Consider the following 56,111-nt stretch of genomic DNA (forward strand, 5'->3'; position numbering starts at 1 on the left):
GAGAAGCTGCCGAAGCCTTTCTTCAGCGCCAGGGCGCGGACCGCGGCGTACGACCCCGCGAAACCGATACCCGCGATGACGACGGCTCCGGCGACTACGACGCCGATGAGTATCCGATGCGTGCGAGTCAGCTGCATGACAGTTGGCACCTCCTTCGCGTGCTGATCATGAGGTCTTGAACCTGTCCCATGGCTGCGATCTTTGAGCGATCGCATGGCTTTACGGGGGGTGCCCCGGCGCGGTGGCCCGGGGCACCAGAGGATGAGGTGTACTCCACAGCTAGCCGACGATGCGGGCAGCTAGGTCGAGGCGCTGATCCTCGTCCAGCTGGTTGCGGAGCAGCTCAGCAAGCTGGGCCAAGTCAGGCAGGGGAGTCCACAGGTTCCTGGCGAGAACGGGGTGCACAGGGAAGTCGCCACTCTCTCCCGGCGCGTTGATAACTGAGTTATCGGTCTCCGTGCGGGGTGTGTCGGCTTCGGTAGCCGGTGCCTGACGCTCCTCGGTGATAACTGAGTTATCACCCGCCGAGGCTTGGCGGGCCTCGGCGTTTCGCGGCTCTGGCACCGCAGAGGTGATAACTGAGTTATCACTCGGCTCTCGGGGCTCTCGTTTCTCAGCCTTCTTGCGAGCCGTTTCCTGGGCGCGCTGGTCGGCGACGGCCTTCTGCTCGGCAGCAGGAAGATCGGCCAGCCCGCGGACGTGGTTCACCTGTCGACGCCCTGATGCAAGGTCGGCCTGCAGCTCAGGCGCGAGACCCAGCAGCGACAGCTTCTGCGAGACGTAGGCCTGCGACTTACCGACCCGCCGGGCTGCCTCCCTTTGGGAGCCATGGAGGTCCACGAGTAGTTTCAGCGCTTGTGCCGCCTCCAGGTCGGTGAAGTCCTTGCGCTGGGCGTTGGCGACGAAGGCTGCTTCAAGCAGGTTGCGGTCGGTCGTGGCGAGCGAGTCGTCCACGAAGACCTTCATCGTCTTGAGCCCGGCCCTCCCCGCAGCCAGCAGGCGGCGGTGCCCGTCGACAACAACGTACGTGGCGTCGGGGTCGAGCTTGCCCTCCATCTGTGGCCGGTCCCGGAGGTAGGCGTCGAGGCTGGCGACGGTGATGGCCTGTACCTGGCCTACCGTCTTCAGGCTCTCTGCGAGTTCGTCCACGTCACCGAGTTCTTCGCGTGGATTCTCAGGATTGGCGCTGATCTCCTGCAGCGGCAGCCGAGTCGGAACTCCGTCGCTCCCGGTCACCCGGTCGATCATGCCGCGGCGGGCACTCCTGCCCCCTGCAACCCGTTCGAAGGTACCGGCCTGACCCAGCAGGTCGCTCTTGCTGCTCATGAAAGCCTCCGCGCGATCGTGCGCATCATCTCGGACTGCTCGCAGTCCTCTGCGTAGACGAGGAGAGGCTGTTGGAGCCGGACGGCTTCGCGCTGCTCCTTCAGATCACCCACGACCGCGAGGAGTCTGGGGCTCTCCATCTTCTCCCAACGTTCCAGCGACGAAGTCGCCACGAATCCGCGCCGACTCTCGTAGAGGTTGACTACGAAGCCCAGAAGGTCGACCTCCAGGGCGAAGTCCTCCTCCAAGGCCGAGATCTGCTCCTCCAGCATGCGGAATGCCTTCGCCGAGCTGTCCTCCGCTTGAACGGGGATGACCACGCCCGACACGTCCGCTGCCTCACCATCACGACGGCGTGCGTAATACAGAGCGGTGTCCATGGTCGTTCCCAAGCTCGGAGGACAGTCGATGATCACGACATCGAACTGATCCTCCACGGAACGGAGCGCCTTCTCCAGGGCGGTTTCCTTCGTACGCAGCTTGGAGAGAGCCAGCATTGTGTCGAGCAGGAAGCCATCCATACAGGTGGGCAGAACGGAGAGTCGGCCGCCGAACTTCGCGTGGTCCAGGGACACCAAGAGGTTGTGCAGTGGGCGGTCGTTCTCCCCCACCATGTGCTTCGCCAGGCTGTCGTGGTCCTTGTCGTTCGGGATCTCTTCCAGTCCGAGTTGCTCGGTGAGGTGTCCTTGCGGGTCGAAGTCGACTAGCAGCACGCGATCGCCTGCCTCGGCCTTTGCCTGGGCGAGGCCGGCAGCGATGGCTGTCTTGCCGACTCCCCCCTTCTGGTTGCAGACCACCAAGCGCTGAGGAATGCCAGTGACTGGTCTGACCTTGGGCGAGGGGTTGTCGGCGAGCCAGAGCTGAACGGCCTGAGACAGCCCCTGCACCAGCGGAATGCCGCGCTGCCCGCAGACGTCGCGTACAGCCGCCCAGGAGCCGACCGGCAGGTGAGTGGCAAACGGGATGGCTCCCGTCGTGGACACCAGAGGCAGCACTGACTCCGTGGCCATCCACGACTGGAGCCCTTGAAGTACCGCGTCCTGGATGTCACAGCCCCGCTCTGCGGCCCGGACCTTCAGGTCCTGGCGCATCAGGGCCGGCAGCTTGGAGACAATCTTCTCTCTGTCTCCCGCAGGGTTCTGAGTGCTCATGAGGCAACCTTACTAACTTGCCCTACCTGAAGTCACCTACACCCCACGTCCCGGCGTGTCGAAGGTTCTTAACGTGCGAGACCGGGCGGCCCCCAACGGCCGAAGCAAGAGTGGCAGGGGAGCGGTCAAGACGAGCCGTCGTTGAGGCTCTGGAGGGGCGCGCGTAATGCTGCTGAGCCAGAAGGCCGGACTCCCTCCAATGGTCCGGCTCTCTGGAAGTCACTGGAGGCGATGAGGACGGGCGCCAGAGTCCGCGCGATCAAGGGCAGCGCCGCGGAGCGGGCAGGTGCGGGAGGAGATCCCACAGAGGAGCTGAACCGGCAGCCCACTCGTTCAGGAGGCCGCGGTCCACCAGGTGTAGGCGCTGGCTCTGGGCGAACTTGACCGCAGGCGCGGTGATCCGGCCGTTGGTGACGAGGACGACGACATCACCCCCGTGGACAGGACGGCCGGTCCCGTTGAGGACATGGAGGTCCGGCGTGCCAACTGCGGACCCTGCCGCTCCGTCGCGGCGGTGCTTGCACTGAATGACCCAGCGCCGACCCGCCGGGTCGGTGCCCTTGACGTCGGCCCCGTTGTCGCCGGAGCCACCTACGCGGACGGCATCGCGGGCCCCATCGCGGCGCATCAATTCCCCCACTGCTTCCTCGAACTCGGTGTGATGGAGGCCGTCCAGGAATCGGATGTCCCAGCCTTCCGGCCGACGGCGCCGTCCGGCCCAGGCCGAGAAGCCGCGCCGTACGGCCTTGACGAGGAACAGGATGAGCACCCCGGCAACGAGGGCCGAGGCGGCGACCACGGCAATACCGGAGCCGTGGAGCTCCAGCCACTGTCGAGCCTGCGGAACGAAGAGGGACACGAGCGCGGCCGCCGCCAGAAGGCCGGGCAGCGTCCTTGCCCTGGCCTCCCTTCCTTCGGCGCACGGTTCGGCGCCCTCGTCCTGGTCGTGGAGCAGCGGTGCGCGTCGGGTACCGACGTCCGGTCATGGCCGGCCTTCCTGGATCGGGGCACGGCGCCCGGCCCCCGGGAGCGCCGGGGGGCGAGCGGCCGCCTCCCACCGGCGGTGGGAGTCTCTGCGACTAGCCTCCTCAGAGCGGCTTGCCCAAAGGCTTGCCCGCTTCCCGAAGCGATGCAGGGGAAGGCTTGCCCAACGAGGAGCGCTGCGAGGGCCAGAGCCGCGCGCAGGTGTCCCTGCGGCGCCAGGACACTCATTTGCCGTAATCGGCGGCCCGTCCACGGGCCGGAAACGCCACGAGGGGCCGTCTACGGGCCTCCCGGGTGGTCCAAGGTCGATCCATACCGGGCATGCCGAGTTCGTCGATCGTAGGGCCCATTCTGGGCGTCGCTTTTCGGTGTTGATTGACTGGTTTGCCAAATTAGATCCCCGGGCTGGGGCATCTTGCCTGTGGGCTCTCCAATTGGGGAGCTGTCGACGCTGTCGGCGCGGCCCCCTACGACCAGCGCGTGTCGACCGACAGTTCCTCGACCCGCTGGATTGACAGCGTGCCTGCCTCGGCGCGCTGCTGGCTGATCCACGCTCCGAGACGCACGGCTTCGCTGTCGGCCTCTTCGAGGGTTGTGCGGCCACATCTCTTCCTGGCCCGCTTGGCGGGTGTGGAGGTGGTTGGGATCAGAGGTCTTTCATACCGCCGTTGGTGTACCAGGAGCTGCTGGCCAAGCCGTGAAGCAGGGCAGTCTTCCAGCTGTTGGGGTCGTTCTCGCCATGACTGGCAGCGTCGATCAGCAGGTCGTCCCGTAGTCCTTCAGGGCCCACGAGGTCGTAGGTACGAAGGTCACTCCGGCGCCGGTCGAACAGCAGACTGACGGCGCGCTCTCGGTAGCGCTTGTCCAATGAGTACCGGTTGAAGTGGTGGATGAGACGGGCCTGCGTGACAGGTAGCCAGGGAGTGGGCGGCCGGACAGTGAATTCCGCGATGCCGCTACCGTCCGCAACTTCGGCGAAGAGCCAGCGGTCTTTCCCTAGGTCGTCGAAGTAGGGGTGCAAGTCCTCTGGGCCTGATGGCGGGGGCAGGGTACTGCTCTTGCATTTGTTGCAGATGTCGCAGGCCGGCACGAGATTCAGGGGAGTGATGGCCAGCAACGGGAAGCGTGACTTCGGCGCGTGATGGTCGAGGGTGGCAACCTCGCCTATGCCGCACAGCGGACACGTTCCGTGGACCGCCGACGCCTTCAGCGCATCGTAGAGGGCGCGGCCGTCGACCCGGTCGACCAAGCCCTCATAGGCGGCGAGGAGGTGGTGGGCGTCGGCGTCCTTATGCTGTTTCTGGAATTCCTGTGTGTGTAGCAGTGCCAGCAGAGTGCGGGTCTGACCTGCATGCTCGTAGGCTTCTTCGACCTGACGAAGATGGTCAAGTCGGGCTTCGAGTGTCTTCCTGGCCATCGGGTCGCGCCAGCCGGCGTTGCAGGCCTTGACCGCATCGCTCACGCGGACGGCGGGTCGGGGCGGCCACAGCATCAGTTTTGCCCCTGTCTGGTGTGCACCAAAGCGCGCAGCAGGCTCCGCGCTTCGGCCCCCATTCCGGAGAACCTTCCGATGATCTCCTGGTAGGGCAGCCCTTCGTCGACCAGTCTCGCGATGGTGGCGTAGTAGCCGGCGGAGGTGGCTTCGAGGCCGAACGCCTCGTGCGTCAGCTCACCGACGTTCTCCCCGTAAGTCTCCAGCGTCGGGCGATGCGCGGTGACCGTGTCTCCGTTCCGCTGCATCTTCCACACACATGTGGACGGTACTTCCTGCAGGACCACGGGGGAGTGGGTGGCGAGGATCGCCATGCCGTTCTGATGGGTGAGCAGGTCGGAGATGGAGCGCATGAGCGCGGCGAGTAGCGGCGGGTGAAGGTGGGTCTCCGGTTCGTCGACCAGTACCAGGGTACGTTCGGTGACCACTTCGACGAGCCGTGTCAGGGTCAGCAGCACGACCCGGTGCCCGGAGCTGAGGTTCACGAAGACCTGCCTCAACTGATCCCTCAGAATCTGCGGACTCTCCTCCCGTATGCATTCGGTAAGCACATCCTGGTGACCATCAAGGAATCCGCTGGCTGTGTAGTTGAGAGTGTTGATCGCCTTTTGCCAACGGAGGCCCCGAGCTCCGACACGAACCCTGCGGAAGCTGTCCACGAACTCGGCGAGCAGCTCCTCATCCAATTTCAAGCGATTCTCGCGGTCGTGGCGGAGACCGATGTAGACGAGATCAAGCACAGGCTCCGGGCCGGACTGGTACCGCTTGTCGAAGGGGCTGAACGACACTACGACGCAGCCGTTCAAGCCGACTTGCTCCTCGTCCTCGGTACCGCTCTGGACGTGGAGCATGCCTGCTGTTGCATCCTCGGCGATCGAGTGCAGGAGGTGAGACTTGCCGACCCCGTTGCGGCCAATGAGCGCATGCATGTTCGTCGGGGGGAGACTTCCGGGCTCCGCCCGGAAATCAAACCGGTGTGGCGGCAGTAGGCCCTGGGGGAAGGGCGTGTAGGTCCATCGGAAAGGCAGGGACCTGGCTCCACCACGTGCAGTTCGGGCCATGCGCATGTATTCGGCAGTAGTCGTGCCCCGCATCAGGGACCGGTTGAAGGCTGCCTCAATGAACAGCGAGTCAGGCACCTCCCTGCCGTATGTGTACGCGACATCCTGAAGTGACTTCAGGATCATGACTGCTGTGCCCTCTGGCAGCATGTAGAGGGCCTCGTAGTAGTCGGCTTCGTGGGCCAGACTGAAGAAGCCGTCCGGAAGCGCGGTGAAGGTCCTGGCCATCCGGTCGGCGGTTATGGAGAAGGTCTCATCCAACTCCATGTCCACATGGGCAATCCGTACGGGTCCTACGTGAAACAGTCGCCCGTCGTCCTGCCGGACTTCCAGGAAGAAGTTGGTCCTGAACCCGAAGTCGTCCCAGATGTCCTGGATCAGGAAGGCGCCCTGGACGTCAGGCGGCGGCGTCTCACCGGCCTCAAGCACCGTGAACTGCACTGCCCATCCCCGTGATCGCTAGCGAGCTCGTTGTCCGTCTCATAGTCTCTCAGCAGGACGCCCTCCCGACAGCCTCAGAAGCTGGAGTTGCGGCAGGCTGGTGGTTCGCATGGAGCAGCCGAAGCTCCGCTGCCTGGATCACGGCGCCGTTGACCGGCGGCCCAGGGCCTGCCCACCCGCCCCCTGGTGTGCTGGCCTGGGTTACCACGATCAGGTCTCAGGTGGACAGGCCGACTTCGTGGGTGGTCCCGGGATGCCGTTGCCGGCAGAGGCGATCGTCGCGAAGACGGTGGCGCGGTCGTGTGTGGTGAGCCGCATCAGGGTGTGCGGGTCGGAGGTGTGTGGGAAGCCGGTCTCGCTGTCGAGGGAGGACATCCTGGCCAAAGTGCCGGTGGCCCCCCGGTGTAGGCGAGCCCAGACCTGCTCTTCGCTCCAGCGGGCGAAAAGCCCGGCGGCAGCCGATCCGTGACCGGCTCTGCGGGCTTCTGAGCGGCCAGCTGATCGACTTATGGCTCCGAGGGCTGCCGTTGGCTCCTCGGGCGCCTCAGGGATGTCCTGAGGGCCCGGAAGGGGCATTAGGGGCCACCCAACTGCTCACGCCGAGGCCAGCGGCGGGCGTGATCCAGTCCAGGGTGGCCTTCGTGTACCTGCCGCAATCTTCTTCGCGTCCCGGCGTTCTCGCAGTTTGGCGACCTGGCCTGGAGCTGTGTCAGCTCGCGCTCTAGGAGGTTGAGTTCGGTCCCGGACGGCCCAGCTCGTGCAGGCCGCCTCGAGTACCTCTTGTTGTCCACCTGGGCTGTAGGGTCTCGCGGCCGGTGTCGGACGCCAGTCCCGTGGCCTGCGGGTTCCCCCCGCTGTCTCACGCGGTGCCGGACGCACGGCGTCTCAGCTCCATGTTGGAACTCGTCGGCGCCGCCCTTCAAGAAGCGACGACGCAGCCCGCTGACATGCGGCGTCTCGCGGTGGATGTCGGATCCGACATCCATCCGACATCCACCGTGAGATTCCGACACGGGATTTGAGACCCCACAGTGGTTGTAGGGTCTTGCCGCTCGTGGCCAATACTGAAGCTGCGACCTGCGGCTGCTCGCGGAGTCTCACGCTGTGGCCAACCACTCAGTCTCACGTTCGTGGCCAATTCCTCGGGGCTGTCGCCGGGGTCAGGTCGCTGACCTGCGCCGTCTCAGGAGCGGCCATCGGTTGGCCACCGTTCGTGAGATTCGGCCACGAAATCTGAGACCCTACAGTGGTCCCCCTCAGGTGTTGGCCATGTCGACGAAGCGCGAGTAGTGGCCCTGGAACGCGGTTGTGATCGTGGCGGTCGGGCCGTTGCGGTGCTTGGCCACGATGAGGTCGGCTTCGCCCGCGCGTGGCGATTCCTTCTCGTAGGCGTCTTCGCGGTGCAGGAGGATCACCATGTCGGCGTCCTGCTCGATCGCGCCGGACTCCCGCAGGTCGGAGATGACCGGCTTCTTGTCTGTCCGCTGGTCGGGTCCGCGGTTGAGCTGTGACAGGGCTACCACGGGGATCTGCAGCTCCTTGGCGAGCATCTTCAGGGCCCTGGAGATGTCGGAAACCTCCTGCTGCCGGCTCTCCGGACGTCGCCCGGCGCCGGACTGCATCAACTGCAGGTAGTCGATCACCATCAGTTTGAGTCCCTGGCGCTCGCGCAGCTTTCGGGCCTTGGCCGTGATGGTGACCAGGTTCAAGTTGGCGGAGTCGTCGATCCACAACGGCGCATCCATCAGCTCTGCGGTCGTTCGGTCGACCTTGGCACGCAGCTCGTCCGGCAGGATCGCCTGGTTGATGTGCTGGAGCGGGACGCGGGCCTGGGCCGAGATCACGCGCCGGGTGATCTCGCGTCGGCCCATCTCCAGTGAGAAGAACACGGAGGGCTGCCTGTCCCTCAAGGAGCAGGCCCGCACGAAGTCCTGGGCGAGGGTCGACTTGCCCATGGCGGGGCGGCCGGCAATGACGACCAGCTGGCTGGGCTGAAGACCGTTGGTGAGTGCGTCGAGGTCGGTGAAGCCGGTGCTGATCCCGCTGAGCTTGCCCGAGTTGGCGGCCCGCTCTTCGTAGTCGTCGTGGAAGTCCTCCAGCGCCGGCCCGAGCAGGCCCAGGCCGTCTTCCTCGTCTTCGTCGACGGCGGCGAGCAAGGCCTGCTGCTGCGCGGCGATCAGCTCGCTGGCGGTGCCTTCGCCGCGAAGAGCGGTGTTGAGGGTGGTGCGGGTGGCGATGATGACCTGCCGGACCGACCACGTCTCGCGGATGATCTCCGCGTAGAACCGGACGGAGCCGACCCCGAACATGAAGCCGGTCAAGGTGAAGAGGTAGTCGCTGCCCCCGACCCGGGTGCTCATGCCCTGCTGCGTGAGCAGGGCGGAGAGCGTGATCGGGTCGGCGGCCTCGCCGCGCAGGTACATGCCGACCGTGGCTTCGAAGATCGTCGCGTGAGCGGGCTTGTAGAAGTGCTCCGGCTTCAGGATCTCGATGGCCTCGGCGATGGCCTCCTTGGACATCAGCATCGCACCGAGGACCGCCATCTCGGCGTTGGTGTCGTGCGGCGGGGCGGCACCTTCAAGGCCGCCCCGCTGCTCGGGGAGTTCGAGTTCCTTCACCGGGCCACTCCGGCAAGGGCGATCGGGCTGCAGGTCCAGCAGTCCACGTACTCGTACACGTCGTCGTAGCGCTTTCGGTCGTGCTGGCCGCACTCACCGCACCACTCGACAGCGGCACTGCGCTCGGTGGGCGCGGTGGCACGATCGGCGTGCTTGTGCAGGTCGGTCCATCCGCGCGGGGCCATCTCGCGGACCCGGTCGCACAGCCACCAGACGGGGAAGCCGTCGGCCAGCAGCTCAATGGCCGCGGAGCGGATCGTACCGAGGGCCTTGCTGGTGATCGGCCTGCGGAGCGCCGCCCGGTAGGCGGCGACCACCTGGTCCGCATCCTCGTCTGCCGTCCGCTGGGCGGGAACCACCGCAGAGGTTTCCGGCGCAGCCGAGGTCTCTCTCTCCGTCACGACAGCACCACCCTCACCGGGTACCGCATCGAGCGCACCCCCCTCTTGAGAGAGAGATTCTTTAAGAGAAGAAGGAACCGCCGCACTGGTGCGGCCACCCTGGCCGCATCCATGCGGCCCCCCTGGCCGCACCGGTGCGGCCACCCCCTCGTCAGGGGTAGCCGCATCCATGCGGCCACCCCCCTGAGGGCTGCTGGCCTGCTGCTTCGCCTTCCGGGCAGCCCTCGCCTCCCGCTCGGCCTGCCGCTTCTGAGCCCGGGCGGCGGCGCGCTCGTCCCACCGCTCGTGGTCGAGCAGCCGGTACAGGCTGGGGATGTTCACGCGAGGGTTGCTGGGGTCCGGGCGGCGCTCGACCTCAAGCAGCCCCGTGTCCTCCAGCCGCTTCGTCGACCGGTCCACGGTGTCGACCGACCGCCCGATGCAGCGGGCGAGCACCTTGCGGGTCGGGATGTCGTCGGCGTCCGGAGCGTCGTCGGTCTCACGGGTGCCCTGGTCGGCGAAGGAGGCGATGGCCGCGTAGAGCGCCTTGTCGACCGGTTCGACACTGCCATCGCGGGCGAGCAGGGCGTCGAACTTGATCCAGTCGATGGCGGCCGCGCTGACGACCCGGGGGATCAGATCGTGGCGCATACCGCTCCTCCCGGGATGAGGGCGGTGGGACGGATCGCTTCGGACCCGGGGTGCACAGGTACGTGCACGGCACACCTCCTAGTGGATGTTGTGCCGTGAACTCTCCACATGGCGGCTTGCCCGAAGGCTTGCCCGCAGCTCAGAAGGCCCAGGTGACAGGCTTGCCCGCTCTCCCGTCGTGCGGGCAGGCCCGAGCCGGGCAAGCCGATGCGTGTGGGCGTGGACGGGCTGGGGGGCTGGACGGGCAACGAGCGGAGTACAGCCGCAGTTGCGGCCTCTTTCAGATGTGACACATCGGTCCCTTGTTCAGGGAAGCCGTGGATCAGCTGATCAACTGTGTGACTCGGGCCACTGGGCAAGCCTTCTGCTGGGCTTGCCCGGGAGTCGTTGTCTATGCTGACGGGTAGGTGACCGATGGGCCCTGGCGGTCCAGGCACCCAGCGCGGTCACCGCGCTGACCACGACTCCGCGAGCTTGCCGGCTGGGAGTCGCTTCGACGGCCGTCCTGTCCTACCAGGGCGGCCGTCCTCGTTTTCGTGGTTCTGCGATTGCGGCGCGCACCCTCCTCACGATTCCGTTGTGGCAGTGAGGTGAGGCGCGCGTTCTTCCGCCTCCGTTTCGTCTGGTCGCCGGCTCGGCGAGCAGACGATTCAGGAGTCGTCTTCCCCAAGGGGTAGATCGTCGTAGATCAGCTCCAAGCGGTCGGCGGCGCCGACGACCTGGAGTACTTCGACCGGTCGGCGGGTTGCGTCCCGGGTTACGCGCTGGACGAGAAGTAGGGGTACGGCTGATCCGACAGCCAAGACGGAGGACTCGTCCCGTGTCGGCATACGGGCCGTGACGTGCTCGTCAGCCCAACGGGGGGTCAAGCCACCGCGCTTCATGGCGCCGTATATCCCACCCGCGATGGTCTGTGGGCCGTCCAGCCCGAGTTCAACGGCGAGCTCTGCCTCGTACCAAGCAGTCTGAACCTGGACGACATCGTCTCCGATGGAAGCGTGCCGGGTACGCCGAACAACGGGAGCGTCCTGTGCGATGCCGAGGGCCACCGCCACGTCCTTCGGAGCGGTGGTCCGCTCGACGCTGATCGCCTCCATCCGCCCGTCGAGGCCTTGCCCGGCGGTCGCGGCCTGCCAGGGCCCCTGCGGACTGTCCGGCCGGATCACACCGCGATACCGCGATAGCTGCACGCGAATGGGCGTGCGATCCCGGACCACCGTTCCGTGTCGGGGCCGGCGAACCACGTAGCCGCGCTCCACGAGATCCCGGTATGCCCGATCGACGGTGGTCTTCTGCTCCCCCTCGTCGATCAGCTCTCGGTTGGTCGGCATTTTCGCGCCGGGCGGGAATTCGCCAGCGTCAATGCGAGCCGCAAGCCGGTCGGCCAGATCTTTCCACTGCTGGTGAGCGGGCATCGCGATCCCTCCTCCCTGAGGTCGATGACATCAGAGTACTCCATTAAGTCGGGTTGTTGACAGACCCCCACGCTGAGTGTCATGGTCGTTACGTCGCCAGCCGAACCGGGGTCGCATCCCGACAAGGCGCAGGCTGACTCGTACTACCGCCGTGTCCGGACCGGGGGTCGCATCCCTGGAAACGACGCTGCGGGCTCGGGGGTCGCATCCCCGGCCCGCAGCTGGGCGGGTCCATCTCGACCAAACCGAGAGGAACACCACCGTGCGCAACATCATGCCGGTTCCCGTTCCGTGGAATAGCATCGCCCCCCTGGACGTCGTCAGGTTGAGCGCCACGCCCCACGCCTGTGGTGCCTGGCTGGCTCCCTACACGTCCCACACGCCTCCGACCGCGAGCACCGGTCGCGTCTCCGGCGTGCCCTCCAAGTCGCCCGCCGACCGCAATATGGCCCCGGCCCAGCGGATCGCGGTCAGCAGCCTCCGGCCGTTCGGCGCATGCGCGACGGGCCGGGGCAAGACCAGCTACGCCGCGGTGCTTCAGCAGGCCAAGCACCCCGCCAGCTGACTCCTGTTTCCCTCGTCAGGACCGCGTCCACACGCGGTCCTGACGAGGGAATCCGGCAATGGCCCCGAAGCACCGCCCACAAACGCATAGCGCAGCACCGCATCGAGTTGTGTGACCGCTCACCTGATGGTGGGTGCCGGGAGACGAACCACGAGGTCCCCGGCCGGCTCAATGCGGGCGCAGCCCGACAGCAGTTGCGCTGCCTGTCCGCCACGGCCCCCTTCGCGAGGCCCTGGCGGGCAGAGAACGCAACCACCTGTGGAGGAACCCCATGCGACACAACGGCCGGGCCCCGCTCCAGGCGAGCACCGTTCGCCCCGACCTCATGAACCTGCGCGACGGCGAGACGCGCACCATCGTCTGCCCCGACTGCTCGACCTGGCGGCCCATCCAGGACCGTATGGTCATCGCCCACCGGGCCGAGCCGCACAGCGGCCAGAGCCAGCACCGCCGCTCCGAGCCGGACCGCAGGCCGCGGTGCGCCGGGAGCGGGCAGCGCATCTGGTTCGACATCACCCCGGACCAGTGGCTCGCCCGCTACGAGAAGTTGACCAACCGCCGCCAGAACGAGGCCATGAACCCCGGCTCGCGGCACACCACCCGCGTCAAGCGTCTCGGGAGCTCCCCGGCCCCCATCGTGGTGCCGCGCAGGCGGAAGGCCGAATGGGCCGCCGTCAGCGAGGCGGTCAGCGTCACGGACGCCGCGCGCAAGAACGTCCCGGGCGGGGACCGTCCGAGGGACGGCTCCGGCCTTCCGCTGGCCCCGCAGGACGTGACCGCGCACGACCGGCGGCAGGCCGAGCTGGGCAGGCATGCACGTAACGGCCGTCTGGCGAAGGGGGATCCTGTGCAGCCCGAGTGTGCGAACTGCGGGACCACCGAGCTGAACTTCGTCCGCGCAGCCGCTGCCGGATGGCGCCAGGTCCTCCGCCGGACCCACTGCGGTCGGTGCGCCGGCCGTTTCCCGGCCTGGATGCGCACCCAGTTCTGACTCGCGCACCGAGACGAACGACCACGGCCCCGGCCGCCCGCATCCACCGGGGGCGGCCGGGGCCGTGGGCTGCTCGTACGAACAGCCCGAATCGATCAAGGAGTCGAAATGAACGCGTGGGACAAGCAGGTCGACAACGTCTTCAACGGTCTGGTCCGCCAAGCGGCTGCGCACATCAGCAAGCAGATCGGCGGGTCGCTCGTGCAGCAGCGAGCGGATCAGATCATGGCCCTGGCCGCCCGTGGTGACAGGGCCAGGCTGGAGCAGCTGATCCGGTCGTGGCCGGCTGCGGAGGCCCCGCAGGTGCAGGCAGAGATCGAGCGGCGCTGAGCCACACGGCTGGCCATGGTCGTCGTCACCCGGCAGTCGGGGTGACGACGGCCATGGCTGCTCGTACGGGCAGCCGAAATGACGACAGCCCCGGGGATTGCGCCCCCGGGGCTGTCCAGGACCTGAATGGGAGGACCTGATGCAGCTCAGCATGACACGTGCGGTGCCCCGGCCGGACGCCGGGATCATCGACGACATCGAGCGCGAGGACAACAAGAGGGGCTTCGAGCCCGAGGACCTCACCGCGTTCCACCAGCTCGTCCGCCACCTCACCGCCGACGGCGACCGTCGCGCGGCCCGCGCCGGCCGCACGGCCCGCCGCAAGCTCGCCGAGATGACCTTCGTCGGACAGGGGCGGTGACCGGCATGGACTGGCGTCACTACGCGGTCTGCCGCGACGAGGAGCCCGAGTTGTTCTTCCCCCTCGGCAACACCGGCCCGGCGCTCCTGCAGATCGAGGAGGCCAAGGCCATCTGCCGCCGCTGCCCGGTCATGGAGCAGTGCCTGCAGTGGTCGCTGGAGTCCGGTCAGGACCACGGCGTGTGGGGTGGGCTGTCCGAGGACGAGCGGCGGGCGATGAAGCGCCGCGCCACCCGCAACCGAGCCCGGGCCGCGAAGAACCGGGCAAGGGCGGTGGCATGAGCGAAGAGGAGAGGCAGCGCCTGGAGGAATGGCGCCGCCGCACCGAGGAGCAGCACGACTTTGGTCGCCGGGCCCATGGCTGACGGGCTGTACCAGCGGTACATGAAGGCGGCTGCCGAGTACCGGACACATGCCGCGCAGTGCCGGACCTGTACGCAGGCCCGTCGCTGCACGGACGGCCAGCGGCTGTTCGAGTCGTTCGCCCGGCTCCAGGACGCCTACCTCGCCCAGCAGCGCCGGCCGCGAGGCTGACCCGCCCGGCGGGAGGGAAACGCAGTTTCCCTCCCGCACCCAGCGATTCGACCAGGCCGGTCGCCCGCCAGACGGGCGGCCAGCCTTCCGCACGCCTCCAGCCCGGGAGAGTCTCGGGCCCCGTCCCCGCAGGAGAGCCCATGCGTACCACCACCCCGCCCGACACCGCGACGGCCACCGGCACCAGCCGGCTGCCGGACTCGCTCTGCACGCACACCCCGGCCTGCCCGACGGCCGACAGCACGGACCGGGAGGCCGCGCGGGTCGTGGCCGCCCATCCGGAACAGGGCTGGTCTGTTAACTGCACCTTCTTGAGGTCGTCTCGACTCTGACCTTCCTCCGCGCCAAACAGGCCGAGGCAGCCCGCCTCACCAAGAGACCCACCACCGATCTCGGCATCTCACGCCCCAGCCCCGAAGGGACCCAGTGACTTACAACGAACCTCGATCAAGTGAGTGCAGACAAGGAAAGGGCAGGTCAGGTGCGCCAGCGATGCGCATAGCCTTCTCTCAGCGGTCCGCCGATCAGATTGAGTACCCCCTCAACCGCAGTCGCCAGCGGAGCGGGATCGGCTTGTTCCGCCAAGGCTTGATGGCCGTCGAGCAGCGCCTTTCCCCGTACCGGGTCCGCGCTCAGCAGCCTGCGAGGCAACCACTTGCCGATGCCCGTCCAGGCGCCGTGGTGGGCAGTGAGCAGATGTGCCGCCTCGCGCAGGGTGAAGTCGGCGAGGGAAAGCTGTTCGTACCGGTTGGCGGGCGGAGTGTCGACCAGGTCGTCCATGAAGCAGGTCAGGCCGTAGCGGCCTCGTTCCCACTCCGCCGACGTGAGCGGCGGCGGACCAGCCGCGAGGACCGCCCGGGCCTGTTCACGCACACGGGAGAGATCGCCGCGCGGGTCCAACAACGGCAGGCCCTGGTCATAGATGAACAGGACCGTGCCGCGGCGGCGAGCTCTGTCCCACTCGAAGAATTCCGGTATGTCCGCAACGGTGTTCAGGAACAGCTCGGCCAGTCGGCCCTCATGGCGGACTACCTCGCGGCGGCTGATATCCGAGTCCGGCAGGAGGACTGCAACGTCCAAGTCGCTGGTCTCAGTGGCGCGCCCCTGGGCAGCCGATCCCCCCAGCACGGCCCCCAGGGCATCTGGGAAACGGGTCGTCACCAACCGCAGAGCCTGAGCAGTCAGAGTTCCTTGATCATCCATGGGCGTTCATCGTGCCATCTGCGAGAAACGCATGCCAGGGGCCGAGCCGAACGCTCCCCTGTCGTTCAGATCCCCAGCGAACCTCGATCGAGTGAAGTGCAGAGAAGGAGCCTGCTCTGCAACGCCTTGGTGATCTTCGAGGACACCGGGGAGCTGCTGCCCGACGGCCAGATCATCGCCCCGCACCGGCCCCTCGCCACGGTCTGACGGCTGCCTGATCCGCCCGACCCGGCGCCGAACTCCGGCGGCCGGGTCGGGCGGTGACTGAGAGCCGGACAGCCCGGACGCCCGGCCCCACGCCGGTGCACGCGATACGAGGAGAGCCCATGGCACAGCAGCCGCAGACGCAGCCCGTCGTACGACCGAAGACCCGCTACATCAAGGGGGACCTGGTCCTCTTCCGAGACGTCGAACGGTTCTGGCTCGGTCTGCCCGGCCACACGTTGGTCGGCCAGGTGGAGCGGTCCTGGACCCACGCCGACACCCACAAGGTCTTCTACGACCTGACGGAGCTGAGCGGCGACCGGGCCCGCGCCGGGATCGACCCCGACTACATGCGGCCGCTTCCGCCGGCCGACGCGATGCACGACATCGACACCGCGCCGCTGAGCGAGCCGGACACCGGGGCGATGACCCCGGCCGCCGTCGCCTGGCTGCGCCAGCACCTCGGGAAGGACAGCAGCGCGCTGCCCGCCCGCCCCTGACCACCTGCCCCATGCAGACGGCCCTCCGAGTCCCCGGCATTGAAGCTGCCGGGGCCCCGGAGGGCCTGGTCACGACCCTACCGACCGACGCCGATCCGCGGTGCCCTCTTGCACGAGGCGCCGGTACGTAAGAGAGGACATTCCCCCGTGGCCAACACCACCGCACGGCGCAGGCGGAAGCCCGCCCCGGCCGCCAAGCCCCGCAGCGGCGGCCGCGCCAAGGCGCCCGCCGCGACGGCCTCGATCCCCGCCCAGGCCGACGCCCCCCAGGAGACGGTGCCGCTGGTCTTCCCGGAGGCCGACCCGGTACTGGCCGACGCCGCCGACCGTGCCGCCGACCTCCGGGACCAGGCCGCTGCCGATGTCGTCCGCATCCTCACCGACGGCGAGGCCCGCGCCGCCGAGCTGCTGGACGGCGCCCGCTCGGAGGCGGCCTCGATCACCGAGACCGCCGCGAGCGAGCAGTCCCGCCTCCTGGCCGCCGCCCAGGCCGACGCCGACCGGGTCCGCACGGAGGCCGCGAGCACCGCGGCCGCCGACGCCGACCAGGTCCGTACCGACGCCGAAGCGACGGCCGAGCAGCTGCTTGCCGACGCCCGCGCGGAGGCCGACACCGTCGTGGTGAAGGCGACCGGCGAGGCCGACCAGGTCCTCGCCGACGCCCGCGTGGCTGTCGAGCAGCTGCTCGTCGACGCGCGCCGCCAGGCCGAAGAGGTCGCGGTCACGGCGGCCGCGCAGGCGCAGCAGCTGCGGACCGAGGCCGCGCAGGCCGCGGCGAAGGCCCTCGCCGACGCGGAGACCGCGCGGGCCGAGCTGCTCGCGGCGGCGGAGCGCACCGCGTCGGAGACCCGCACCCGTGCCGTCACCGACGCCGAGCAGCTCCTTCAGCGGGCGCGGGGCGAGGCCGACCTGCTGCGCGAGAGCGCGGGCGTCCAGGCCGCGCAGGTGAAGGCCGGGGCGGAGAAGGCGGCTGCCGAGCTGCGTGAGGACGCGACCCGTGAGCGGGAGGCGTCCCGTGCGGATGCGGCGCGTACGCGGACGCTGGCCAAGGAGGACATCGGCCGGCTGCGGGCGACGGCGGCCGAGGACGCCGAGCGTCTGACCCGTACCGCCCGCGAGGAGGCCGACCGCATCCTGGCCGCCGCCCGCACCAAGCGGGACGCGCAGCTCGAGGAAGCTGAGCAGGCGCTGGCGCAGGCCCGGCTGCGGGAAGCGGACGCGGAGGTCACGCTGAAGGCCGCCGACGACTTGGTCGCGGAGGCCGGGGCGCGGATGGCGCGTGCCATGGACCGTACCGAGCGGGCGCTGGAGCGTAAGCGCCTCAAGCTCCAGGCGAAAGGGGAGCGGCGGGACGCGAAGGATGCCCGGAGGGCCAAGTCCCGGGAGCTGCGGGCCGCGGCCCGCAGTGGGAAGCCGGCGGTGGCCGACCGAGTGAAGGAGTTCGTGAAGGTCAACGCGGAGCGGCTGATGGTGGTCGGTCCGATCACCGCGCCGATGGCCGTGGCGTGGACGGGCCAGGCCGGCTTTGCCGAGGACATCCTCGGCTGGGTCGTCCCCTTCACGGTCCTGTTCGCGGCCGCCTGGGAACTCAGCACTGCGTTTGTGGGCTGGATGTACCACCAGGCCCGCCAGGGCGGCGACGCTGGAACCCTCTACCGCGTCAGCACATGGATCTTCGCCCTCGGGGCGGCGGCCATGAACTTCTGGCACGCCTCCGGGCAGCCGGTGCCCGGCAGCCGGGTCTGGGACGCGAAGAAGGAGATCTGGACGGAGCAGATCACCTACTGGCACTTCACCCCGAAGGCGGTGGCGTTCGCCGCCATGAGCATCGTGGGGATGGTGCTGTGGGAGTTGTACGCCTCGCTGATCCACCGCCGCAAGCTCCGTGAGGACGGCAAGGTCGCCAAGGCTCGCCCCTCCATCGGGGCGGTCCGCTGGATGCGCTACCCGGTCCATTCCTTCACCGCCTGGTCGCTGGCGATCACCGACCCGCGCCTGACCACGCTGGACCGGGCCTGGACCGCAGCGGGCGCGGAGCTTGCGGACCGCAAGGCGGTCCGGACCGGTCTGGCCCTGCACCGGGTCGTCGTCCCCCGCCTCGCGGCCGACGACCACGGACCGGCAGCCATCCCGACCGTGCTCACCCTGACCCGCGCGGACCGGTCCGGACCGCTGGACAGCCTGGTTCCGGTCCGCCCGGTCCAGCACGGCGGGTATCCGGTCCGGTCCGGTCCGGGCGACCGGAACGCGGCCCACGGTCCGGTCCGGACCGCCGGGGCCACGGACCGGACCGGCGGACCGGCGCTGGCCCTGGAGGCCGGTCCGGCCGGACCGCAGAGTGCTGACCTGCGGACCGGGCCCGGTCCGGACCGTGGGTCCCGGATCGTGCCCGCCGCCCAGGGCCCGGCGGCCAGTAGGGGGGTGACGGTCCGGACCGACGACGTCGCCCCTGGACCGCAGGAGCCGGACCGCACCGGACCGGCCGACCGGGAAGCCCCGGAAGGCGCCTGCGGTCTGGACCGTGACGGGGATGGCGGTCCGGACCTCACGGTCATCAGGCTCACGGACCTGGAGCGGACCGCGCTGGACCGGCTCCGGACCGCGAAGGAGCCGCTGAACCGGGCCAACATCGCCAAGGCGGTCCGGACCGAGGGCGGCTCCATCGCCACGGACCGCGCCGGGCAGATCGCCGTCGCCCTCAAGCAGCACACGGTCCGCTGACCGGACCGCCCGCACAACGCCCTGCCGCTCATAGTCGTCCCCGGTCCGCGCTCGCCCACCGAGCGCGGACCGGGGCCGGCAGGCCGCTCGCCCGCACCGCGCCCCGAGCGCGGACACAGCGGGCCAGGCACAACCGAGCACCACCCACCCCCCGCGCCAGACCGCATCCGTTTCCCTGCACCGAGCTCGGGCCGCCCCGAGCAGTTGGAGATCCGCGACGCGGTTCCGGCGCACGAAGGCCCCCTGCTGGAGCGTGATCAGCGGGGGGCCTCGCCTTGTCTGCTCACGCAAGGAAGGAGTACAGCATGGCACCCACGACGACCGGGCCCGACCCGAAGTCCGGGCGCTTCCCCCGTACGACGACCCCGCTGGCGCCCGCGCTGGCACCCCCCGCGGTGATCCCGCCGGCCCTGGAGACCTGGGCGCCCGACCCCCCGACCTGGGGCCAGCGACTGATCCCCAAGGGAGTCCGGTCCGCGATGGCTGACCTGGGGCTCTGGCAGGAGCCGCGCCCCTTGAAGCCCTCGTTCCACCTGGTCCAGGTGATCGAAGTCCTCACCCGCTACGGATGGTGCCAGTCCTTCGATTTCTCCCCCACCGGACGTATGTGCATCAGGGGTGCCCAGACCTTTCTGGAATCCACCGGGCACGTCACCACGATCGACCGGGGAAAGGCCGTGAATTACCTCCAGGCCCAGTTGGCCCGCCAGGGCGTGAACATGCGCTTCTGGGAATGGAACGACCTTTCCCACAACACCTTCCGGGGTGTGGAGGCCACCATCTCGGCGGCCTCTGACATGGCGCGTAAGAACGGAGATTGAAATGACACCGGACGAAGAGAGGGCATTCGAAGGAATTCAAGCCGGAATGGAGGCCGGAATGACCTTTGGAAACGGCACTCCGGACGCTTCCCCGTACGCCGATGAAGGGCCGTACGGTGCCCTGGTTGTGCACAAGAAGGCCGGTCTGACCCGCCGGGGAAAGGTCGCCATCGCGGTGGCCGGAGTGGCGGTCATCGGCGGCGGAACCATCTGATTCCAGGTCCATTCGGCGGCCGTCGCGAAGGACGAGAAGGAGGCCGCCGCCCTCCAGATCCAGATGAAGAAGCTGGAGCTGGAGGAAATGAAGATCCGGAACGAACAGGCGAGCAGCGACAAGAAGGCCGCGACCGCCTCCGCCGAGAAGATCCAGGCGGCCGTCGACAAGTGCGTGAAGGACTCCCTCGGCCAGATCGACAAGGGGTACGGATCGCCCCCCAGGAGCGCCGTCGTGGCGGACTGCAAGCAGCAGTACGAGACGACCGACACGTCCGGCATGCAGGCCGCGGGCAGCGCCCAGGCCGCCGGTAACACGGGGGACGGAGGGATCAACTCCCCCGCCCTGCTGGGTCTCGTCGCTGGCGGCGCCCTGGCCATCGCGGTGTTCGCGCGCAAGGGCAAGAAGGCCGACGCATAGTCACGCAAAGTAGTCGAAGTGGTTACTCCTTACCTACTCCCGATCGCCTGAACAGCGAAAAGACGCCCCTGGGGTCGCCCTGGGCGCCTTTCGGTTCGGGAAGCAAGTAAGGAGTAACCACTCTAAGTAATGATTGAGGGAGCGCATGAGGCATGACAGGACCGGCCGGAGCAACGCGCACGGCGTGGTCTACGTGGTCGGATCTGCGGCCGACCGACGGGTAAAGATCGGCTCTGCGGGCAACGCGCGCCACCGCCTGGTGGAGCTGCAGACGGGCAACCCGAACCCCCTCCAGATCCTGGCGACCATCGAGGGCGGGCGCCTCCTGGAGGGACTGATCCACGAGCACCTGAAGCGATTTCGAGGGATCGGGGAGTGGTTCGACTTCGGGGAGGCGAACCCCATCCATATGGTCACCGACGCGGTTAAGGCCCTCCGGGACGGCGGGCTATTCCCTTCCCCGGAAGGGCTGGAAGAACTTCGGGAAAGTCAGAAGCGATCCCCGTCAAAACCCACGGTTAAGGAGAAGATCCTGGCCGCTCTGGAGGCCAGCGACGCCCCGATGACGGTGAATGAGGTGGCCACGGAAACAGGCGTTTCCGCGCCCCATCTGGCCGTGAAGCTGTCCGAGCTCAAGAGCGCAGGGTTAGTCAGCAATTCGAAGCGGCAGTGGTCGCTGGTGGTACACGACAAGGGGGAGTAAGAGATGTCGACCGATACGGCGCCCCCGGTCCCCGCGGGCCCTCCCGAGCCGCCCACTGCGCCAGCCGCCAGCACCGCGCTGGCACCCGCAGCAGGCACCGGCATCATGGCCGCTCTGATGGCTGCGGTGGAGCCCGCCCGACCGGTCACCGCGACCGGCGCCGGGGCCAGGCCGGACGGTGACGACCCGGCCGCGAAGGCGCACTCCGACGGAGTGGTGGACCGCTCCTCCCCTGGCGTCACCAGCGAGTCGTTCAAGGCCCCCGAGGACCTGACCGGGGCCGGATCCGACGCCGCCGGTGCCCGGCACAAGGAAGGTGTGTTCAAAACGCTGATCCGGGCGGGCGCGACCCGCTGGGCGAAGGGCGGCGGGACAGCGAACAAGCGGCTGGATCTGGAGAAAGCCAGGGCCAGCGCGCACCAGGTGAAAGAGACCCGGACCACCACGGTCATGAAGTCGCCTGGACTTCCCACCCGAAACAGCTCCGGAGGGGCCGGTGGAGGGGGCCGCAATTCCACCGGGAGCGGCTCCACAGGTACCGGACGTGGCGGAAGCGGCGGCGCCACCGGAGGCGGCGGGAGCGGTGCTAGCGGAAACGGTGGCAGCGGTTCGCCTAAGGACACCAGCCCCAAGGGTGCGAAGGATTCAGGGGGTAAGGGGAAGGACGGCTCCTCTGGAAACGCGGGAGCTGACGGAAAAGCTGGCAAGGACGGAAAGGCCGGAGCCTCCGGAAGTGGCGGCGGATCGACGTCGGGCGGCTCGTCCGGTGGCTCGTCCGGCGGTAATTCCGGCAGCTCGAAGGACACGGCCGACAAGGGCAAGGGCGCGAAGGTCGATCTGAAGAAGGGCGGCGGCAGCGGCCAGGGCTCGGGCGGCTCCTCCGGGAGCAGCGGCGGCTCCGGCAAGAACGGCGGCTCCGGGAGCAGCGGCGGATCTGGCGCGCGTGGTTCCTCCGGGAGCGGCGGCGGCTCCGGTTCGAGCGGCGGCTCCGGCAAGAACGGCGCTGCCGGCCACAGCCCGAAGGGGACCGACAACCGGAACCCGCTCCAGCGTTCGCGGGAGGTCGGTCACGGCGACGGCTCCGCGGTCCGCAACGCGGTCGACCACGTGAAGGCGTACGCGAAGGGCGCGAAGGACGGCTACCAGGACAAGAAGGAGGAGAACGGCAAGGAGCACGCCCGGCTGGACAAGGCACACGCTGACCACAAGGCGCAGCGGCAGGACCCGAAGAAGGACGACCCGAAGCAGGGCAACCCGAAGGGGACGACGGTCACCGGGCCCAGCGGCCAGACGCTCGTCATCGCCCCGCCGGATGAAGGAGACGACGGAGTGAGCACGGACGTGAAGCCCCTCCTGGTCAAGGAGATCGACGCGAACACGCTGACCCTGGGCACGGACGGTGCCCGTGGGTCGATCAGCCGCAAGGAGCTGCGGAACTTCAAGCAGTACGAGAGGAAGTTGGAGGCCAAGGAGGACCACCTGATCAAGGTGGCCGATGCCTGCAAGGCTCTCCAGGCTGCCGCGGAGGACGAGGCGAAGGACTGCCAGGACCTGGCCGAGCAGGCGAAGGCCGTCGCGGGCGGGGAGAAGCTGGCCGCGAAGCTGACGAAGCTGGCCGACGCGGCGAAGGCCCAGGCGGCGGAGGCCGCCGAACTCCACAAGCGCGCGAAGCGGGCGGCGGAGATGTGCAAGGTCGTCCTGACCAACATCGGGACCCGCTACGCGCCGCTGTACAAGGCCGTGGTGGACAGCGACGAGACGAAACCGGCCGAGCTCCGGTTCTACAGCGACAAGGGCTCCTACGCGCCCGCCGCGTAGACCCGGACGGGAGATCCGATCATGGCGGAGCTGACGTACAAGGCCCTCCTGCGAAAGACCGAGGCGAAGGAGAAGTCCCTGGCCCGCAACGCGGAGGGCGTGAAGAAGGCCGCGGCCACCATCCAGCACCTGGCCCAGGACACGGCCTCCGACGCGGACGCGCTGGGGGCCAAGAGCGTGGACCGCGACTCGCTGGCGGAGTGCCAGGACCTGGTGAACGCCATCCGCGGAGTGTCGGAGGGCGCGATGGCCTACGCGGCGAAGACGGCCGACACCGCGAAGGCCGCGAAGGCGGCCGCCGACCAGGCCCGCACCACCCACGCGGGATTCCAAGAACATTTCGACCGCTCCGACGTGACGGACCTGGACAAGGTGTCGCGCGACTGGTTCGAGCAGGAGTAACAGCACCCAGCATCATCCGGCACCACCCACCACCGGCGCGGCCGGCCCCGGGGATTGCACCCCGCGGGCCGGCCGCGCCTGTTGCTGACCGATCCAGGATCCAGACAGGAGTCGTCCCCGATGTCCACCATCACCAAGACCGTGCCGAAGGCGGAGCCGGCCGAGCGGGCCGCCGCCGCGCTCCAGATCGCCCTCCCCGTCGGGGTGGGCATCCTGGCCCCCTACCTGGATGCGAACGCGGCGGCCTACGTGGGGGCCGGCTTCCTGGCCGGGGCGACGTTCGCCGGCGCCAATTACATGAACCGGCTGGGCCGCTGGGCCGACCACCTGCCCGGCATCGACATCGCGCGGGCGCACCGCGACACCATGGGGATCTCCGCGATCACCACCGGTATGGGTCTGGCTGTGGGCCAGCTGGGCGGAGTCGCGACGTCGGATGCGCTGATGGCGGGCTTCTTGGAGCCGACCACGCTGCCCGGGATCCTGTCGCTGGGCTGGTGGGCGGCGGTCGGCTTCACCGGCTGGCGCCTGCGCAGGATCTTCGGACGGCAGAGGATCACGGTCGAGCAGACCCCGGCGCAGGCCGGCCCGGGCAACGCGGGCGACCCTGCGCCGGTGTCCCTGGCGGACAAGATGATTGCGGCGTGGGGCCGGGTGATCAGCGACCCGAAGGCGGGACGCCACCGCAACCAGGTCCTCTCCGACGTCACGATCTACGCGGACCGCTGGCAGGGACGGATCACCGCCGCCCTGGGCGACTCCGTGAACGTCTCCAAGGAGTCCGTGAGCAGCCTCTTCGGCCGCTCTGTAGATCACATCGACCTCAAGTACGGCGCCCACTCCGGGGAAGCGTTCATCACCGTCTGGTACACCCAGCGGCCGGAGCTGGATCCCTCCACGCTCCAGGGCGCGTGGAAGCGGGTGCGGGCGCGGGTGCTGCCGAAGACCCACCTGGAGGAGGTCGGCATGGACGAGAACACCGGCGGCCAGGTGGCGCGGGTCGTGGCCGACGACGACCTGGACGCGCTCCCCCGTGTCGTCAACGTCGCGGAGCTGGCTGGGGCGCTGCGCCGTTCCATCGATCTGGTCTCCTACGAGCCGGGACGGCGTGACCCCAGGCGCGCGATCATCCGCGTGATGGACCACAACCCGCTGGAGGCCGGCCACGCATTCCAGGGCCTGAACTCCCTGAAGGCGACACCGGGCGGCTGGGTCAACATGGGGAAGATCGTCTCCGGCTTCCCCGCGAGGATCCAGGTCTTCGACCCGAAGCTGGGCGCGCTCCACATCGTCGTCGCAGGGACCACCGGCTCGGGCAAGGGTGGCGGCCTCCAGCTCATCGGCCTGGCCTACCACGCCAACGGCATGGCCCAGCTGTACGCCGACCCGAAGGGCGCGTCCAACCCCGCGATCCCGAAGATGGCCGCCTACTCCGGCCTGACCCGGTACGGCGCACTGGGAGCCATGCGCCTGTCCTGGTGGGTCATGCAACACCGGATCGAGGAGTCCGCGCGGCTTGAGCTGAAGAACTTCGAGCCCTCCACGCTCCGGCCGTACTGCGCCACCATCCTGGACGAGGCCGCGCAGATGCTGGGACCGGGAGTGCAGAACCGCAAGGAGTGCGTGAAGATCGTCAAGGACGGCGCCTCCCTGGGCCGCAACCTGGGGATGCCCTGGGTCTTGGCGAACCAGACCGTGAACCTGGACCAGATCGGCGGGGAACAGGCCATCCGCGCCAACCTCCTGGCCGGCGGGACGTGGGTGATCCTGCGCACCGACTCCGACCAGGTCAACCTGGGCGACCTCCCCGACGGCTTTCAGGGCCTGGACCCCTCCCTGATCCCCGCCGTGTGGGTGGAAGACGACGACGCGCTGGTGTACGACCCCACGGTCGAGGACAACGACCCTCGCCGCACCTTCGGCCTGGGCTACATCGCGGCTCCGGGCGGGCGTGCCGGCATGATGCGCTTCGACACCCTCGAAGACGCCACCCCGCACATCCGGCCCGACGAGATCGCGGCGCCCCTTGACGTTCCGTGGTGGGGCGACGAGGCCGAGATGGAGGAGCGCGCCAGGACCCCCATCCCCGGCTTCGAGGAGAAGGGCGAAGGCGACGAGGAAGGCGTGGAAACCGGGGAGGCGGGCACCAGCTTCCCCGGCGTCGACCTCCCCAAGACTCGGGAGCTCACGTCCGAGGAGAAGGTCCTGGCCGCCCTCCGCGACGAGTCCGACCCCATGTACGTCGACATGCTCGACGAGGGCGACGACATCGACCCCGACGACATCGACTACGTGGAGCGGGGCCAGCTCCAGGCCGCCTGCGGGGTCGTGGAGTCGACCTTCGCGAACGTCCTGAACAAACTGGAGAAGAAAGGCGAGATCCACCGGATCAAGGAAGGCAAGGCATCCAAGGTGGCCCTGGGCCCTCGGCCGGAGAGCACTGGCGGCCAGACCGCCTGACCGAACGGCGCGCTCCCCACCATGGGCCACTACTTGGTGGGTCACCGTCAGAGCCACCCTCTCCTCGGTGGCGCGGCCGCCCGCCTGCTCACTGTCGCCTCCGCCGGGCTCGCCAGGGCGGGGCCGCCGGCTTGGCCGCGCACCGCCGCACCGTCCACGACCTCCACACCAAGGCGTCCGCGCTCCTGACCGTCCTCAGCCTCCCCCTCGCCGTCCTGATCGCCCTCGTCCCCGGCCACGACCTCCCGGGTGCCGCCACCGTCGCCGCCGGCATCGGCGCGGCCGCCTTGGCCGCCGCGATGCTCCTGGTCCTGCTGATCGTCCGCCCCCGCCTCGGCGGCGACGTCAGCGGCTCCTACCTCCACTGGGCGACCTGCACGCCCGAGCAGGCCGCCGCCGACATCGCGTCCGACCGCAGTGCCGAGCGGATCGTGATCCTCTCCCGCATCGCCGCCCGCAAGTTCCGCGCGCTCCGGCTCGCCATCGACATCACCGCCGGTGCCGTCGCCCTGCTGGTCCTCGCCGGGATCATCACCCTCGCTGTCTGACCGACCGAAGGAGAACCGCATGCTCGCCGAAATGATCCGCCAGGCGCTCTCCCGCCTGACCACCCCGATGAAGACCGCGACGTTCAAGTGCCGCAAGTGCGGGCTCTCGATGAAGATCACCGACTACCCCGACCGTATCGGACCCATCCTCGACGTCGCCCTCGCGCACGCCTGCAAGCCCAAGCCCAAGACGCTCTGACTCCCGGGGCGGGCGGCACCACCGGCTACCAACCAAGCGCCGCCCGCCCCGGGCCAGCCCAACCCGCTCTCAACCGGAGCAGGGGGCAGTTACATCGTCCCTCAACCGTCACGGAGCTGATCACCATGACCCCCACCAGACCCGACACCCCCGAGGCCACTGCCGCCAAGGCCCGCCTCGACAAGGCCGCCGAGGCCCGGGACCAGGCCATCGAGACCGCCCGGCGCGCCTACTGGGCCGCGGTCAAGGCCGAGATCGAGGCGAAGAACCTCACCCAGGGCGCGACCGCGGAGCACCTCGACTTCTCCCGCGAGCACGTCCGCCAGCAGCTCAAGCGCTACACCGACACCGCCGGCCAGTAGGCCGGCGCCATAGGTCCCAGGGGCGGCCGCAGCATCGGCCAAGAGGTACGGCCGCCCCCGGGGCTCCCCGTCCAGAGCAGAACCGAGGAGAACACTCATGATGAACCACCGCGCCGCCACCTTCGCCGCCGCCTACGCGTTACTGCGCGCCGCCGCGGATCACGCGGACCACTGGGGCCAGTCCGATTTCGACTCCCAGGCCAAGGGCGCCACCGACGCCGACCCGGTGACGTACAGGCACGAGGACGGCACGGTCACCACCGTCGGAACCGACGACGGCCGCCGCGCCTGCCTCCACCACGTCATCCAGTACACCGCCACCCAGGGCCTGGTCCTCGTCGCCGGCACCCGCGTCCTCGGCATCCGCCTGCACCCGGCCGCCCTGGCCGCCGCCCTCGCGGTCTCGGGAGCAACCCACTTCGCCGCCGACCGCAGGGTGCCCCAGGGCCTCCTCCAGCGGCTCGCCGAGGCCACCGGCAAGAAGAACTTCTTCAACCTCGCCGACTTCGGCATGAACGGCCGGTACTGCCTCGACCAGAGCTGGCACCACTCCTGGGAGACGCTGGCCGCGCTGCTCGCCACCGTGAAGGCGTCCCACCGGTGAGCGCCGACATCGTGACGGCCGTCGCCGCCATCCGTCTCGGCCTGCACGCGCTGCGCGAGAACGCGCTCGGCGACACCGCCGACCACGAGGACCAGGCCGCCGTCCTCCAGGCCCTGTATGACGACCTCGACCGCGAGGGCAGCGTCCTCGGCATGGTCGCCGAGTTGCTCACCGACATCGGTACCAGGCTCGGCGACCAGGACGCCGAGGACGCCGCGGACAACGTCGAGACGGCCGCCGGGTACATCCAGGACTCCGCCGGCCTGCGCCTGGAGCGGGCCCGCACGGCCCTCACCGCACTGGAGGCGCCGTGAGCGTCGCCGGACACGAGGGCGGGCTGCCCGCCGCACGCGACGACTGGGTGGGTGGCCGGCGGCCACAGGGCCCGCCGGAGCCGGACGGCGGGCCCTGGCCCGGGGAGGGAAACACGATGGAGAAGCCGCGCATGACGGAGGCGGAGCGCCGGGCGATATGCCAGGAGATCACGGCGACGGTCGGGCTGGAGCCGAGGCTGAACCGGCTGCTGACGGCCGTGCATGAGGCCGGGCACGCGATCGTCGGGCACACCGTCGGCTTCAAGGTCGCGGGGGCTTCCGTCGTCAACACCGCGGTTCTCGGCCTGGAGGACGGGGACCGGGTCGACTTCGACTTCTCACCGTTCGGCGACGGCGAGATCCCCCTGTCGGACCTGCTGGCGATGCGCATGGCCGGGTTCCAGGCCACTCACATGTGGCTGCGGGGCCGTGGCGCCGCGGCAGGGGCTCCGGAGTTCCAGACCGCGTTGAACATGATGTCGAGCTCGGACATCGTCAAGTGCTACGAGCACTGCGCGCAGGTGGGCATGCCCGCGGTGAGTACGACGCGCGAGGGCCTGTACGGCGGCGCGCTGATCCTGAAGTGGCGGTGGCGGGCGGTCCTGCGCCTGGCCTACGTCCTGGCCCGTGTCGGAACCCTGGACGCGGACCAGCTGCGGCCGCACCTGGACGCCGACCTGCGAACCCACCAGGGGGCCGTCGACGCCTACCGGGCGTGGCAGAAGCGGACCTCCTCCGTGTGGATGGTCCAGGAGACCGCCGGCCATCTGGGGAAGAGGTGATCGCCGTGGCCGGAGATTCACAGTGGGGCGCCCCAGAGGCGTGGGTGCCGCGGACCTGGCGCACCTTGCTGCGCCGATTCCTGGCCGGCCTCGGCCGTACCCGGTAGTTCCTGTACCCCGAGCGCCCGACCTCGCGCGGACGGCCGCCCGGCCCGGAGGCAAGCAGGTCTCCCGTCCGGGCGTTGCCGCCTGCCTGGTCCGGCTGGCGCGCGCTCACTTCAACCGAAAGGCGAACATGTCCGAGACCGAGAACGAGCCCGTCTACACCGCCGACGTCGTCGCCCTGACTCTCAGCGGCGAGGTTCTGCTGATCGAGCGCGACCGGCCGCCCTTCGAAGCCGCCTGGGCGCTCCCGGGAGGTCGTGTGGGCGCCGGAGAAGCGCCGTTCGTGGCCGCCGCCCGCGAGCTCGCCGAGGAGACCGGTGTCCACGTGGCCGTCGGCAACCTCCACCAGATCGGCGTCTGGGACCAGGTCGGCCGCGACCCGCGCGGCACCTACGTCACCTTCGCGTACATGGTCATCGTCCCCGACGGCACGCCGGCCGCCGCCGGGGACGACGCCCGCACTGCTCGCTGGTGGCCCGCGAAGGATCTGCCGGACCTGGCGTTCGACCACGCCGACATCATTAGCGCGGCCCTGACGCCCAACTCCTGAGGCACCACCAGATGGTCGAGTTGGAGGCCGCCAGCATGGCTTCCAGCTCGTCGTACCGCAACGGACTGTTCTCCGCTTCCTGCTCTCGCACTGAGCCCAGAAATGTCTGCCAGGTGTGTCCATACGGAGGGGCAGGGAGGGCGCGCCCGGCGGGCTGGTTCAGGCGAGGAGGGTGGCGAGGGCGCCGGCCACCGCGGCGGCGAGGGTGATGACCGCGGCGAAGGCGGTGGCAGCTCGGGTGAGGGCGGTTGGGTAGGTGGCGCCGTCCATGCGCGCGAGTTTGCCTGCGCCGGTGGCGGCCAGCAGCGCGATGACGATCACGAGTGCGATGGTGAGGAGGGCGACGGCGACGGTCACGGCAGGCTCCCGGTAGATGAGATGGGGTGTCGTGGTCGAAGGTCGCGGAATCCCTGTTCGCCGGGGTTCGCCGGAGGAAGATGAACACCGGCGAACACGGCGTTGCGGGGGCGAGCAGGTGCAGTACGGACGGAACGGCAGCGGCGACAATCCGGCACTCGTCGAGCTGCGCGCGAGGCTGAGTGACGCGCTGGCGCGCAGCCGGATGGACAAGAAGGATCTTTGTGCACGGTCGGGGCTGGGTCGCACGACCGTGTGGGAGGCGTTGCAGGCGGGCGAGCCGGTGCCCTCGGCGAAGACGGTGGCGGCGCTGGCCCGCGCATTGAAGCTGCCTGTCGGGGAGTTACTGGCTTTGCTGCGTGACGCGGCCGAAGACGGGGGCGGGAAGCGGCCGACACCGGGACGACCCATCGCAGAATGCGAGCCGCACGCGCTGGAAGTCCATCCGGCCGGGCCCAGCACCCTTGTCTACGGCAACGAGGTGCGCGTGCTGCCGGGGTACGTGAAGCGCGCACACGACCTGGTACTGGCTGAAGCGGTCCAGGGCGCTGCAGCCGGCCACAGCCGCATGGTGGTTTTGGTAGGCGGTTCATCGACGGGGAAGACCCGGGCGTGCTGGGAGGCTGTGCAGCCGCTCGCGGACATGGGGTGGAGGCTGTGGCATCCCTTCGCCCCGACCCGCGCCGAGGCCGCCCTCGACGATCTACACCGCGTCGCTCCTCAGACAGTGGTGTGGCTGAACGAAGCCCAGGACTACCTCGGCGATCGAGAGGCCGGCGAACGCATTGCCGCCGCGCTCCACGACCTGCTCACCTCAGACGAGCGTGGTCCGGTGCTGGTGCTGGGCACCCTCTGGCCCGAGTACGCCGCCCAGTACGCTGCCATGCCCTCCCCAGACAGGCAGGACCCGCACAGCCGGGCGCGGGAACTCCTGTCCGGTCGCACGCTGACCGTCCCGGATGCGTTCGATGCCCAGGCTCTGACCACTGCGGCAGCCCTCGCCCGGGACGGCGATCAGCTGCTGACCGACGCCCTCACCCGCGCCGGCGCCAGCGGGCGGGTGGCCCAGGACCTGGCCGGCGCTCCCGAACTGCTCCACCGCTACGAACGGGCGACGCCCGCGGCCAGAGCCCTGCTGGAGGCGGCTATGGACGCGCGCCGCCTCGGGGTCGGCCTCCACCTGGCGCAGGCATTCCTCACCGACGCAGCCGCCGACTATCTCACCGACACCGACTACGACCAGCTCACCGAGGACTGGTCCCAACGGGCCTTCGCCGAACTTGCCGAACCGGTCCACGGCAAACAAGCCCCCCTGCGCAGCACCACCACCCGTCCCCAGCAGCGACCGCCCACACCTTCCCCACCTGCCCACACCACGCACCCGGCAACTGCGGGGCCGATGCTCCGGCTCGCCGACTACCTTGAACAACACGGCCGCACCACCCGCAGACCACTGTGTCCGCCCGATTCCTTCTGGCACGCCGCCCTCACCCGCCTCACCCGCCCCGACGACCTGAGCAACCTCACCGAGGCAGCCCACACCCGGCACCGCCTGCAGTGGGCCCACCACCTCCGACACCGCGCTGCCAACTGCGGCGACCCCGGCGCTCTGGCCCGCCTGGCCGAGATGCGGGAGGAGACTGGGGACCGGGAGGGCGCCGAGAGTTTCGCCCGGCAGGCCGCCGACCACGGCGACCCCGGTGCCCTGGCCCGCCTGGCCATGTTGCGGGAACGGGCTGGGGACGGAGAGGGCGCCCAGAGGCTCTACCGGCAGGCCGCCGATCGCGGCGACTCCTACGCTCCGGCCCAACTAGCCATGTTGCGGGAACGGGCTGGGGATGGGGAGGGCGCCGAGAGTCTCTACCGGCAGGACGCCAGCCGCGGCAGTGCCTACGCCCAGGACCGCTTGGCCGAGTTGCGGGAAAGGGCCGGGGACCGGGAGGGCGCCGAGAGTCTCTACCGGCAGGCCGCCGATCGCGGCAACCCCTACGCCCTGGCCCGCTTGGCCGAGTTGCGGCAGAGGGCCGGGGACCGGGAGGGCGCCGAGAGCTTCGCCCGGCAGGCCGCCGATCGCGGCGACTCCTACCCCTTGGTCTGCCTGGCCGAGTTGCGGCAGAGGGCCGGGGACCGGGAAGGCGCCGAGAGCCTCTACCGGCACGCCGCCGATCGCGGCGACCCCCTTGCCCTGGTCTGCCTGGCCGAGTTGCGGGAAAGGGCCGGGGACCGGGAGGGCGCCGAGAGTCTCTACCGGCAGGCCGCCGATCGCGGCGACTCCTACCCCCTGCTCTGCCTGGCCGAGATGCGGGAGGAGGTTGGGGATGGGGAGGGCGCCGAGAGTTTCGCCCGGCAGGCGTCCGACCGCGGCGACCCCGGCGCCCTGGCCCGCCTGGCCGAGATGCGGGAGGAAGCAGGTGACCACGAGGGCGCCGAGAGTCTCTACCGGCAGGCCGCCGACCGAGGCAACCCCGGCGCCCTGGCCCGCCTGGCTGAGATACAAGAAGAAGCAGGTGACCACGAGGGCGCCGAGGGCTTCGCCCTGCAAGCCTCCGACCACGGTGAATTCCGCGCCCTGGCCCGCCTGGCTTTGCGACGGGAGGTGGCTGGGGGCCGGGAGGGCGCTGAGAGCTTCTACCGGCAGGTTGCCGACCGCGGTACGAAGTACTACAACGTGCTGGGGCGGTTTCTCGCAGAGTGGTGGCCCAACGGCCTCGACCCAGACGGCACTCCCACGCCGCCATGGCAATAGCGGCGGTGCGTGGCGGGCGGTGTGCGGTTAGTCCGCCTCGACGTATGCGACCAGGATCAAGGTGCCCAAGGCGGTCGGCACGTACACGATGCGAACCCCGTCCTCGCGGTGCTCACGGATCGAGCCGTGCTTCGACGGGACGCCGATCTCGGGATTCCTGGAGATGGTCACCAGAGCGGGGTCCAGCCGGAGTCGCTCGGCCTCCGTCATCCGCTCGATCTGCTCCTGCGCCACGTCGTAGAAGACGATGCAGGCGCGCCTCGGGCCGCCGTGCCGCCCCATCAGGCGACGTGGGAGGTCGGGGCCGAGTCGTCGAGCGGGGGCTGCCCGAGGTTCTCGCGCAGGTCCTCCCACGAGATGATGCCGTCCAGGTTGACTCCCTCGCCGGCCAGGCGCTCCAGGACGTAGGCGATCCGCGGGTCGCTGTCAGCCATCTCCCGCGCGTCGGCCCGCAGGGCCTCCTGCTCGGCCGGGTCGAAGACGAGGTGCATCGCGGCCTCCAAGTCGTAGATGCTGCAACGAGGCTAGCGCAGGAGCGGTTCACCGGAACCCGGAAGGCGAAGAGGTACCCCAGCACCTGGTGCGCAGGCTCGCCCTGTGGCGCGGCGGAGACGAAAGCGGCCGGCGCCCACTTCCGCCGAGGCGGGTGGCAAGGGCGCCGGCCAACCGAAAACACACACTCCGGGAAACCCGAGAGGCGTATCTCACCTCCGAGTGTATCCGTACGCCGCGGCGTTGCGGACGCACTCCACTTGCCAACGGTGATGTAAACTAGGTAATGTTGTCTTGTTTGCGGGTGGTGGCAGCCCGCGCTCCCGAACACACCGACACCCTGGAGGCCCCGTGTCCTTCTCCCTCACCCACCCCGCCAACACCGTGACCCAGGCCGAGGACGCCGCATCAGCCTGGCCGGCCACCGCCGCGGCCGCCGATGCCGAACTCGCCCGCCTCGCCGAGCTCCTGGCCGAGGCCAGCATCACCGTCCTCCCCGCCGCGGGCGTCCTGACCGTCCCCGGCCTCGCAGCCGGCCCGGGCGACACCGTCGGCATCCGGGTGCGCACCACCAGCAACCCGCCGCACGCCCTGTACGTCATCGCCGCCGGCCACCTCACCCCGCACGCCGGCGCCGACAGCGCCTTCGCCCACCTCCACCCGCTCATCGAGGCGGCCGCCCGCCCCTGCGACGGATGCGGTGCCAAGGCCTTCAAGCCGTGCAACCCGAACTGCCTGCCCGACCCCTCGACCGACTGACACCACACCGGCGGGGCGCCTCGCGCGCCCCGCACCGTGACGAAGGAGAAGCACGTGATCCGCGCCGGACGCCTGCAGCACGTCCAGACCATGTCCGACCTGGCCGACGCCCTCGGCAAGAAGCTCACCACGATCCGCAACCAGAAGCCCTACGCCGCAGAAGGCCACCCGGCACCGATCAGCTCGCCCGACGCCCGCAACCAGCTCTGGGACGCGGAGCAGACCGCGGCCTACTACGCCGGCGAGCCAATCCCCGAGCTGCCCCAGGTCGACGACGACGAGGACCTCCTGGACCGCCACGAGGCCGCCGAACTGCTCGGCATCGCCCCCGTGACCTGGAACACCTACAAGAAGGACCCGGACCTGGCCGCCGCAGTCGTCCTCGTGCCCGCCGGCCCCAAGGGCACCGAACACTGGCCCCGCCGGGTGATCAGGGCCTACAAGGACAGCCGGCCGGGCCGCGGCGCCGGCGGCGGCCGACGCGAGGGCAGCGGCGACATGATCCCCCGCGACGAGATCCTGCCGCGGATCGCCGAGCTTCTGGACGCCGACCCCGCCGTCACCGTCGAGACCGTCTCCGACACCCTCGGCATCACCAAGTTCCCCACCGCGCAGTCCGGCCTGGCCACCTTGCGCGGCCGGCGCATCGCCGACCTCGTCCGGGAGCAGCCCGGCCTCGACCTGAAGGACGCCGCTCTCCAGCTCGGCTACCCCGCCATCACCCACCGCGCCGCCGTCGCTTTCGCCGAGCGGGAGCTCCGCGCCCGCGATGATCAGCCCTACCTGCAGCACACCGCCGACGTCCTGGCCGCGGCCGGCATCGCCCAGCAGGCCCAGGTGGAGATGCGGCAGCTCGACGGAGGCGCCGTGGCCGCCGCCGTGCTGCTCGACACCGACCAGCCGGCCGCCGCGGTGTGGGACTCCCGCTACGGATGGCGGACCTCGACCAGCCGTCGGCACCCCATCGGCAAGGACACCGGTACCCCGCCCGAGGGCGAGGGGATCCGCTACCTGGGCAGCGGGCTGCGGCCCGATCCCGAAGAGCTCCTCGCCGCCCTGCGCGACGCACGCAAGGGCACCAAGCGTCCCCACGCCGGGCACTGAACCGAGCCCCGGCCATCGAGACGGAGGCGCCGGCGCCCGTCAACCTCACCCACGAGGACAGGGCGAGGTACACCGTGAACAGCCGAGGTGACCGTCGAGTCGACAAACGCCGAGGTCGCGGCCCCTGTGCGGACCGCGGCCTCGGCGAAAGAGACGTCCCTACGGCTACCCCCAGTCGCGCAGCTCCCGCTCCAGCTCCCTGAACCGGGCGGTCCGGCGCGGAGCGTTGCTCCCATCAGGAGTGCTGCCGAGCGCGAGCACGGCATCGGTGACTTGGTAGGTCACCCGATAGGCCAGCACATCCAGAGCGGTCTCCAGCCACTCCTCCGCCCTGCGGGAGGGTGCCATCGGCCCAAGCGCCGTGGCGAACCACACCGGCAGCAGCTCGCTCCCGCTCAGAGCGTCAGACAATCGGCTGCGCAGCCGGACCCGCAGCTGGGTGTGCGCTCTCTGTCCCGCCTCGATGACTCCTGCCGCCCTCGCGCGCAGAGCGTCGTCCGCCGCCAGCTGCGCCCGGGCGCCCTGCGCAGCCCGGACGAGGTGGGCGACCCGTTGCTGGGTCTCGTGTGCCGCCGTGGCCGCTGAAGTGAACTCCTTCTCGGCCTGAGCGCGGCGCGGGTCGCCGGCCGCAGTGGAGGCCAGCACCTCAGCGGCCTGCCGAACCGTGGCCCGATGCCCGGCCAGGGCCTCACGGGCCTGCTCAAGGTGAGAGATCCTGGACTGAACGCCGGCGCGCTTATGCGGGGAGAGCAGTTCCTCCTCCGCGGCCAGGCCCTCCTCGACGGCGAGACCGAGGCCGCGGAGCTTGCCGCCGCGATCGGAGTCCAGGTCGGCGACGACAGCGCCCTCGGCCTGCCGCAGCTGCCGCTCCAGAGCAGCCACCCGCCTGGCGACCCGCTCCGTGCCCGCGTCCGCTGCGGAAATTGACTCCTCCAGCCCGTCCGAACGGGACTCGGCTTCCTCCTTCGCCTCTTGCAGATCGCCCTCAAGGACCTCGAAGCGCCGGATGGTGCTCCAGCGATGTTCCTCGACGCTCCGCTCAAGGTCGGCCAGCTTCGACTGGACGTCGGACAGGACGAAGTCGGTCTTTCGCTCGAAGTCTGCGTGGCTGCGCTTGAGCGCCTCAATACGCGGACCGTGGTCCTCGGTGAAGTAGTCGCTCATGCACTCGCCTTCTTCGCAGCCTCGCTCAGTTCCAGGGCGAACCCGAAGACCGCGATCCACCCCAGCGCGGGCAGGAGCCACAGCCAGCCAGGCAGCACGCCGAACACGAGGAGAGGAACCAACACGGTCACCACAGCCAAGATGCCGGCGCCCATCCGCAGGTCCTCGTGCTTGCCGGCCTGCGTCTTCCTCCCGGAGACCGCGAGCACCACGACCAGGACGAGCTGCAAGGCGGACAGAACAGCCCACCCCCAGCCGATCCACCCCAGCAGCGCCGCCGACCCCAGCAGCACACCCTCCGCCGCATGTGCACCCAGAGACCAGAAGAACGCCTTCGCGCTCGCCCTGCGCCGCGGCTCCTCCAGCCTGGCCGGCACCTCCGCCTCGTACTCGATCAGCTCCGACCCAGCCCTCACCAGCCGCGCGAAGGCGGCCTCGTACGCGGGATCGTCCTCCTCCAGGCCGTCCAAAACCCGCAGCGCCGCGGTGATCTCGGCCTGCCTGCCCGCGACCTCCTGGGCTATCTCCTCGTGAAGCTCGGCCACCCGTCCCCCTTCCTCGCCAGCAGCGGAAGCCTTCCCGCCCGCGACGCCCGTCAGCCGCAAACCGGACGGTATCGGCCACTTCCCGCCGCGCGTCGGAACTTCGCCCGCAGTGGCCGAATCAAGATCCTCGACGGCCAGCCATCGCCGTCACCACGCCGACCAGCGCAGTAGCCCTCGGGCCGCCTTGAACAGCTCCGCGAGAGACGGGCTCTCCGACACGGTGAACCCCCGCGCGCCCAGAAACACTGCCGCAGTGGTGACCTACAGAGCTCTCCGCGCGACCCCTGATCAGAGCAGGCCCCTACCCCCAGCCGGAGCGTCAGCCGGCCTGCCGGTAGCTGGCCGCCGGCCCCACCGTGCCGGAACCGAACCGGGCGTTGAGCAGGTCGATAGCCCTCTCCGCCCGCAGCCGCCGCTCCCGGCCCTGGTCGAAGGACAGCTGCTCGGCCACCGCAGCCGCGTCGACCAGCTGCTCACAGCGAAGCGCGATGCCGCGCACCCTCGCCCGCTGGAAGCCCAACGCCCGGTACATCTCGTACGCGGTGTCGCGGAGGTCCTCGGTGTGCGCGCTCGGGCTGCCGGGCAGCTGACGGCTGCGGTGGACCTGGGAGCGGTCGGCCAGGGTGACGGTCAACGTGATCGTCCTCGCCGCCTGCCGCCGGGTCCGCAGCCGGTCCCCGAGCTCCACCGCCAGCGACAGCAGCGCGGCATGCACGGCCTCGGGGGAGAGGGTGTCGAGGGCGAACCGCCGCTGCGCGGCCGTGCTGTGCGCAAGCTCCGTGGGCACCACCACCCGGCGGTCGATGCCGCGGGCCACCTCGCGCAGCTGCCGCCCCGCGCGCCCACCGAGGACTCGCTGCACGGTCGCCTCCGGCAGCTGCGCCAGCAGACCGATCGTGTGCACCCCGAACTGGACCAGGCGCTGCTCCTGGGCGCGCCCGATGCCGTAGAGCTCCCCGACCGGCCGGTGGTGCAGGAACGCGGCCACCTGCTCCGGCGTGGACCCGACGGCGACCAGGCCGCAGCGCTCGGCATCGCGGGAGGCCATCGCGGCCACCGACCACGTCGGCCCGACCCCGATCACCACGGGCAGCCCGTACAGGGCCATCGCCCGGGCCCTGATCATCAGCCCGAGCTCGGCCGGGTCCCGGTCGAAGAACCGGATGCTCCCCGACACGTCCGCCACCAGGACCGACGGCGGGACCGCCTGGACCACCGGGGTCACGTCCGCCACCAGGCCGAGGAGCAGCCGGTACACCACCGGGTCCACGTCCACGGGGCAGCGTAGATGCAGGATCGGGGAGCCGGCGCCCACCGGATCCCTCTGCAATTTATTCGAACAGGCACGCCGGAAAGCGGAACGAGGGATTAGAACAGAGATACGATATTGAGGTGATCTACAGACTCCTGCCTCGAACGCGCCGCCCCGGCCCCACGCCGGGCCGCCCGGTGCAGCCGGCCAGGGAGACCGTCGCTGCGGCAGACGACCGCCGGCCCCGCAGGAAGGCGTAGGCGATGGCCGCCGGACGCGATATCGACTGGCTTCTGCCGCCCGACGTCGAACGACTGCGGACGCTGGAGCGCTGGTGCCTGGTGCTGCTGGAGCTGATCCGCGGCCGCATCGCGGAGATCGAACGCGAGGACCGCGTCGCCGAAGCCGCCCGGAACGGGCCGATCGTCACCCCGCTCACCGCGTGGAAGCTGGAACACCCCATCGGCAGAGGAGGGCGCATGCTCGCCCACACCGCCGACTGTCGCCTCGCCTCAGGCCGTACGCGGCCCACCACCCGCGAGCAGGCACTCGACGCCCTCCGCCAGCCCCAGGTCGAAACCTGCTCGATCTGCCCCGCCGGCCAAGAGCTCGGCATCACCGACCCCTGAGACCGCTGCGCGCGGCCGCCCCACCTCGGCCGAGGCCAGCCACGACCGCGGAGCCAGCTTCCCCACCGGCTCCCTGGTCCGACGACCGGCCGGGGCCCGGCCCTGATGACGGCCGGGCGTTCCCGATCGCGCCGAGCAGGCCTCCGCGCTCTGAGCCGACCGGCTTGCCCAGCTCGCCGAACCCGGCTTGCCCACCGCGCCCACAGGCTTGCCCGACTCCGTGCACCCAGGGCTTGCCCAAGAGGTGGCCAGGCTTGCCCAGGGCAGCAAAACACCAGCTCAAATCGCTTGCCCACCCCTACGCGGGGGCGGGCTGGACGGTCAGACGCTGTGCGGATCGTGCAGGATCGTCGCCCAGCCGGCCACGTCCTGCCGTACGCCGAACCCCATGTCGACGTTGTCGAGGAACCCGGTGGACACGCGCATGTCCCGCAGCGCCATCTTGTACCGGCCGGCGAGCACGTCGCCGACCCACACAGGCAATGTCCGGCGCCGCGACGCCCTCCTGGGCGGGGGCGAAGCTGCTGGCGATGCAGCCGGCCAGGGGCTCTAGGAGCAGCGCGACCTTCGCCTGGGCGTCGAAGTCGCCGACGGTACCGACCGCGCGACCCAGGTGTCGGAGACCGGAATCGCTGTGCCAATCATCTGGCCATTGGACGAAGAGCCCGAGGCTGTTGTCCACCACGTGTAGGGCGGTCGGGACCGGCAGGTTCGGGATGTCATCGGAACGGGGGCGCGGAGTACCGGAGTTGACTCTGAAACTGGGTCTGACCAGCATTTTTGCCACGAATATCCCAGTAGAATGACCAGCATCATGCAGCTCAGGTACTCCTTCCGGATGTACCCGAACGGTCCGCAGCGCTCGGCGCTGGCCAGGGCGTTTGGGTGCGCTCGGGTTGTCTTTAATGACGCGCTTCGCGTCCGCGAGACCGCCCGTGCCGCAGGGCTGCCGTTCGTCTCCTCAGCCGAGCTGGGCAAGCAGCTCACCGAGGCGAAGAAGACGCCCGAGCGGGCGTGGCTCACCGAGGTGTCCGCCGTCGTTCTCCAGCAGTCCCTTCGGGATCTGGAGACCGCATACCGGAATTTCTTCGACTCCCTCAAGGGCAAGCGCCCCCGCATGGGAGCACCCCGCCTCAAGTCCCGCAAGGACAATCGGCAGGCCGTACGGTTCACCGCGAACGCCCGCTGGAAGATCACTTCAGGCGGGGATCTGTCGTTGCCGAAGATTGGGGACGTGCGGGTGAAGTGGTCCCGGAGCCTGCCGTCGGTGCCGTCCACGGTGACCGTGGTCAAGGACGCCGCAGGCCGGTACTTCTGCTCGTTCGTGGTCGAGAGCGACCCTGACGTAGACCGAGCCCGGATGCCCGCCACGGATGCCGTGGTCGGGATTGACCTGGGCCTGTCGCACTTCGCGATCCTCTCCGACGGAACGAAGATCGACTCCCCGCGCTTTCTGCGCCGCGCTGAGAAGCGGCTCAGGAAGGCGCAGCAGAACCTCAGCCGCAAGGCGCAGGGATCGAAGAACCGAGACAAGGCCCGTGTCAAGGTCGCCCGCGCCCACGGCCGGGTGGCTGATGCACGGCGCGAGTTCCACCACCAGCTCTCCACCAAGCTGATCCGCGAAAGCCAAGCGGTCGCAGTGGAAGACCTGGCGGTCAAGGGACTCGCCCGCACGCGCCTGGCCAAGTCCGTGCACGACGCTGGATGGTCGGCGTTCGTCATGATGCTGGAGTACAAGGCCGCCCGGTACGGGCGTTCCTTCCATCGCATCGGCCGCTTCGAGCCCACCTCACAGGTGTGCTCCCAGTGCGGCGTCCAGGACGGCCCCAAGCCCCTGAACGTCCGCGCGTGGGAGTGCGGGGCGTGTGGGGCCGTCCTTGACCGGGACATCAACGCGGCGGTCAACGTCGCCAAGGCCGCTGGACTGGCGGTGTCAGCCTGTCGAGCGCGGGTAAGACGGGGATCTGTCCCCGCGCAGCGCGAAGAAGCAGGAACCCACCGAGACGGTCAGCCGACCGTGGTAGGAATCTCCGCCGTTTAGGACGGGGAGCGGAAGTCAAGACGTGATGTCCGGCGAGCCCCGGCCCGGCCGCTACGACCTTCGGTACCACCGTCCGAGGTAGGGAGGAGCCGGCCTGCCCGGTGCGCTGCCGTGGTGGTGTGACTCGCATCGATAGTTGTCACCGGTGATGCCCACCGACCAGGAACACTCTCCCGGGATCTCAGCGCTTTCTGTCACTGGATGCGCGTGGTTGTTGTCACTTCCGGGCTGTTCTCAATCGTGCTGTCACCAGCTCCGGAGAACGGCGCCCGGCCGATGCCGGGGGCGGTTTCTGGTGGCGTCACGGAGCACGTTCCCGTGTACATCCTCCGTCCGGGGCTGCGTCCCCGGACGGAGTCGCGATGGGTGTCACCCCGTTCCCGTTGGCAAGCGGGATGCCGTGACTTCAAAAGGACTGGCCCGATTGCACAACAGCGAAGGATCATCCTGTGATGCGCTACGCCCATGAGGATGCCGAACTGCTGGCCCTGGTCCGCCGATACGTCACGCCCGAGCGCCGCTATCTGAAGCTCGGCGGCAGTGTGCTGCGCATGCGCAGTCCTGAGTACGACCGATTTGTGCGAGCCCTTGGCGAAGACGCGCGACTCATCACCCCGGACGAGATCGCCACCCTTCTCGAGGGCGGGTGGCGTGAGCGGAGGACCGCCGCATGGCTTATCGCCGTAGGCCGCCGGACCGAGTTCCGTGAGCGACTCGGTGAGCTGCTGCTGGCCAGCGAGGTCTGCTGCGTGGGGTTGGCCTATTGCGTGGCCTTGGCCGGCTTTGGCACTCCCCGCGACGCCGATCTGCTAGCCGCCTATCTTGATCGCTACCTTCGGCGCCCCGACCTCGCCTACGACCAGACCGTGGTCATGGGTGCCCTCGTGTTCACCTCCCTGAACCTCGGAGGCGACCAAGCCGCTCGATTCCTTGGCCCGGACGGCATGTGGGAGCAGTGGCTCCATGACGCACCGCACATGCAACACACCGCAGACCCTGCTGCCGCCCTGAGCCTGTTCCGCCGACTCTGTGCCTTCGTCGACGAATGCGCGGAATCGGAATGACCGTAGCCTCCCCGCGATAGATCGCAGCGGTGGTTGTCACCAAATGTGCGCGGTAGTTGTCACTTCTGAACCGGTCTCAACCGTGTTGTCACCAGCTTCGGAGATCGTTGGCCGGGCGGGACGCGATGGCGGTTCGCTGGGTGGGTGAACGAGGACGCTCCTGAGTGCGTACGCCCCCGGGCTGCCGGGCTGTGGTCGCATGTCTGCGGTTGGGAGGATCTTCTCGTTCCGCTGGATGTGGCACCGGGCCGGACGACGCTGGGCACGGGGGAGGGGTGGACGCGTCGCTGGTCGGTGACGTGGCGGAACGGCAGGGGCGAGGTGTCGTGCGCGGTGCGCGATCTGGCCCAGATGCCGCTGGCGGACGGCGGCCCGACTCGCTGGTTCTCCTGGCGGCGCGGACAGCGGCACCGCCCCGGTTTGCAGTTCCTGGTGAGCACTGGCCGACACCACGGCGCCGAGAGCCTGGAGGAAGCCCGTGTGCTGCTGGCTCTGGATTTCGCCGGCGATCTGATCGACGTCCTGTCCCAGCCATTGAAGCTGCGATTCCAGACTGCCCAGAGGCATCGAGAGCACACCCCGGACTTCCTCGCCGTGACACGGTCGGGAACTTGGTTGATCGACGTCCGGCCGAGAGACTTGGTCAGGAGCGAGGACCTTGAGTCATTCGCCGCGACGGCCGAGGTCGCGCTGGTCTGCGGCTGGCGCTACATGGTCGCGGCCGAGTGGCGGACGCACGTTCTGACGGCGCTGGATGCCTTCTCCTCTCAGCGGCGCCAGCTGGGGGACCCGCTCGGGCTACGGCCGGCCTTGCTCGTTTCGGCTGGCCAGGGCCTGTCGTTCGGCGAGCTGGTGGACACGACGCCGTTTCCGCCGGTGGCCAGGGCACAGCTGCTGCATCTGCTCTGGCACCGGCACCTTGGCGCCGACCTGGGCGGTCCCTTCGGTGACGCCTCGCTCGTCGTGAGTCCCGGAGGGCCGGGGCGGTGACAGCGGCGAGGGTGCTGGACTTGTCCCCTGGCGCCGGGCTGATGCTCGACGGCACCGAGTGGACGGTGGAGCGGCGGGAGCCCGAGCTTGGCCGGGTCCAGTTGGTGGCCGTCGACGGCACCCGGCAGCGGGTGAGCTTCCGGTTCCTGGCGAATCATCCTGCCTGTCGGCCGTCCTCCCGGACGACGTCGACCGGAGCTGACCGCGGCCGACAGTCGAAGACACTACGGGATCTGGAGTCCGGCAAACGGGAGTTGGCGGCGTTCAGGCTGGCCCACCTGCTGGAGGTGGCCACCGGCTTCCGCAGTGGGGATCCGCTGAGGCCGGGGCCGGTTGAGCCCAAGCCTGAGTACGACCCGGCCACGACGACGCTGACCAGCCGCCGGCTGGCGAAGGTCGCCGAGCTGGGGGCCATGGACCGGTGTGAGGCGAAGCTCCTGGGGCTGGACCGGGTCAGCTATCGCACGCTGATCCGCTGGGACCAGAAGCGGGAGGAGCACGGACTGGTCGGATGCGCGGATGACCGCTGGTTGCGGGCGAGCGGCGGTCATCCGAGCATCACCGAGGAAGTCCGTGAAGCGATCTTCGCGGTCCGGCAGGAGACGCTGCACCGGTCGAAGGTGACCATGCGGACACGCGAGCGCATGATCCACCAGTACGTCCGTGAGACCTTCCGCGACCGGGAAGTCGATGTCCCCTGCTACAACACGCTGAGGACGGTCTGGCACGAGTGGTTCGGGCCGGGTGGCTCTCGCCAGCGTTACGTCCGGTCCGGCGAACTGCCCGAGAAGAACGGGCACGTGCTGGTGCACCGTCCGGGCCAGGTGGTGGCGTTGGACACCACGGTGCTGCCGGTGATGGTCCGGGAGAGCGTGTTCGGTGAACCGGTGAAGGTCCACCTCACACTGGCGATGGATGTCCACACGCGCTCGCTCTGCGCGTTCCGGCTCACGCTGGTGTCCGACACCTCCGTCGACGTCGCGATGCTGTTGCGGGATGTGATGCTGCCGTTGCCGATGCGGGACGACTGGGGCGAGGACCTGGAGTGGCCCTACCCGGGCTTGCCGGCGGCGGTGGTCGCCGAGTTCGCCGGCCACAAGGTCGCGGGCCTGCCTTTCTTCGCACCCGAGACAGTGACGACGGATCACGGGTCGGTCTACCGCAACCACCACCTGGTCGAGGTCGAGCGGGTGGTGGGCTGCAACATCCTCCCGGCCCGGGTCCTGCGGCCGACGGACAAGCAGACCGTCGAGCGGGCTTTCGGCTCGATCCGTTCACTGCTGTTCGAGCAGCTGCCCGGCTACACCGGTATCGACGCGGCCGACCGGGGAGCCGATCCGGAAGGTGACGCGGTGCTGACCATCGACGAGATGGAGCACCTGATCGCGACGTGGATCGTGTCGGTCTGGCAGAGGCGGCGGCTGGGGGAGTACGCACCGAGCTGGGATCCGGGCGGGGACCACAGCCCGAACACTCTGTTCGCGGCCTCCTTCGCGCAGGCCGGGTTCGCGATGGACATCCCGTCGCCGGAGCTGTTCTACGAACTGCTGCCGGCCCACTACGTCGGCATCGACGCCCGGCGAGGGGTGAAGATCCGTGACCTTTGGTATGACGGCCCGGCCCTGGCGGACTACCGCGGCCAGCGGTCCACCCGTGGTGGCCGGCACAAGGGAAAGTGGGTGATCCGCCGCGATCCCCGCGACCGTCGGCGGGTGTTCTTCCAGGACCCGCTCACCCACTGCTGGCACCCGCTGGAGTGGACCGGGCTGCCGCCGGACGGCCAGGCTCCGGCCTTCGGGGACGCACGGGTACGCGAGCTGATGGCCAAGGTCCGTGCCAGCGGGATGCAGCCGAAGTCCGACCAGGAGCTGCTGCCGGTACTACTGGAGCTGATCGGGCTGCGGGCACCGGTCAGCGGTTGGAAGAGCCTTCGGAAGACGGAGCGGACCGAGCATGCCCGCGAGATGACCCAGGCCGCTGCGGCTCAAGCTGATCGGCCGCCGCAGGAGCCCGCTGCTGACCGGACCGCGGATGTCGTGGAAGCCGGCGCGGTGGTGACGTCGTTGCGCTGGAGCCAGCGTGCCAGACAGGCCGAGCACAGCATCGACACCCAGCGTCGGCACCGGCGCGAGCAGGCCGTCCGCCGCCGTCCGACGCCGCCGCCCGCCCTGGGTGAGTCGTCGGGCAGACGGGATCTGTTCCTCCTCCCGGAGGACGACGAGGAGGAGCCGCATGACGGACCACACGCACGATGAGAGCGGCATCGTCCCCTTCCTCCGGTCCGGGCCGCCGCCGGACCGCACCACCTGGGAGGGCTGGCAGCAGTGGCAGCGTCAGCGCGGCACGTTCGTTGCGGCGCCGCGGCTGTCCTTGGAGCAGTACGCGGCGCTGAGCCCCAGGCGGAGGGCCCTGAACGATCTGCACCGCACGGCCACCCACGTCAACATGGGGCTGCTGGAGACCCCGATGAGCGCGAGGGTCACCAAGCTGATGCGGGGCCGGCTGCGGAACAACGCGCTGAACTTCGAGCCGGGCACCCGAGACGGCCTCATGATCAGCGGTGGCGGCTTCCTCGGGAAGACCGAGACGGCCTGCGCAGCCGCCGCGGCCTTCGAACAGCTCTGGCGGGACCTTCACCGGCAGCTTCTGCCCGGCCCGGTTCCCGGCACCCGCGACCTGTTACTGCCGGTCGCCTACTGCCGAACTCCGGTGCGAGCCACCCCGAAGGGGCTCTGCGGGGCCATCCTCGACTTCTTTGGCGCCCCGCACCCCAAGACGCTCAACGGCATGATCCGGCAGGTCCGCAACTCGATCCGCGACCATCACACGACCGCGCTGCTGCTGGACGACATCACCCGGTTGCGGCTCCACCGCGAGGACGACCAGGACACCCTCGACCTGGTCCGCGAACTCATGGACCTCAACGTCACGCTCGTCCTCATCGGCGTCGACATCCCAAACTCGGGGCTGATCAGAGGCGGTCACGCAGATCCCCGGACGGGACAGTGGGCGCTGGGCCCGACCAGGGCAGGAAGCAGCTTCAACCCTTCCGCAGCCACCCAGACCGAGCGTCGGTTCGACCTGGTCGACCTCGACCCGTTCGACTACGACACCACCGAGGGCATGGCTGCGTTCATCGACCACCTGGCCGGCCTCGAGGACCGGCTGCGGCTCCTGCGGACCAAGGACGGCATGCTCACCGACGGCGAGATGCCCGAATACCTCTTCCGCCGCACCCGCGGCATCGTCGGCCTGCTCAAGCGGCTGATCGAGGACGGCTGCAGGGAAGCCATCGAGTCGGGGACCGAGAATCTGACGCCGGAACTGCTGGCCACGATCCCTATCCGGCTCGGCAACGTCGCCGACCGCGACCCGAGCGCCGGCGAAATCCCCGAGATCCCGGCCGCGGAGCCGGCCAAGAGCATCGCTAAACGCCGGAGGGGTCGCAACACCGTCTTCGACGACCGGGGCGGGCGAACCGCTGATGCCTGAAGCCCTCAATGTGAGGCAACTACGTCCTATGGCACGAAGCCTCGACCCTCTGGAGGGTGAGGCCCTGTCCGGCTACATCCTTCGGCTAGCCCATCGCCTTGGCGTCGATCCCCTGAGCCTCTACGTCCGCACCGGACTCACCGGCACCCGGCCTGAAGGAACGAAGATCACTCGGGTCTCGCCAGCTCTCGGTTTCAGCCTCGACGACATCAGTTCTGACGCGTTCTCGCGCACGACACGACTGTCCCGCGAGGAGGTCACCCGGCTGCTGGTGGCCCCGTTGGGAGTCCGCTATGGACCTCTGAGCACCGAATACTCCAAGTCTCAGGCCGATGAACGGTCACGGTTCGTCTCTCCGTGGGTTCTGTCGGACGGCACCCAGTACTGCCCTGACTGCCTTGCCGGAGACAGGTCGTCACAGATCGAGCAAGCGCACGGCGGAGCATGGCAACGGCTCTGGCGCCTGTCTGCCGTCTTCGCCTGTCTTCGGCATGAGCGCTTCCTCCGGCAACGATGCCCCGACTGCGGCGAGCAGGTTCAGGGCGAGGCGAAGAACCTGATCGCCCGGCCGCGAGACGGTGATCTCCACCCCACCCAGTGCCGGTCATCCGAACTGGTCGAGACCCTCCGGGCTGCCCGGCCGGCCTGCGGAGCCGACCTGGCCAAGAGCAACCAGCTGCGAGACTTCCTGCCCACGGCGAGTCGCAGTCGCGAGGCTGTCTTCGCCACCCAGGCCAGGCTTCTGTCCTTCCTCGCATCGGACGGACCGGAGCAGGTCAGCAGTGTTGGCTGGCTCGTCCCCACGGCTCAGTACTTCACCGACCTACGGACGGTCGCCACGCTGATCCTCATGACCTGGCCTGAAGCACGACCCCATGCCGCCACCTCAACACTGGCCAAGATTCTCGATCAGGAAGCCGAGCAACGGCACCAGGCGTTCGAGAACGTGCGGGACATCCCAGGCGCCTATCGGCGAAAAGTCAGCGTCTACATCGCGCCACCCGAGAACCCCACGGCCACCGCCGGGGTCCTCGAGATGGCGGACCGCTTCCTCAGCGTTCCGGATGAGCACGAGGCAGCCCGATACCTCGAACCCCTGGCGGTCGAGGCGACCTACATTCACCGAAAGATGGGATACGCCCTTCGAACCAGACCTGGAACGTCCTTCCCACTCCAGGTCGCCCTCCTGGCCCACCGGCGCGACAAGAGCAAGGACACGACCGCCGAGGAGATCATCACCATGCGTGGCGGCTTCCGAAGAGCCACTCGGTGACAACTACCTCTGCGAAGTGCCAACTACCGCTGAGAGGCACAGGTGGGCAAGCCCATGCCGCGGTGTCTCTGCGGCAGTTGCACCGGAGGGGGGCTGGAGGGTTGCTTGCAGAGGTGCACTAGGAGTTGCACCGGAGGTGTGACCGTGAGTGGGACCCCCACTTTTTCGATCTTGAGCGTTATGCCTGGTCAGGCCCCGTGGGCAAGCCCCCTTGCCACGACGACACCTCTTTCTCCGCGATAGCCGGAGGAAGAGGCCTGATTCTTCTCGGGGCCGGGCGGGTCTCGACCACCACGGTCCAGCCCAGCCCAGCTCAGGCCAGCACGGGCCCGGCCCCCGGCTCGCTCCGCAGCCCGGTCCCACTCGCCGGCGCCCGCTCTCTGTATCCGCCGCCGCCCGCTGTCCGCCCCGGCCAGGAACGCCGCGTGCGCTCCCGCTTGAAGGCTGTGCCCGGACATGCCGAAGCGGCCCCGCCGGAAGGCGGGGCCGCTTCGTGTGGAGCTTGGTCAGTGCATGTCCCAGTCGACGCAGCGGCGCTGGGGGAGCGGCGGCTCGGCGCCGAGGCGCAGTGCCAGCCGGACCGCCGCGCGGTCCCGCTTGTGTGCCGCCTGCTGGTACCACTTCCTGCTCCCGTCCTTCAGGTGGGAGATCCACGGCCGCTCCTGGGACTGCAGGTGCGCGGGGCGGTCGTTGTAGGTACGGGCCATCTCGGGGCTCCTCGCTGTGGATTTGTTGTAGTGCGTGTTTCGCGGTCGCTGACCGGCTGCCACCGCCGATCAACTGAGACAACTATAACTATCACTCGTCACGTTGGTCAAGTGGGGGTGTCGTGGTGTCGCCGCGCGGTGCGATGCGGGCGGCCGAATGGGTGAACGTGAAATCGGGGCGAGGAAAAGGCCGTTCAGGCTTCCCGGTAGTGATGTGTATGAGTTATAGTTGTCTTGTTGGTCGGGAGTGGCACCCGGCCAACACCCCCACCGAACTCACACGCTCCAGGGAGAAACCCGTGTCGAACTCCATGAAGATCACCGCCGGTCAGACCACCACCCGCACCCTGACCGACCTGATCCGCGCCATGGACGGCGAGCGCGCCACGACCATCACCTACGTCGACAGCAAGGGCGAGGAGTCGGTGCGCACCATCGAGATCCACAACATCCTCACCACCAGCAAGGGCGCCATCATCGTCCGCGCGATGTGCCGCGCCCGGGGCGAGATGCGCACCTTCAGCCTGGAGCAGATCAAGGCGTACACCGTCCACCGCATCCGCTTCGTGCTCGCCGTCCCGGAGGAGAAGGCGGCCGAGGTGGTCCCGATGGCCCACTTCGTCTTCACCTCGGAGCAGATGATCGACATGGAGCTGGAACGCGACTACCCGGCGCCCAAGCTGAAGCTCGCCGCATAGGCGAGCGGGGCCCGCCCCTACGGGCGGGCCCACCGCCGCCGCGCCCCACCGGGGGGCCGAGCCCCGGCCCCCGGCCACCCACCCGCACGAAAGAGCCGAGGATGACCCAGCGCGACACGCAGCCCGAGACGCCCGTCTGCCCCGGATGGGGCGAGCCCTGCGGCAACGAGACTGCCGAAACCGCCGACCTCTGCCCCTACTGCCACATGGCGCGCCTGGACACGGAATCCCCCAGGATCCCCCTCTGGCCCCGGGGCTGGGGCAGGCGGAACCGCCCCGCCCGCCCCAGCCCCCGACATCGGCACCTCTCCCGCTGAGCCCCATGCCACGCCACCGGCCCACCCGCGCCCCTCCCCGGGGCGATCCACCCTCCCCGACCCTGGAGTCCCCATGCCCGCAGCCGACTCGTACGAATGGCAAACCGCACCCTGCCCCGACTGCGCGGATCCCGCTGCCCGCCTCGTGCCCGGTGACAGCGACCGCGCCGACATCCTGCTGTGCACCCGCTGCCCCGCGCACGGGCGGCTTCCGTACCGCGACCCCGCCGACATCTGCGCGCGCCTCCCGTTCGGCGTCCTGCTCGCCATGCGCGGCGGGGCGCTGCACATCGGCGTCCCCGCCGTACCGCACGGCCTCAACGCGTACACCCGCTCGGTCGTGGCGCTGGCCACAGAGCGCGGGCTCCTGCCCGTGTGGCGCCCCTCCACCCGGCGCCACCACGTGACCCTGGCTGCGCCCGGCCCCGAGGGCGGTTGGGGGTGGATGGAGGTGGGCGCCCGCTCCGGGAAGATCCTGCGCGCTACCGTCCACCCGCACGGGCGCAGTGCGCCTGGGATCCCCGCCGCCGGGCCGCGCGCCGTCCGTCAGCTGGTGGCGCGCCTCTACGTCGCGGGCGTGACGGGCGATTGCGGAGCGGTTGTTCCGGGCGCTGCGGCGGCGTCTCGCTGACATCTCCGGGCGACGTCGGCCCTCGCGACCGGCGGGGCCCGGAGGGTGGCGGCCGCCGGCCGTTCCCGACCCAGAAATCTGACGAGTAATCAGGAAAGAGGGCAGAGTTGCGCGAGTGATGAAAAGCGGGTATTGTTTTCTCGTCGGGACGGGGTCCCGAGGCGGCAGTGGCAGCCGCACACCGAAAACGCACCACCCCAAGGAGATCCTCGTGAACACCTACCGCGCCGCGTACGACGTCATCGTCACCGCTCGCGAGCTGTACCCCGAGGCCACGACCGTGGAGGTCTACAACTACGGCGTGACCATGCGCCTGGGCGTGTTCAACGCCGACACTGCCGAGGATCTGACGCTCCCCCTCCTCACCGCCCGCGCCGTCAGGATGGCCCTGGATGCCGCCGCCGAGGTGTATGCGGCCCTGGCCTTCGGACCTCCCTCCGCCTGGCCGAAGCAGTTCACCATCACCCACACCGGGGCCTTGAACGTGGCCGACGCCGACCGCGCCGCCGGGGACCACGTCTTCAACGGACGTGTCTTGACGGGTATCGGCGAGCAAGCCATCCAGGCAGCACATGACATGCTCACCTACCGCCGCGCGGTGAACCGCTCCGGGGAGCTGTGCGAGGCCATTGGGCTGCGGTACGACGCGGCGGTTGGAAGCCTGGAACTGTTCACCGGCGTCCCGAAGGGGTGCCGCCTCCTTGCTGTGGCCCGCTCCATCGTCAAGCACAACCCGGTGAACCCTCGTTCCGCCCGGATCGCGGCGGCAGCTTTCGCCCGATAGCGAGTCCCTTCCGGCCCGGGCTCCGATCCAGGGAGCCGGGCTCTCTCGGGCTGGATGCACCGGGAAGAGGCCGGTCTTCCGGCCGCTGCGCGACCTGCCCGAGCCGGCCCCGCGCAAGAGGTCGGCCGGCGGCCCGGCGCCGCTGCACCGGGCCAGGGTCATCGGGGACGTGCTCTTGATCGCGTGACTGCACCTCCTTGCGAAGTGATGAATGGCGTGTATAGTTGTCTCATGGTTCGGCGGTGGCAGCCGACCACCCGGAAACGCTCAACTCGGAGGCACTGCATGAGCACCCACACCCTCAGCACGACCCGGCTCGACGCCGTCATCGCCGAAGGGACCGACCACGGCTTCACCCGCATCCGCCTGGCCGACGGCCACGCCCTCCTCGTCAAGGTCCGGCCCGGCGGCCGCGCGGCGGACGAGGTGCTCCTCTCGCCGGGCCTCACCGCCCCGGACACCGAAGCCTGGGCCGAAGAGGACTCGTGGGAGGAGTGGCTCACCGGCGGGGACCTCGGCGCGGAGACCGGAACGTTCCTGGACGTGCCCACCGAGGCGCTGCGCGACCTGATCGCCGAGCACGGCGGCGAACACGAGGACCAGGAGGGCGAGGACGCCGCGCCGAGCGCCGGGGGCACCGCGGCCGGAGAGGCCGCCCAGGAGCTCGGGGCCGAGCTCGCCGAGCTGCACGGGGCGTTCGAGCACGGATACGGCGCCGACGACATCCGGCGCGTCTTCGGGCGCATCAACGACGAGGGCGGCCCGTACCTGGTCTGCGTGTGGGACATCGCCGACGACTACGGATTCGGCGGCAACGCCGACTTCTACGCCGAGGACGAGGAGTGCAAGCTCTTCGAACTCAAGCCGGACGTCTACCGCTGGCTCACGGGCCAGCAGGACAGCCCCGGCCCGCTGGACACCTGGGTGGGCGCGCACGTTCCCGAGCTGGTCGAGTTCGCCGCCACCGACGACCGCCACAACTACGCCCGAACCGAGCGCTGACCGTCGCTGCACGCGGCAGGGGGCGGGATCTCCGCCCCCTGCCCGCGATTGAGCAGGCTGCCGAACGCTCAGCATCGAAGGGATCTGCATGAACGAGACCCGACGCGCTGCCGGCCCGCGGCCGGAGGCCGGGTTGCTCGCGTACCCGGTCATCCGCCGCCCGCAGCGCACGCTCACCCCCGAGGAGCGGGAGATCGTACGGGGAATCTCCAACCTGAACTTCCAGGGCGCCCTGATCATGGGCATCGTGGACCCGGTCCCCAACCCCTCGCCGATGGAGGAGGCTGAGGGCGCGTGGGTGCGCGAGCAGGTGTGGCCCGCCTACCTCCAAAAGATCGAGCGCAAGTACCCCTTCGGCTTCGCCCGATGGGCCATGTGCGAACGGGGCACCTGCTGGAACTGCTGGTCCGGCCGCTGCGACCTGTGCGTCCACCGGCAGGAAGGCGGCCCCCACGTGGACGGCAACATCGACTGGGTGCGAGACACCCGGGGCAGGTGCGTCGCCCAGTTCATCGTGCGCCCCGGCGGCGAGCCGTGCGTGTGGTCGTGCCGGTGTGCGTGCCCCAAGAGCGAGCCGACCCCGGAGGGGCCTGCGGCTCCCATCGAGGACGAGGCCGTACGGGAGGAGGTCGATGAGGAGCCGGGTGAAGTCTCGCCGGGCATCCGCCGGCGCCAAGGCTCTCCGGACAACGCTGGAGCGCAGTACGCCCTGTTCTGACAGCCACCCGCGCTCCCCGCTGCCAGCGGGGCGCGGCGTATGCCCGATCGCCGGTGAGCATCTGGGCCCGCCTGCGGCGCGCCTGTGAAGGGGCACCCTTGCGGAAGTGATGAATTGTGAGTATAGTTTTCTTGTCGGTGGGGGATTCCCGCCGACATCCCACCCCCCTCTCCAAAGGAGTCAACATGACCGTCGCCACCGCCTCCGCCACCCAGACCGTTCTGGAGCCGGGCACGGTCGTGCGCACCCCCCGCTACGACGAGGGCAAGAACACCGGTGTCCGCCGGGCCATCGTCCTGGGCCTTTGGAACGAGAACGCGCCGAAGGACGGATACCGGGTGTGGTTCTACACGCTCGGCGCCCCCTCGTTCGCGCCGAGGACGCTGGGCATGGCGTTCGCCAACGAGCCCGTCGTGGTCGGCACGGTCGACGACATGTCCGAGCGCGCCCTGCTCCGGCTCTACCTCCAGCTCCGGGACTACAACCTCCGGAGCCTGGCTGGGTACGGCGCCGTCGAGCGCCGGATCCAGAAGGCGGGCCTGCGGCTCCGCACGCTCCGCCGGGGCCAATAGCCCGATGCCGGGGGCGGCGCCACCGCCCCCGGCCCCGCCCGCCGGTCGGCCGTGGCAGCCGACCGGCACCGACAACACACCCCACACGCAAGGAGCCCAGTCATGGCCCGTACCACCTTCGTCGCCTCCACCGGCTGCACCCGCACCAGCGAAACCCGCCACTACACCCACGCGGTCATCGCCGACCGCCGCGACGGCGAGGGCCGCATCGTGCACACCTGGTCCATGTCCGCGGCCAACGTCACCAGGGCCGCCCGGACCGCCGAGCGCGCGGGCTGGAAGAACATCACCGTCGAGGAAGTCAACGTCCAGGAGAAGCCGGCACGAACCCGCAAGGCCACCCCGAAGCAGGCGCCCGCCGCCCAGCCGGCCCCGGCCGCCGAGCGCGAACCGCTCGTCCTCTACGCCGTCCGCCCGGCTGCGGGCGAAGGCTTCGACGTCGTCAACACCTCGGGCCTGGTCGTCTCGGGCGACTGGCAGACCGAGGCCAGCGCCCAGGAGCGCGCCGACTACCTGAACGCCCAGGAGAACCACAAGCGCACCGAGGACGCCCTGACCGAACCGCAGCGCCGGGTGTACGCCGTGGTCAAGCGCGACGGCTCGATCGGCGCCGGATACGGCCACAACCTCACCGCCGTCCGGAGCCTGCACGCCGCAGGCCTCGTCAAGCTCACCGAGTACGGCGCGGGCTCCTGGAACGCCGTCCTCGTCCCGCCGCCCGCCGCCGACCCGGCCGAGACCGCTCCGGCGGCCGGTATGGGCGTGCTGCCCCAGGACGCCGAACACCCGGCGGCCGCCGCCGCCGTGACGGCCCTGTCCGGGCAGCCGCTCGCCGACGTCAACCGCCCCGACGACCTCGGCGAGGTGGCCGGCTACTGGGTCCGGCCGGACGGCACCAGCGGCCGCCTGGCCGTCACCTGGGTCGAGAGCGGCAGGCAGACCACCGGCGCCGACGGGCGGCCACCCCTGGCCCGGCTGAGCATCGCGAAGGAACTGTTCGAGCGTACCGAAGGCTGGCTCGTCGAGCCCGGTGAGCACTCCTCCCTGCACGTCTGGCACGTGCCGACCCTGGAGTCCGCGGCCAAGCAGGACGCCGCCGCCGACCAGGCCCAGGGTGCGATCACCGACACCTGGACCATCACCCACACCGGCCTGCCCGAAGGGCGCTGCTTCCTGAGGGTCGAGGCCCCCGACTCCGACGCGGCCTTCGCGGCCGCCCTGGCCACCCGCGCTGGCCGCCTGGTCCAGCAGGCCGGACACCGGCTCGGCGCGCGGCGCCTGAGGGAAGCGGACCTGGCCCGCATCGTCGGCGAGCGGGTCCGGCACGTGGCCACCGGCCAGACCGGCACCGTCGAAGCGGTGGACGTACGGATGACCGGCGGCCGCGCGTACCGGGACGGCGTGACCGTCGCCGTTGACGGCCGCTCCCGCAAGACCGCGCGCTCCCTGGCATGGGAACCCCTGCCCGCCGACGAGGACTAGCAGGCAGGCCGCTGACCCCTTGGCGCCCGGCCCCACCTGGGACCGGGCGCCCCTCGCCCCGCTCCGCCGCCCCGGTCGGTACCTGGAGCGTCCGGCCGCCCAGGGCCTCCGACGGACGTCCCCCGATGCGCAGGAAGGAGATGACGGATCTGAGTGCACCGGCCGAAGGCGAGTTGCTGCGCCCCGAACTGGCCGCCCGCGGCCGCCATGCTTTCCCTGGCACCGATGGCCACATGGCCTTCCTGAGCGCGGCGGCCGACCCGGGGGCCGTGGACGAGGAGAACGCCGCATACGGCGTCCCGCACGTCGTCGGCGTCGAGTTCCCCGCTGGCGTTCACTGGCGGCCGCGGTCCAACAGAAGGGTGGCCGCCGGGCGGCATGGCCGACCGAGGGCGGTGCAGCGCTCCTCAAAGTTCGGCGGAAGCCACCCGCGTCCCACGAGCCGGGGATGGGCGGGGAACGCTGTCACAGCGGCCAGGACGAACAGAAGGGACGCCCAGGGGGTGTAGAGCTGGATCGTCGTCTGCCGACCTGTGTGGACGTTGCGGAAGCTGGTCTGGAAGACCTCGGGTGCGACCAGGTCGATGGTGTCCAGCCCGCCCCAGGCGAGGTCGAGAGCGCTTGTGGGGTGCCCGAAGTAGACCTTGCGTGTGGTGATGGTGATCTCGCCGGTTCCATCAATTACCCAGCGCGGTTGTGCGTCCTGAGCCGCGGCGCGCCGGCGGGCTGAGTTGCCGAGGGCCGCGCCGGCCATGCTGCCGAGCACGAACGCCGGCCTGCCGAATGCGACCACGCTGTTATGCACGTAGCTGCCATCGCCCAATGCCCGCCACGTCACGCGCATCGCGGCACCCAGGGCGAGCGCGCGCTCGCCAGGCTCTAATCGAGCAGTCGTGACTACCAGGGGACGTTGAGCGAGCCGCCCTTCGGCCAGGTCGGCGATGATGTCGCACGAGAGCCACAGGTACTCGTCGAGCAGCGACCACCCCGGGCGGTACTCCGTGTTGGCCGCGAAAGCGTACAGGCTGCTCAAGTCTCTGCGCTCCCTCTCATGGCATCTCACTGATCGTCAGCGTTCCCGGCTCACCCTACTGGTGGCCCTCTGTTCCACTAGTAGGGAGGAGCCCCTGAACCGAAGTGATGCGTCTTTGGTATAGTTGTCTTGTTGGTCGGCGGTGGCAGTCGACCACACCGGACACACATCCTCAGACCCTTCGGAGAGGCATGATCACCAGCACGCCGATCCCCAACGCCCTGCACGCCGCCGCCCGGGCCCGCGCCATCGCCGGTATCGCCCGACAGAGGAGCGTGCTCAACCACCCGGCCGAGGAAGCGCTCACCACGGTCGCCGAACTCCTCGACGACGTCGCGCTGGCCTTCGAGACCGACCTCCCCCCGGTCCTGGACGGTGTCGTCATCACCAACACGATCCCCTTCGACGCCTCCCTGCTCCTCTCCATCGCCGAATACGTCGTCGCGCAGAGCACGGCGACCGGGCTCCCCGCCTGCCTCGGCCAGTACGTCACCAGCGCCGTGTTCGGCACCCTCGAACTGCCCCGGCCCCTGCACCCCGTCAGCATTCAGCTCGCCTCCCAGGAGACCAGCCTGCGCGGCGCCCTCCAGCTCCTCCATGAGCGCCACCTGACGGGAGCCGGTGAGCGGCCGGAGGCGGCGGCGCTCTACCTGGAAGCCGCATTCAGGCTCCACCTGAAGTGGGGGCGCCTCGCCGCCGCCGTCGCCGTGGACAACGCCCGCCCCTGCAACCGGCCGACCGTCGCTCAGTAGGACCTCGCGGGGCGTACAGCACCGCACCTCGGTGCCCGGCCGGACCTCGGGCCGGGCGCCGAGGTCCGGCTCCTGGCACGACACCGACCCGCACGGCAAGAAGCCCCCGCCTGCTCGATGCGAAGGAACGAGATGACCAACCGCAATGAACCCACCGAAGGCGACCTGCTGCGCGCCGAACTGGCAGGTCTGGGCCGCCACGCCTTCCCCGGAGAGGAGGGCGGCATGACCTTCCTGATCATGGCCGCCGACCCGGGCGCGCCGGATGACGAGGACTC

61 protein-coding genes and 2 pseudogenes (1 of these 63 running past the window's edge) are annotated in these 56,111 nt (G+C 69.7%); 43 read left to right on the plus strand and 20 right to left on the minus strand.

Annotated features, from left to right (window positions below; translation table 11 throughout):
- The 10 genes from AB0469_RS35095 to AB0469_RS35140 all read right to left on the minus strand — a co-directional run.
- A partial coding sequence (locus tag AB0469_RS35095; protein ID WP_366455644.1) for a DUF2637 domain-containing protein occupies positions 1–137 on the minus strand: 137 nt, incomplete at its 3' end.
- A 142-nt stretch (positions 138–279) separates the two neighbouring features.
- Complete coding sequence (locus AB0469_RS35100) at positions 280–1,326, minus strand: ParB/RepB/Spo0J family partition protein (RefSeq protein ID WP_366455566.1); 1,047 nt, start codon at positions 1,324–1,326, stop codon at positions 280–282.
- Positions 1,323–2,477 carry a ParA family protein gene (locus tag AB0469_RS35105; RefSeq protein WP_366455567.1) on the minus strand — a complete coding sequence of 385 codons (1,155 nt, stop codon included), beginning with the start codon at positions 2,475–2,477 and terminating at the stop codon, positions 1,323–1,325. Before AB0469_RS35105 ends, AB0469_RS35100 begins: the two co-directional genes overlap by 4 nt.
- A gap of 259 nt (positions 2,478–2,736) precedes the next feature.
- Positions 2,737–3,336 carry a restriction endonuclease gene (locus tag AB0469_RS35110; RefSeq protein WP_366455568.1) on the minus strand — a complete coding sequence of 200 codons (600 nt, stop codon included), beginning with the start codon at positions 3,334–3,336 and terminating at the stop codon, positions 2,737–2,739.
- A 771-nt stretch (positions 3,337–4,107) separates the two neighbouring features.
- Positions 4,108–4,923, minus strand: coding sequence for a hypothetical protein (locus AB0469_RS35115; RefSeq protein ID WP_366455569.1), 816 nt, complete (start codon positions 4,921–4,923; stop codon positions 4,108–4,110).
- Positions 4,924–4,952: 29 nt separating this feature from the next.
- Positions 4,953–6,455 (minus strand): AAA family ATPase, encoded by a 1,503-nt coding sequence (locus tag AB0469_RS35120; RefSeq protein WP_366455570.1) that lies wholly within the window; start codon positions 6,453–6,455, stop codon positions 4,953–4,955.
- A gap of 210 nt (positions 6,456–6,665) precedes the next feature.
- A complete protein-coding gene (locus tag AB0469_RS35125) occupies positions 6,666–6,830 on the minus strand; it encodes a hypothetical protein (protein WP_366455571.1) in 165 nt (54 codons plus the stop codon).
- An 881-nt stretch (positions 6,831–7,711) separates the two neighbouring features.
- Positions 7,712–9,073 carry a replicative DNA helicase gene (gene dnaB / locus AB0469_RS35130; RefSeq protein WP_366455572.1) on the minus strand — a complete coding sequence of 454 codons (1,362 nt, stop codon included), beginning with the start codon at positions 9,071–9,073 and terminating at the stop codon, positions 7,712–7,714.
- Positions 9,070–10,104, minus strand: coding sequence for a hypothetical protein (locus AB0469_RS35135; protein WP_366455573.1), 1,035 nt, complete (start codon positions 10,102–10,104; stop codon positions 9,070–9,072). The genes dnaB and AB0469_RS35135 overlap by 4 nt, the downstream gene beginning before the upstream one ends.
- 650 nt (positions 10,105–10,754) lie before the next feature.
- The gene (locus tag AB0469_RS35140; RefSeq protein WP_366455574.1) at positions 10,755–11,519 is read right to left on the minus strand and encodes a GntR family transcriptional regulator; all 765 of its coding nucleotides are present in this window, start codon (positions 11,517–11,519) and stop codon (positions 10,755–10,757) included.
- Positions 11,520–11,781: 262 nt separating this feature from the next.
- Between AB0469_RS35140 and AB0469_RS35145 the strand changes: the two genes are divergently transcribed.
- The 7 genes and pseudogenes from AB0469_RS35145 to AB0469_RS35175 all read left to right on the plus strand — a co-directional run.
- Positions 11,782–12,084 (plus strand): hypothetical protein, encoded by a 303-nt coding sequence (locus tag AB0469_RS35145; RefSeq protein WP_366455575.1) that lies wholly within the window; start codon positions 11,782–11,784, stop codon positions 12,082–12,084.
- 271 nt (positions 12,085–12,355) lie between these two features.
- Positions 12,356–13,075 carry a hypothetical protein gene (locus AB0469_RS35150; RefSeq protein WP_366455576.1) on the plus strand — a complete coding sequence of 240 codons (720 nt, stop codon included), beginning with the start codon at positions 12,356–12,358 and terminating at the stop codon, positions 13,073–13,075.
- 108 nt (positions 13,076–13,183) lie between these two features.
- A complete protein-coding gene (locus AB0469_RS35155) occupies positions 13,184–13,405 on the plus strand; it encodes a hypothetical protein (protein ID WP_366455577.1) in 222 nt (73 codons plus the stop codon).
- 139 nt (positions 13,406–13,544) lie between these two features.
- The gene (locus tag AB0469_RS35160; protein WP_366455578.1) at positions 13,545–13,766 is read left to right on the plus strand and encodes a hypothetical protein; all 222 of its coding nucleotides are present in this window, start codon (positions 13,545–13,547) and stop codon (positions 13,764–13,766) included.
- Positions 13,767–13,771: 5 nt separating this feature from the next.
- Complete coding sequence (locus AB0469_RS35165; RefSeq protein ID WP_366455580.1) at positions 13,772–14,047, plus strand: WhiB family transcriptional regulator; 276 nt, start codon at positions 13,772–13,774, stop codon at positions 14,045–14,047.
- 75 nt (positions 14,048–14,122) lie between these two features.
- Complete coding sequence (locus AB0469_RS35170; protein ID WP_366455581.1) at positions 14,123–14,299, plus strand: hypothetical protein; 177 nt, start codon at positions 14,123–14,125, stop codon at positions 14,297–14,299.
- Positions 14,300–14,439: 140 nt separating this feature from the next.
- Positions 14,440–14,604: pseudogene (locus AB0469_RS35175) on the plus strand (DUF5999 family protein); the annotation flags it as partial.
- Between the two features lie 172 nt (positions 14,605–14,776).
- Here the strand turns inward: AB0469_RS35175 and AB0469_RS35180 are convergent.
- Entirely contained in the window at positions 14,777–15,502 is a 726-nt protein-coding gene (locus AB0469_RS35180) for a nucleotidyltransferase domain-containing protein (protein WP_366455583.1), read from the minus strand.
- Positions 15,503–15,610: 108 nt separating this feature from the next.
- Between AB0469_RS35180 and AB0469_RS35185 the strand changes: the two are divergent.
- From AB0469_RS35185 to AB0469_RS35265, 17 genes and pseudogenes are all read left to right on the plus strand, one after another.
- Positions 15,611–15,709: pseudogene (locus AB0469_RS35185) on the plus strand (DUF5999 family protein); the annotation flags it as partial.
- 119 nt (positions 15,710–15,828) lie between these two features.
- Positions 15,829–16,206 (plus strand): hypothetical protein, encoded by a 378-nt coding sequence (locus tag AB0469_RS35190; protein WP_366455584.1) that lies wholly within the window; start codon positions 15,829–15,831, stop codon positions 16,204–16,206.
- Positions 16,207–16,353: 147 nt separating this feature from the next.
- Positions 16,354–18,927 (plus strand): hypothetical protein, encoded by a 2,574-nt coding sequence (locus AB0469_RS35195; protein WP_366455585.1) that lies wholly within the window; start codon positions 16,354–16,356, stop codon positions 18,925–18,927.
- Between the two features lie 305 nt (positions 18,928–19,232).
- Positions 19,233–19,748: a hypothetical protein gene (locus AB0469_RS35200; protein ID WP_366455586.1), complete on the plus strand. Its 516-nt coding sequence runs from the start codon at positions 19,233–19,235 to the stop codon at positions 19,746–19,748.
- A 1-nt stretch (position 19,749) separates the two neighbouring features.
- Complete coding sequence (locus AB0469_RS35205) at positions 19,750–19,962, plus strand: hypothetical protein (protein ID WP_366455588.1); 213 nt, start codon at positions 19,750–19,752, stop codon at positions 19,960–19,962.
- A gap of 63 nt (positions 19,963–20,025) precedes the next feature.
- Positions 20,026–20,382: a hypothetical protein gene (locus AB0469_RS35210; protein WP_366455589.1), complete on the plus strand. Its 357-nt coding sequence runs from the start codon at positions 20,026–20,028 to the stop codon at positions 20,380–20,382.
- 145 nt (positions 20,383–20,527) lie between these two features.
- The gene (locus tag AB0469_RS35215; RefSeq protein ID WP_366455590.1) at positions 20,528–21,085 is read left to right on the plus strand and encodes a GIY-YIG nuclease family protein; all 558 of its coding nucleotides are present in this window, start codon (positions 20,528–20,530) and stop codon (positions 21,083–21,085) included.
- Positions 21,086–21,190: 105 nt separating this feature from the next.
- A complete protein-coding gene (locus tag AB0469_RS35220) occupies positions 21,191–22,903 on the plus strand; it encodes a hypothetical protein (RefSeq protein WP_366455591.1) in 1,713 nt (570 codons plus the stop codon).
- A 21-nt stretch (positions 22,904–22,924) separates the two neighbouring features.
- The gene (locus AB0469_RS35225) at positions 22,925–23,305 is read left to right on the plus strand and encodes a hypothetical protein (protein WP_366455592.1); all 381 of its coding nucleotides are present in this window, start codon (positions 22,925–22,927) and stop codon (positions 23,303–23,305) included.
- A gap of 120 nt (positions 23,306–23,425) precedes the next feature.
- The gene (locus AB0469_RS35230; RefSeq protein ID WP_366455593.1) at positions 23,426–25,765 is read left to right on the plus strand and encodes a hypothetical protein; all 2,340 of its coding nucleotides are present in this window, start codon (positions 23,426–23,428) and stop codon (positions 25,763–25,765) included.
- A 131-nt stretch (positions 25,766–25,896) separates the two neighbouring features.
- A complete protein-coding gene (locus AB0469_RS35235; RefSeq protein ID WP_366455594.1) occupies positions 25,897–26,313 on the plus strand; it encodes a Pycsar system effector family protein in 417 nt (138 codons plus the stop codon).
- A 19-nt stretch (positions 26,314–26,332) separates the two neighbouring features.
- Positions 26,333–26,512 (plus strand): hypothetical protein, encoded by a 180-nt coding sequence (locus AB0469_RS35240; RefSeq protein WP_366455595.1) that lies wholly within the window; start codon positions 26,333–26,335, stop codon positions 26,510–26,512.
- 125 nt (positions 26,513–26,637) lie between these two features.
- Positions 26,638–26,874, plus strand: a complete 237-nt coding sequence (locus AB0469_RS35245; protein WP_366455596.1) for a hypothetical protein — start codon at positions 26,638–26,640, stop codon at positions 26,872–26,874.
- Positions 26,875–26,971: 97 nt separating this feature from the next.
- Positions 26,972–27,478 carry a hypothetical protein gene (locus tag AB0469_RS35250; RefSeq protein WP_366455597.1) on the plus strand — a complete coding sequence of 169 codons (507 nt, stop codon included), beginning with the start codon at positions 26,972–26,974 and terminating at the stop codon, positions 27,476–27,478.
- On the plus strand, positions 27,475–27,792 hold the full coding sequence (locus tag AB0469_RS35255; RefSeq protein ID WP_366455598.1) for a hypothetical protein: 318 nt from the start codon (positions 27,475–27,477) through the stop codon (positions 27,790–27,792). The genes AB0469_RS35250 and AB0469_RS35255 overlap by 4 nt, the downstream gene beginning before the upstream one ends.
- 116 nt (positions 27,793–27,908) lie before the next feature.
- Positions 27,909–28,574 (plus strand): hypothetical protein, encoded by a 666-nt coding sequence (locus AB0469_RS35260; protein ID WP_366455599.1) that lies wholly within the window; start codon positions 27,909–27,911, stop codon positions 28,572–28,574.
- Positions 28,575–28,809: 235 nt separating this feature from the next.
- Positions 28,810–29,229, plus strand: a complete 420-nt coding sequence (locus AB0469_RS35265) for an NUDIX hydrolase (RefSeq protein WP_366455601.1) — start codon at positions 28,810–28,812, stop codon at positions 29,227–29,229.
- Between the two features lie 159 nt (positions 29,230–29,388).
- Here AB0469_RS35265 and AB0469_RS35270 read toward each other — a convergent pair whose 3' ends face one another.
- Positions 29,389–29,586 carry a hypothetical protein gene (locus AB0469_RS35270; protein ID WP_366455602.1) on the minus strand — a complete coding sequence of 66 codons (198 nt, stop codon included), beginning with the start codon at positions 29,584–29,586 and terminating at the stop codon, positions 29,389–29,391.
- Positions 29,587–29,704: 118 nt separating this feature from the next.
- Between AB0469_RS35270 and AB0469_RS35275 the strand changes: the two genes are divergently transcribed.
- The gene (locus tag AB0469_RS35275; protein ID WP_366455603.1) at positions 29,705–32,332 is read left to right on the plus strand and encodes a helix-turn-helix domain-containing protein; all 2,628 of its coding nucleotides are present in this window, start codon (positions 29,705–29,707) and stop codon (positions 32,330–32,332) included.
- Positions 32,333–32,359: 27 nt separating this feature from the next.
- Here AB0469_RS35275 and AB0469_RS35280 read toward each other — a convergent pair whose 3' ends face one another.
- On the minus strand, positions 32,360–32,614 hold the full coding sequence (locus tag AB0469_RS35280; protein WP_366455604.1) for a hypothetical protein: 255 nt from the start codon (positions 32,612–32,614) through the stop codon (positions 32,360–32,362).
- Entirely contained in the window at positions 32,614–32,835 is a 222-nt protein-coding gene (locus AB0469_RS35285) for a hypothetical protein (protein ID WP_366455605.1), read from the minus strand. The genes AB0469_RS35280 and AB0469_RS35285 overlap by 1 nt, the downstream gene beginning before the upstream one ends.
- 340 nt (positions 32,836–33,175) lie before the next feature.
- Between AB0469_RS35285 and AB0469_RS35290 the strand changes: the two genes are divergently transcribed.
- Together AB0469_RS35290 and AB0469_RS35295 are read left to right on the plus strand one after the other, a co-directional pair.
- Positions 33,176–33,583: a hypothetical protein gene (locus AB0469_RS35290; protein ID WP_366455606.1), complete on the plus strand. Its 408-nt coding sequence runs from the start codon at positions 33,176–33,178 to the stop codon at positions 33,581–33,583.
- A gap of 54 nt (positions 33,584–33,637) precedes the next feature.
- Positions 33,638–34,687 carry a hypothetical protein gene (locus AB0469_RS35295; RefSeq protein ID WP_366455607.1) on the plus strand — a complete coding sequence of 350 codons (1,050 nt, stop codon included), beginning with the start codon at positions 33,638–33,640 and terminating at the stop codon, positions 34,685–34,687.
- Positions 34,688–34,852: 165 nt separating this feature from the next.
- On the opposite strand, the gene AB0469_RS35300 is transcribed toward AB0469_RS35295, so the two are convergent.
- The 3 genes from AB0469_RS35300 to AB0469_RS35310 all read right to left on the minus strand — a co-directional run bounded on the left by AB0469_RS35300 (position 34,853) and on the right by AB0469_RS35310 (position 37,672).
- Positions 34,853–35,851, minus strand: a complete 999-nt coding sequence (locus AB0469_RS35300) for a CopG family transcriptional regulator (RefSeq protein WP_366455608.1) — start codon at positions 35,849–35,851, stop codon at positions 34,853–34,855.
- A complete protein-coding gene (locus AB0469_RS35305; protein ID WP_366455609.1) occupies positions 35,848–36,396 on the minus strand; it encodes a hypothetical protein in 549 nt (182 codons plus the stop codon). Before AB0469_RS35305 ends, AB0469_RS35300 begins: the two co-directional genes overlap by 4 nt.
- A gap of 319 nt (positions 36,397–36,715) precedes the next feature.
- Positions 36,716–37,672: a hypothetical protein gene (locus AB0469_RS35310; RefSeq protein WP_366455611.1), complete on the minus strand. Its 957-nt coding sequence runs from the start codon at positions 37,670–37,672 to the stop codon at positions 36,716–36,718.
- Positions 37,673–37,911: 239 nt separating this feature from the next.
- On the opposite strand from AB0469_RS35310, the gene AB0469_RS35315 reads away from it, so the two are divergent.
- Positions 37,912–38,277, plus strand: a complete 366-nt coding sequence (locus tag AB0469_RS35315; protein WP_366455612.1) for a DUF6233 domain-containing protein — start codon at positions 37,912–37,914, stop codon at positions 38,275–38,277.
- A gap of 321 nt (positions 38,278–38,598) precedes the next feature.
- Here AB0469_RS35315 and AB0469_RS35320 read toward each other — a convergent pair whose 3' ends face one another.
- Entirely contained in the window at positions 38,599–38,754 is a 156-nt protein-coding gene (locus AB0469_RS35320; RefSeq protein WP_366455613.1) for a hypothetical protein, read from the minus strand.
- A 337-nt stretch (positions 38,755–39,091) separates the two neighbouring features.
- Here AB0469_RS35320 and AB0469_RS35325 point away from each other — a divergent pair, with 337 nt between their 5' ends.
- The 6 genes from AB0469_RS35325 to AB0469_RS35350 all read left to right on the plus strand — a co-directional run bounded on the left by AB0469_RS35325 (position 39,092) and on the right by AB0469_RS35350 (position 47,137).
- Positions 39,092–40,318: an RNA-guided endonuclease TnpB family protein gene (locus AB0469_RS35325; protein WP_366455645.1), complete on the plus strand. Its 1,227-nt coding sequence runs from the start codon at positions 39,092–39,094 to the stop codon at positions 40,316–40,318.
- Positions 40,319–40,770: 452 nt separating this feature from the next.
- Positions 40,771–41,382, plus strand: coding sequence for a DUF6000 family protein (locus tag AB0469_RS35330; protein WP_366455646.1), 612 nt, complete (start codon positions 40,771–40,773; stop codon positions 41,380–41,382).
- Positions 41,383–41,715: 333 nt separating this feature from the next.
- A complete protein-coding gene (locus AB0469_RS35335; RefSeq protein ID WP_366455614.1) occupies positions 41,716–42,372 on the plus strand; it encodes a TnsA-like heteromeric transposase endonuclease subunit in 657 nt (218 codons plus the stop codon).
- 41 nt (positions 42,373–42,413) lie between these two features.
- Positions 42,414–44,627 carry a transposase gene (locus tag AB0469_RS35340; protein WP_366455615.1) on the plus strand — a complete coding sequence of 738 codons (2,214 nt, stop codon included), beginning with the start codon at positions 42,414–42,416 and terminating at the stop codon, positions 44,625–44,627.
- The gene (locus AB0469_RS35345) at positions 44,605–45,864 is read left to right on the plus strand and encodes a TniB family NTP-binding protein (RefSeq protein ID WP_366455616.1); all 1,260 of its coding nucleotides are present in this window, start codon (positions 44,605–44,607) and stop codon (positions 45,862–45,864) included. Before AB0469_RS35340 ends, AB0469_RS35345 begins: the two co-directional genes overlap by 23 nt.
- A gap of 28 nt (positions 45,865–45,892) precedes the next feature.
- Positions 45,893–47,137, plus strand: coding sequence for a TniQ family protein (locus tag AB0469_RS35350; protein WP_366455617.1), 1,245 nt, complete (start codon positions 45,893–45,895; stop codon positions 47,135–47,137).
- Positions 47,138–47,643: 506 nt separating this feature from the next.
- Here the strand turns inward: AB0469_RS35350 and AB0469_RS35355 are convergent.
- Positions 47,644–47,844: a hypothetical protein gene (locus AB0469_RS35355; protein ID WP_366455619.1), complete on the minus strand. Its 201-nt coding sequence runs from the start codon at positions 47,842–47,844 to the stop codon at positions 47,644–47,646.
- Positions 47,845–48,143: 299 nt separating this feature from the next.
- Here AB0469_RS35355 and AB0469_RS35360 point away from each other — a divergent pair, with 299 nt between their 5' ends.
- From AB0469_RS35360 to AB0469_RS35390, 7 genes are all read left to right on the plus strand, one after another.
- Positions 48,144–48,542 carry a WYL domain-containing protein gene (locus AB0469_RS35360; RefSeq protein WP_366455620.1) on the plus strand — a complete coding sequence of 133 codons (399 nt, stop codon included), beginning with the start codon at positions 48,144–48,146 and terminating at the stop codon, positions 48,540–48,542.
- 390 nt (positions 48,543–48,932) lie between these two features.
- Positions 48,933–49,490, plus strand: a complete 558-nt coding sequence (locus AB0469_RS35365; protein ID WP_366455622.1) for a hypothetical protein — start codon at positions 48,933–48,935, stop codon at positions 49,488–49,490.
- A 211-nt stretch (positions 49,491–49,701) separates the two neighbouring features.
- Positions 49,702–50,274 (plus strand): hypothetical protein, encoded by a 573-nt coding sequence (locus AB0469_RS35370; protein WP_366455623.1) that lies wholly within the window; start codon positions 49,702–49,704, stop codon positions 50,272–50,274.
- A gap of 285 nt (positions 50,275–50,559) precedes the next feature.
- Positions 50,560–51,276 (plus strand): hypothetical protein, encoded by a 717-nt coding sequence (locus AB0469_RS35375; protein ID WP_366455624.1) that lies wholly within the window; start codon positions 50,560–50,562, stop codon positions 51,274–51,276.
- A gap of 88 nt (positions 51,277–51,364) precedes the next feature.
- Complete coding sequence (locus AB0469_RS35380; protein ID WP_366455625.1) at positions 51,365–51,994, plus strand: DUF6248 family natural product biosynthesis protein; 630 nt, start codon at positions 51,365–51,367, stop codon at positions 51,992–51,994.
- Positions 51,995–52,179: 185 nt separating this feature from the next.
- A complete protein-coding gene (locus AB0469_RS35385) occupies positions 52,180–52,566 on the plus strand; it encodes a DUF6409 family protein (RefSeq protein WP_366455626.1) in 387 nt (128 codons plus the stop codon).
- 102 nt (positions 52,567–52,668) lie between these two features.
- Complete coding sequence (locus AB0469_RS35390) at positions 52,669–54,048, plus strand: hypothetical protein (RefSeq protein ID WP_366455627.1); 1,380 nt, start codon at positions 52,669–52,671, stop codon at positions 54,046–54,048.
- Positions 54,049–54,382: 334 nt separating this feature from the next.
- Here the strand turns inward: AB0469_RS35390 and AB0469_RS35395 are convergent, their stop codons facing one another.
- The gene (locus AB0469_RS35395; RefSeq protein WP_366455628.1) at positions 54,383–55,081 is read right to left on the minus strand and encodes a hypothetical protein; all 699 of its coding nucleotides are present in this window, start codon (positions 55,079–55,081) and stop codon (positions 54,383–54,385) included.
- Positions 55,082–55,272: 191 nt separating this feature from the next.
- Between AB0469_RS35395 and AB0469_RS35400 the strand changes: the two genes are divergently transcribed.
- On the plus strand, positions 55,273–55,833 hold the full coding sequence (locus AB0469_RS35400) for a hypothetical protein (protein ID WP_366455629.1): 561 nt from the start codon (positions 55,273–55,275) through the stop codon (positions 55,831–55,833).
- A gap of 132 nt (positions 55,834–55,965) precedes the next feature.
- Positions 55,966–56,111, plus strand: partial view of a hypothetical protein gene (locus tag AB0469_RS35405; RefSeq protein WP_366455630.1) — the 5' end (the start) only. 187 nt of this gene lie beyond the right edge of the window; the window shows 146 of its 333 coding nt (coding positions 1–146); its start codon is at positions 55,966–55,968; its stop codon lies off the right edge, out of view.

Source organism: Streptomyces sp. NPDC093801 (genome assembly GCF_040701585.1).
In the GTDB taxonomy this organism is placed as follows: Bacteria; Actinomycetota; Actinomycetes; order Streptomycetales; family Streptomycetaceae; genus Streptomyces.

Coding starts and splice junctions, on each gene's coding strand:
- AB0469_RS35100 (WP_366455566.1), bottom strand. CDS start 1,326: ATGAGCAGCAAGAGCGACCTGCTGGGTCAGGCCGGTACCTTCGAACGG.
- AB0469_RS35105 (WP_366455567.1), bottom strand. CDS start 2,477: ATGAGCACTCAGAACCCTGCGGGAGACAGAGAGAAGATTGTCTCCAAG.
- AB0469_RS35125 (WP_366455571.1), bottom strand. CDS start 6,830: ATGTCCTCCCTCGACAGCGAGACCGGCTTCCCACACACCTCCGACCCG.
- AB0469_RS35135 (WP_366455573.1), bottom strand. CDS start 10,104: ATGCGCCACGATCTGATCCCCCGGGTCGTCAGCGCGGCCGCCATCGAC.
- AB0469_RS35140 (WP_366455574.1), bottom strand. CDS start 11,519: ATGCCCGCTCACCAGCAGTGGAAAGATCTGGCCGACCGGCTTGCGGCT.
- AB0469_RS35150 (WP_366455576.1), top strand. CDS start 12,356: ATGCGACACAACGGCCGGGCCCCGCTCCAGGCGAGCACCGTTCGCCCC.
- AB0469_RS35155 (WP_366455577.1), top strand. CDS start 13,184: ATGAACGCGTGGGACAAGCAGGTCGACAACGTCTTCAACGGTCTGGTC.
- AB0469_RS35160 (WP_366455578.1), top strand. CDS start 13,545: ATGCAGCTCAGCATGACACGTGCGGTGCCCCGGCCGGACGCCGGGATC.
- AB0469_RS35165 (WP_366455580.1), top strand. CDS start 13,772: ATGGACTGGCGTCACTACGCGGTCTGCCGCGACGAGGAGCCCGAGTTG.
- AB0469_RS35170 (WP_366455581.1), top strand. CDS start 14,123: ATGGCTGACGGGCTGTACCAGCGGTACATGAAGGCGGCTGCCGAGTAC.
- AB0469_RS35180 (WP_366455583.1), bottom strand. CDS start 15,502: ATGGATGATCAAGGAACTCTGACTGCTCAGGCTCTGCGGTTGGTGACG.
- AB0469_RS35190 (WP_366455584.1), top strand. CDS start 15,829: ATGGCACAGCAGCCGCAGACGCAGCCCGTCGTACGACCGAAGACCCGC.
- AB0469_RS35200 (WP_366455586.1), top strand. CDS start 19,233: ATGGCACCCACGACGACCGGGCCCGACCCGAAGTCCGGGCGCTTCCCC.
- AB0469_RS35205 (WP_366455588.1), top strand. CDS start 19,750: ATGACACCGGACGAAGAGAGGGCATTCGAAGGAATTCAAGCCGGAATG.
- AB0469_RS35210 (WP_366455589.1), top strand. CDS start 20,026: ATGAAGAAGCTGGAGCTGGAGGAAATGAAGATCCGGAACGAACAGGCG.
- AB0469_RS35215 (WP_366455590.1), top strand. CDS start 20,528: ATGAGGCATGACAGGACCGGCCGGAGCAACGCGCACGGCGTGGTCTAC.
- AB0469_RS35220 (WP_366455591.1), top strand. CDS start 21,191: ATGGCCGCTCTGATGGCTGCGGTGGAGCCCGCCCGACCGGTCACCGCG.
- AB0469_RS35225 (WP_366455592.1), top strand. CDS start 22,925: ATGGCGGAGCTGACGTACAAGGCCCTCCTGCGAAAGACCGAGGCGAAG.
- AB0469_RS35230 (WP_366455593.1), top strand. CDS start 23,426: ATGTCCACCATCACCAAGACCGTGCCGAAGGCGGAGCCGGCCGAGCGG.
- AB0469_RS35240 (WP_366455595.1), top strand. CDS start 26,333: ATGCTCGCCGAAATGATCCGCCAGGCGCTCTCCCGCCTGACCACCCCG.
- AB0469_RS35245 (WP_366455596.1), top strand. CDS start 26,638: ATGACCCCCACCAGACCCGACACCCCCGAGGCCACTGCCGCCAAGGCC.
- AB0469_RS35250 (WP_366455597.1), top strand. CDS start 26,972: ATGATGAACCACCGCGCCGCCACCTTCGCCGCCGCCTACGCGTTACTG.
- AB0469_RS35260 (WP_366455599.1), top strand. CDS start 27,909: ATGGAGAAGCCGCGCATGACGGAGGCGGAGCGCCGGGCGATATGCCAG.
- AB0469_RS35265 (WP_366455601.1), top strand. CDS start 28,810: ATGTCCGAGACCGAGAACGAGCCCGTCTACACCGCCGACGTCGTCGCC.
- AB0469_RS35280 (WP_366455604.1), bottom strand. CDS start 32,614: ATGGGGCGGCACGGCGGCCCGAGGCGCGCCTGCATCGTCTTCTACGAC.
- AB0469_RS35300 (WP_366455608.1), bottom strand. CDS start 35,851: ATGAGCGACTACTTCACCGAGGACCACGGTCCGCGTATTGAGGCGCTC.
- AB0469_RS35315 (WP_366455612.1), top strand. CDS start 37,912: ATGGCCGCCGGACGCGATATCGACTGGCTTCTGCCGCCCGACGTCGAA.
- AB0469_RS35325 (WP_366455645.1), top strand. CDS start 39,092: ATGCAGCTCAGGTACTCCTTCCGGATGTACCCGAACGGTCCGCAGCGC.
- AB0469_RS35330 (WP_366455646.1), top strand. CDS start 40,771: ATGCGCTACGCCCATGAGGATGCCGAACTGCTGGCCCTGGTCCGCCGA.
- AB0469_RS35340 (WP_366455615.1), top strand. CDS start 42,414: ATGCTCGACGGCACCGAGTGGACGGTGGAGCGGCGGGAGCCCGAGCTT.
- AB0469_RS35345 (WP_366455616.1), top strand. CDS start 44,605: ATGACGGACCACACGCACGATGAGAGCGGCATCGTCCCCTTCCTCCGG.
- AB0469_RS35350 (WP_366455617.1), top strand. CDS start 45,893: ATGGCACGAAGCCTCGACCCTCTGGAGGGTGAGGCCCTGTCCGGCTAC.
- AB0469_RS35355 (WP_366455619.1), bottom strand. CDS start 47,844: ATGGCCCGTACCTACAACGACCGCCCCGCGCACCTGCAGTCCCAGGAG.
- AB0469_RS35365 (WP_366455622.1), top strand. CDS start 48,933: ATGCCCGCAGCCGACTCGTACGAATGGCAAACCGCACCCTGCCCCGAC.
- AB0469_RS35375 (WP_366455624.1), top strand. CDS start 50,560: ATGAGCACCCACACCCTCAGCACGACCCGGCTCGACGCCGTCATCGCC.
- AB0469_RS35380 (WP_366455625.1), top strand. CDS start 51,365: ATGAACGAGACCCGACGCGCTGCCGGCCCGCGGCCGGAGGCCGGGTTG.
- AB0469_RS35385 (WP_366455626.1), top strand. CDS start 52,180: ATGACCGTCGCCACCGCCTCCGCCACCCAGACCGTTCTGGAGCCGGGC.
- AB0469_RS35390 (WP_366455627.1), top strand. CDS start 52,669: ATGGCCCGTACCACCTTCGTCGCCTCCACCGGCTGCACCCGCACCAGC.
- AB0469_RS35400 (WP_366455629.1), top strand. CDS start 55,273: ATGATCACCAGCACGCCGATCCCCAACGCCCTGCACGCCGCCGCCCGG.